General features: G+C 46.5%; 43 protein-coding genes and 1 tRNA gene (2 of these 44 running past the window's edge). 20 read left to right on the top strand and 24 right to left on the bottom strand.

Going from position 1 to position 57,671, the window contains the following annotated elements; genetic code table 11:
- On the top strand, window positions 1-27 hold the 3' end of the coding sequence (locus M2134_RS11825; protein ID WP_280751204.1) for an Ig-like domain-containing protein. The gene continues 2,271 nt to the left of window position 1, outside the view; only the last 27 of its 2,298 coding nucleotides appear in the window; its start codon lies beyond the left edge, outside the window; its stop codon occupies window positions 25-27.
- Between the two features lie 25 nt (window positions 28-52).
- Window positions 53-1,525, top strand: coding sequence for a hypothetical protein (locus tag M2134_RS11820; protein ID WP_280751205.1), 1,473 nt, complete (start codon window positions 53-55; stop codon window positions 1,523-1,525).
- Window positions 1,526-1,624: 99 nt separating this feature from the next.
- On the opposite strand, the gene M2134_RS11815 is transcribed toward M2134_RS11820, so the two are convergent.
- The 3 genes from M2134_RS11815 to panC form a co-directional block, all read right to left on the bottom strand.
- On the bottom strand, window positions 1,625-2,947 hold the full coding sequence (locus M2134_RS11815) for an MATE family efflux transporter (RefSeq protein ID WP_280751302.1): 1,323 nt from the start codon (window positions 2,945-2,947) through the stop codon (window positions 1,625-1,627).
- A gap of 105 nt (window positions 2,948-3,052) precedes the next feature.
- Window positions 3,053-3,403, bottom strand: a complete 351-nt coding sequence (panD, locus tag M2134_RS11810) for an aspartate 1-decarboxylase (RefSeq protein WP_280751206.1) — start codon at window positions 3,401-3,403, stop codon at window positions 3,053-3,055.
- Window positions 3,404-3,413: 10 nt separating this feature from the next.
- Window positions 3,414-4,256, bottom strand: coding sequence for a pantoate--beta-alanine ligase (gene panC / locus M2134_RS11805; RefSeq protein WP_280751207.1), 843 nt, complete (start codon window positions 4,254-4,256; stop codon window positions 3,414-3,416).
- Between the two features lie 101 nt (window positions 4,257-4,357).
- Between panC and M2134_RS11800 the strand changes: the two genes are divergently transcribed.
- Window positions 4,358-5,176, top strand: coding sequence for a glycogen/starch synthase (locus M2134_RS11800; protein WP_280751208.1), 819 nt, complete (start codon window positions 4,358-4,360; stop codon window positions 5,174-5,176).
- A gap of 10 nt (window positions 5,177-5,186) precedes the next feature.
- Window positions 5,187-6,536, top strand: a complete 1,350-nt coding sequence (locus tag M2134_RS11795; RefSeq protein WP_280751209.1) for a DUF4270 domain-containing protein — start codon at window positions 5,187-5,189, stop codon at window positions 6,534-6,536.
- An 85-nt stretch (window positions 6,537-6,621) separates the two neighbouring features.
- On the opposite strand, the gene M2134_RS11790 is transcribed toward M2134_RS11795, so the two are convergent.
- Together M2134_RS11790 and M2134_RS11785 are read right to left on the bottom strand one after the other, a co-directional pair.
- Window positions 6,622-8,289 (bottom strand): formate--tetrahydrofolate ligase, encoded by a 1,668-nt coding sequence (locus M2134_RS11790; RefSeq protein WP_280751210.1) that lies wholly within the window; start codon window positions 8,287-8,289, stop codon window positions 6,622-6,624.
- Between the two features lie 84 nt (window positions 8,290-8,373).
- The gene (locus M2134_RS11785; RefSeq protein WP_280751211.1) at window positions 8,374-10,035 is read right to left on the bottom strand and encodes an AMP-binding protein; all 1,662 of its coding nucleotides are present in this window, start codon (window positions 10,033-10,035) and stop codon (window positions 8,374-8,376) included.
- Window positions 10,036-10,286: 251 nt separating this feature from the next.
- On the opposite strand from M2134_RS11785, the gene M2134_RS11780 reads away from it, so the two are divergent.
- The 10 genes from M2134_RS11780 to M2134_RS11735 all read left to right on the top strand — a co-directional run bounded on the left by M2134_RS11780 (window position 10,287) and on the right by M2134_RS11735 (window position 19,136).
- Window positions 10,287-10,535: a type II toxin-antitoxin system ParD family antitoxin gene (locus M2134_RS11780; RefSeq protein WP_280751212.1), complete on the top strand. Its 249-nt coding sequence runs from the start codon at window positions 10,287-10,289 to the stop codon at window positions 10,533-10,535.
- Window positions 10,528-10,824: a type II toxin-antitoxin system RelE/ParE family toxin gene (locus tag M2134_RS11775; RefSeq protein WP_280751213.1), complete on the top strand. Its 297-nt coding sequence runs from the start codon at window positions 10,528-10,530 to the stop codon at window positions 10,822-10,824. The genes M2134_RS11780 and M2134_RS11775 overlap by 8 nt, the downstream gene beginning before the upstream one ends.
- Before the next feature lie 227 nt (window positions 10,825-11,051).
- On the top strand, window positions 11,052-13,436 hold the full coding sequence (gene hypD, locus M2134_RS11770; RefSeq protein WP_280751214.1) for a trans-4-hydroxy-L-proline dehydratase: 2,385 nt from the start codon (window positions 11,052-11,054) through the stop codon (window positions 13,434-13,436).
- The gene (locus tag M2134_RS11765; RefSeq protein WP_280751215.1) at window positions 13,436-14,347 is read left to right on the top strand and encodes a glycyl-radical enzyme activating protein; all 912 of its coding nucleotides are present in this window, start codon (window positions 13,436-13,438) and stop codon (window positions 14,345-14,347) included. The genes hypD and M2134_RS11765 overlap by 1 nt, the downstream gene beginning before the upstream one ends.
- A gap of 935 nt (window positions 14,348-15,282) precedes the next feature.
- Entirely contained in the window at window positions 15,283-16,110 is an 828-nt protein-coding gene (locus M2134_RS11760; protein ID WP_280751216.1) for an ABC transporter ATP-binding protein, read from the top strand.
- 12 nt (window positions 16,111-16,122) lie between these two features.
- Complete coding sequence (locus M2134_RS11755; RefSeq protein ID WP_280751217.1) at window positions 16,123-16,812, top strand: hypothetical protein; 690 nt, start codon at window positions 16,123-16,125, stop codon at window positions 16,810-16,812.
- Window positions 16,809-17,507 carry a hypothetical protein gene (locus M2134_RS11750; RefSeq protein WP_280751218.1) on the top strand — a complete coding sequence of 233 codons (699 nt, stop codon included), beginning with the start codon at window positions 16,809-16,811 and terminating at the stop codon, window positions 17,505-17,507. The genes M2134_RS11755 and M2134_RS11750 overlap by 4 nt, the downstream gene beginning before the upstream one ends.
- A complete protein-coding gene (locus M2134_RS11745) occupies window positions 17,504-17,875 on the top strand; it encodes a GntR family transcriptional regulator (protein WP_280751219.1) in 372 nt (123 codons plus the stop codon). Before M2134_RS11750 ends, M2134_RS11745 begins: the two co-directional genes overlap by 4 nt.
- Window positions 17,876-18,070: 195 nt before the next feature.
- On the top strand, window positions 18,071-18,496 hold the full coding sequence (locus tag M2134_RS11740; RefSeq protein ID WP_280751220.1) for a hypothetical protein: 426 nt from the start codon (window positions 18,071-18,073) through the stop codon (window positions 18,494-18,496).
- A 133-nt stretch (window positions 18,497-18,629) separates the two neighbouring features.
- Complete coding sequence (locus tag M2134_RS11735; RefSeq protein WP_280751221.1) at window positions 18,630-19,136, top strand: hypothetical protein; 507 nt, start codon at window positions 18,630-18,632, stop codon at window positions 19,134-19,136.
- Here M2134_RS11735 and M2134_RS11730 read toward each other — a convergent pair.
- Window positions 19,133-20,509, bottom strand: coding sequence for an MFS transporter (locus M2134_RS11730; RefSeq protein ID WP_280751222.1), 1,377 nt, complete (start codon window positions 20,507-20,509; stop codon window positions 19,133-19,135). The two genes, M2134_RS11735 and M2134_RS11730, sit on opposite strands and share 4 nt — an antisense overlap.
- A 161-nt stretch (window positions 20,510-20,670) precedes the next feature.
- Entirely contained in the window at window positions 20,671-23,208 is a 2,538-nt protein-coding gene (locus M2134_RS11725; protein ID WP_280751223.1) for a cellulase N-terminal Ig-like domain-containing protein, read from the bottom strand.
- 433 nt (window positions 23,209-23,641) lie between these two features.
- On the opposite strand from M2134_RS11725, the gene M2134_RS11720 reads away from it, so the two are divergent.
- On the top strand, window positions 23,642-25,735 hold the full coding sequence (locus M2134_RS11720) for an ATP-binding protein (RefSeq protein ID WP_280751224.1): 2,094 nt from the start codon (window positions 23,642-23,644) through the stop codon (window positions 25,733-25,735).
- Here M2134_RS11720 and M2134_RS11715 read toward each other — a convergent pair.
- From M2134_RS11715 to M2134_RS11695, 5 genes are all read right to left on the bottom strand, one after another.
- On the bottom strand, window positions 25,728-26,468 hold the full coding sequence (locus M2134_RS11715) for a helix-turn-helix transcriptional regulator (RefSeq protein WP_280751225.1): 741 nt from the start codon (window positions 26,466-26,468) through the stop codon (window positions 25,728-25,730). The two genes, M2134_RS11720 and M2134_RS11715, sit on opposite strands and share 8 nt — an antisense overlap.
- Before the next feature lie 504 nt (window positions 26,469-26,972).
- Window positions 26,973-29,825 (bottom strand): aminomethyl-transferring glycine dehydrogenase, encoded by a 2,853-nt coding sequence (gene gcvP, locus M2134_RS11710; protein WP_280751226.1) that lies wholly within the window; start codon window positions 29,823-29,825, stop codon window positions 26,973-26,975.
- Window positions 29,826-29,858: 33 nt separating this feature from the next.
- The gene (locus M2134_RS11705) at window positions 29,859-30,494 is read right to left on the bottom strand and encodes an MBL fold metallo-hydrolase (protein ID WP_280751227.1); all 636 of its coding nucleotides are present in this window, start codon (window positions 30,492-30,494) and stop codon (window positions 29,859-29,861) included.
- Window positions 30,491-31,180, bottom strand: coding sequence for a 16S rRNA (guanine(527)-N(7))-methyltransferase RsmG (gene rsmG, locus M2134_RS11700; RefSeq protein ID WP_280751228.1), 690 nt, complete (start codon window positions 31,178-31,180; stop codon window positions 30,491-30,493). The genes M2134_RS11705 and rsmG overlap by 4 nt, the downstream gene beginning before the upstream one ends.
- 18 nt (window positions 31,181-31,198) lie before the next feature.
- Window positions 31,199-32,053, bottom strand: a complete 855-nt coding sequence (locus tag M2134_RS11695) for a DUF3298 domain-containing protein (RefSeq protein ID WP_280751229.1) — start codon at window positions 32,051-32,053, stop codon at window positions 31,199-31,201.
- Window positions 32,054-32,260: 207 nt separating this feature from the next.
- Between M2134_RS11695 and M2134_RS11690 the strand changes: the two genes are divergently transcribed.
- Window positions 32,261-36,556, top strand: a complete 4,296-nt coding sequence (locus M2134_RS11690) for a two-component regulator propeller domain-containing protein (protein ID WP_280751230.1) — start codon at window positions 32,261-32,263, stop codon at window positions 36,554-36,556.
- 7 nt (window positions 36,557-36,563) lie between these two features.
- On the opposite strand, the gene M2134_RS11685 is transcribed toward M2134_RS11690, so the two are convergent.
- Window positions 36,564-38,267, bottom strand: a complete 1,704-nt coding sequence (locus M2134_RS11685; RefSeq protein ID WP_280758194.1) for a PHB depolymerase family esterase — start codon at window positions 38,265-38,267, stop codon at window positions 36,564-36,566.
- Window positions 38,268-38,269: 2 nt separating this feature from the next.
- On the bottom strand, window positions 38,270-38,899 hold the full coding sequence (locus M2134_RS11680) for an NAD(P)H-dependent oxidoreductase (RefSeq protein ID WP_280751232.1): 630 nt from the start codon (window positions 38,897-38,899) through the stop codon (window positions 38,270-38,272).
- Window positions 38,900-39,458: 559 nt separating this feature from the next.
- Here M2134_RS11680 and M2134_RS11675 point away from each other — a divergent pair.
- Both M2134_RS11675 and M2134_RS11670 read left to right on the top strand, forming a co-directional pair.
- A complete protein-coding gene (locus tag M2134_RS11675) occupies window positions 39,459-40,385 on the top strand; it encodes a DMT family transporter (protein WP_280751233.1) in 927 nt (308 codons plus the stop codon).
- A gap of 135 nt (window positions 40,386-40,520) precedes the next feature.
- Complete coding sequence (locus M2134_RS11670; protein WP_280751234.1) at window positions 40,521-41,816, top strand: PQQ-binding-like beta-propeller repeat protein; 1,296 nt, start codon at window positions 40,521-40,523, stop codon at window positions 41,814-41,816.
- A 130-nt stretch (window positions 41,817-41,946) separates the two neighbouring features.
- On the opposite strand, the gene M2134_RS11665 is transcribed toward M2134_RS11670, so the two are convergent.
- The 3 genes from M2134_RS11665 to M2134_RS11655 all read right to left on the bottom strand — a co-directional run bounded on the left by M2134_RS11665 (window position 41,947) and on the right by M2134_RS11655 (window position 44,680).
- Window positions 41,947-42,774: a DNA-formamidopyrimidine glycosylase family protein gene (locus M2134_RS11665; RefSeq protein ID WP_280751235.1), complete on the bottom strand. Its 828-nt coding sequence runs from the start codon at window positions 42,772-42,774 to the stop codon at window positions 41,947-41,949.
- Window positions 42,775-42,795: 21 nt separating this feature from the next.
- Window positions 42,796-43,929 carry a GyrI-like domain-containing protein gene (locus M2134_RS11660; protein ID WP_280751236.1) on the bottom strand — a complete coding sequence of 378 codons (1,134 nt, stop codon included), beginning with the start codon at window positions 43,927-43,929 and terminating at the stop codon, window positions 42,796-42,798.
- A 136-nt stretch (window positions 43,930-44,065) separates the two neighbouring features.
- On the bottom strand, window positions 44,066-44,680 hold the full coding sequence (locus tag M2134_RS11655) for a flavodoxin family protein (protein ID WP_280751237.1): 615 nt from the start codon (window positions 44,678-44,680) through the stop codon (window positions 44,066-44,068).
- Window positions 44,681-44,790: 110 nt separating this feature from the next.
- On the opposite strand from M2134_RS11655, the gene M2134_RS11650 reads away from it, so the two are divergent.
- Window positions 44,791-45,522, top strand: coding sequence for a methyltransferase (locus tag M2134_RS11650; RefSeq protein ID WP_280751238.1), 732 nt, complete (start codon window positions 44,791-44,793; stop codon window positions 45,520-45,522).
- A 105-nt stretch (window positions 45,523-45,627) separates the two neighbouring features.
- Here M2134_RS11650 and M2134_RS11645 read toward each other — a convergent pair.
- A tRNA-Asp gene (locus M2134_RS11645) sits at window positions 45,628-45,704 on the bottom strand.
- Window positions 45,705-45,993: 289 nt separating this feature from the next.
- On the opposite strand from M2134_RS11645, the gene M2134_RS11640 reads away from it, so the two are divergent.
- Window positions 45,994-46,749 carry a sulfite exporter TauE/SafE family protein gene (locus tag M2134_RS11640; protein WP_280751240.1) on the top strand — a complete coding sequence of 252 codons (756 nt, stop codon included), beginning with the start codon at window positions 45,994-45,996 and terminating at the stop codon, window positions 46,747-46,749.
- Between the two features lie 111 nt (window positions 46,750-46,860).
- Here M2134_RS11640 and M2134_RS11635 read toward each other — a convergent pair whose 3' ends face one another.
- From M2134_RS11635 to M2134_RS11610, 6 genes are all read right to left on the bottom strand, one after another.
- On the bottom strand, window positions 46,861-47,694 hold the full coding sequence (locus M2134_RS11635; protein WP_280751241.1) for an MBL fold metallo-hydrolase: 834 nt from the start codon (window positions 47,692-47,694) through the stop codon (window positions 46,861-46,863).
- 33 nt (window positions 47,695-47,727) lie between these two features.
- Entirely contained in the window at window positions 47,728-48,753 is a 1,026-nt protein-coding gene (locus M2134_RS11630) for a nucleoside hydrolase (protein ID WP_280751242.1), read from the bottom strand.
- 1 nt (window position 48,754) lies between these two features.
- A complete protein-coding gene (locus M2134_RS11625; RefSeq protein ID WP_280751243.1) occupies window positions 48,755-51,562 on the bottom strand; it encodes an alpha-L-rhamnosidase N-terminal domain-containing protein in 2,808 nt (935 codons plus the stop codon).
- A 17-nt stretch (window positions 51,563-51,579) separates the two neighbouring features.
- Window positions 51,580-54,945, bottom strand: a complete 3,366-nt coding sequence (locus tag M2134_RS11620; RefSeq protein ID WP_280758193.1) for a glycoside hydrolase family 78 protein — start codon at window positions 54,943-54,945, stop codon at window positions 51,580-51,582.
- A gap of 222 nt (window positions 54,946-55,167) precedes the next feature.
- Entirely contained in the window at window positions 55,168-56,961 is a 1,794-nt protein-coding gene (locus tag M2134_RS11615) for a RagB/SusD family nutrient uptake outer membrane protein (protein WP_280751245.1), read from the bottom strand.
- A gap of 22 nt (window positions 56,962-56,983) precedes the next feature.
- Window positions 56,984-57,671, bottom strand: partial view of a TonB-dependent receptor gene (locus M2134_RS11610; protein ID WP_280751246.1) — the final stretch only. It continues 2,333 nt past the right edge of the window; the window shows 688 of its 3,021 coding nt (coding positions 2,334-3,021); the start codon falls outside the window, past its right edge; its stop codon occupies window positions 56,984-56,986.

The following is a 57,671-nucleotide window of genomic DNA, read 5'->3' as shown; positions in this document are numbered from 1 at the left end:
TATACTATCCGCTGCGTAAAGAAATAATTAATGAATAAATAAAACAAACATCATGAAAAAGAGAAGAAACATCATCTTGATAGCCACGGCAGCCCTGCTGCTGACAGGCTTCACCGCACAGGCGCAGGGCCTGGGCAAGTTGGGCAACGCCTTAAAGAAGGCAGCCGAAACGAAGACACAACAGGCAGAATCACCTAATAACCCATTAAAACAAAGTAACATGACAAACGCGACAACCATGTATGTAAGCGTATCCACCGGTGCGGGCAGCCGCACCGCCGACGGAACGCAGGAGAAACCCTACAAAGACCTGCAGGCAGCCATTGACGCCGCCGAAGAGGGCGCGTTGATCCGGATTGCCGAAGGCAACTACCTCGGTAAAATGGACCAGGGATTTATCGAACTCAAAAAGTACCTCGCGCTCGAAGGGGGATGGAACACGGACTTTAGCGAGCGTGACCCCGTGAAACACCCGACCACGATACGCCCGGACGCGGCAATTGCCAAGGCAGGCACGGCAGGGGCACACGCCTTGATGGATGTTGTCGTAAAGGGCAACCGTGGCGGCACAGTGATGATCGATGGCATGGTGTTCGATATGGGAGAGTATAACCTCTATTGCCAGCCGGTGTACGAGAACCCGGTGGCCTCGGCTCCGGCCGGCTGTGAGACGGGAAGGATTATCTGTGTAGGCGAATCGCCCTCGGGTGTTCCTACCATGGGGGGCATACCCGGCTCCAGACAGGCTGTCTATGGCGCTGTGGAAGGCAAACTGATTGTGCGCAACTGCGTATTTGCCAATGCGGTGCACTACGGGATACAGATGGAGAATATCGCCGGAAACTGGGAATTCTATAACAATATCTTTATCGCCTGCCGCATGGCAGCCTGTGAGGTGCGTGGCAATGGCGTGGCTCCTGAACATGAGACGACACTCGACTTCCACCACAACACCGTGCTCTTCACCTGGACACGCGACAAACTGCTCGAAGATATGGGCTATGGCTTGCGTTATATGACACGCATGAGCTACGATGTACACGATAATATCTTCGGAGGAAATGTCTACGCTGCCCTCGACCGTACCCGCTTCGACAGCGACCTCAAACGTGATAAGATACGCAAGACCAATGCGTTCGACAACATCTTCTTCGCCAACCGCATGGGCGATATCTGTCTTCCTTCGGGTGGTGGCATGTGGAACTTCCAGTTTGCCAATAACTTCGAAGAGGTGGAGCAATTGGAAAAGTATGAGAACAACCGCGAAGTGAACGATGCCGAGATGGGAACGCTCTGCAAAGTGATCAACGAACCCTACCTGAAAGGCTACTTAGGCCTGGAAATGAGCCGTAGCTCACAGTACAACGAGAACTCGGCGATGAACACCTTCCGCGCGGCGATGGGCATGAACAAGCAGGGCTCGGAAATCAACCGCGTCTCGATGTATGGCAACCGCTATCCGCTTGCTGAGGTCGGACAACTCTGGGGCGTCATCCCCGGAAAAGGAGCACAAACACCCCAATAACCCTTATTTATATATCTTGTTTTTAGACTTTGTAAAAGAGCTTTTCGACACGTCGAAAAGCTCTTTTTTACAATAAAATTCAAAACAGCTTCTAAAACTCTAAATCTTCTTATTCCGCCAATTGGCTTTATTGAGGTAGATCATACAAAAGGTCATCAGGAAGGCGTAGTAGATGATTTCCGTTGTAAAACAGAGGTGTACAGGCATTTTCAGGACGGAGCCCATTATGAAAAGATAGGCGCAATAAGCGACTAAGGTAGCCACCTCCATGGCTAAGGCGGAGCGGGTGTTGCCGGTGCCCGATACGCCATTGAAATACACATTACTAATGGAGCTTAATAGCATTGCCAGCGATATAACATAAACGGAAGGCACGCAGGCGGCAACCAATGTAGGGTCATTGGTGTATATCGAAATAATGGCATGAGGGAAGGCGCAAATAAAAGCGACGCATACCGCCATAATCAAAAATGACATACGGGCTATTTTGCGAATAATAGGAATGGTCTGTTCGATATGTCCGGCGCCGATGGCGTTGCTGACAAATGAATTGGTGGTGGTCGATAATGAATTCACGGGAATAAACATAACAATATAAATGCTTCGCACAATATTAGCGATAGCCAATTCGCGTTGCCCCAGACGTTCCACCACCACGAAGAACATAAAGAAGGTGCCCATAGATAGGAAATGCTGTATCATGGTGTAGATAGAAATGCCCAACACACGACGCAACAGGGAGAAGTCAAAGGAACGAAGCTTCCGAAGGCCATATTTGTCGCGGTCGACTGTCAACCGGGTGTAGACAAAAAAGAAGAGGGTAGAGGCGGCTTCCGCTATGACGGAGGCGATAGCGGCTCCTTTAATGCCCATAGCCGGGAATCCGGCATGTCCGAATATCATAAGGTAATCGAGAAGTACGTTGGTGAGGGCCATCACAATGGCATTCAATGTCAATACCTTCGTTCGCGTGATGCCGATGAATAGCGCGCGAAACATCACATTGACAAAAGAGAAAAAGAAGCCGAACACGCGCCAGTCTAAGAACTCCATCGTAGCATCCAGGATGGCATCGGAGGAGATCATTACACGCATCACGCCGCGCCCTCCTGCCTGGGCAAGGAAAAACATAACGGCAGCGGTGGCTAACAGGAAAAGGACTCCCTGTATCATGACCGGGCCGACGGCGGCATATTCCCGTTCGCCATTGCGGCGGGCAATCACAATCTGCGAACCGATGCTGAATCCGAAAGCGATCGTAAAGCAACATATATAGAACAGGCCACCCATGGCGGAAGCGCCCAGCTCGACCTCGCCTACATGACCCAGGAAGGCGGTGTCCGTTACGTTGACTATGTTTTGCGCCAATAGGCTGAGCAGGATGGGATAGCTCACCTGCCAGATCTGTTTGTTTGAATAGATTTGTTGACCCTTATTTACTTGCATGATTTATTCTTTGACAAAAAAAGCCTGCCGGAATGATTGGCAGGCTTTATGATATGAGTTGTTTGTACTAACTATATCGACTTAGACCAATCTGTTTGTTGCCGTGTCCGGAAATATCACTGAAGGCTTAAAGGTTTTAGCCTCTTCAAAATCCATCAACGCGTACGACATGATAATGATAACGTCACCCGGCTGAACACGTCGGGCGGCCGCTCCGTTGAGACAGATGACCCCGGATCCGCGTTCGCCTTTGATCACATAGGTGTCAAAGCGCTCTCCGTTGTTATTGTCTACGATAGATACCTTTTCGTTAGCAATCAGATTGGCGGCATCCATCAGATCTTCGTCTATGGTGATGCTTCCAATGTAATTCAAATTGGCTTCGGTTACCGTAACCCGGTGAATTTTTGATTTAACGATTTCTATAAACATCCTCTTGTTATTATTTATACCGTATGTTATCGATTAGGCGAACTTCGCCACAAAAAACAGTAATACATCCTACGATAGAATCGGTGTCAGACCAATGCTGAATGGATTCCAAGGTGTTCCCGTCAACTATTTCAAAGTATTCGACGCGCATTTCCGGTGTTCGGTTGAGTGTATCTACAACATAATCAATCACCTCTTGCACCCCTTTTTCGGGTACAAAGTTAAGTGTTTCTTTTAATGTGCGTGCAATCAACGGCGCTTTTTGACGTTGTTCAGGTGTTAAACGCGTATTTCGGCTGCTCATAGCCAGTCCGTCCGCTTCCCGCATGATCGGGCAGGCGACGATGCGAATGGGCAGGTTTAATTGCGTTGTCATGACGCGGATAATAGCCAACTGCTGGAAATCTTTCTCTCCAAAATAGGCGGTGTCGGGCGCTACGGCATAGAACAATTTGCTTACGATCTGCGCCACACCATTGAAGTGACCCGGGCGATGTGCCCCTTCCATCACTTCGGCTATCCGTCCGAATTCGAACACACGGGTATCAGCCTCCGGATACATTTCTTCCACCGAGGGGGCGAAGACGTAATCGCAGCCGGCTTGTTCCAACAGGGCACAATCGGCATCGAGGGTACGGGGATAGGTTTCCAGGTCGCGTTTGTCATTAAACTGAGTCGGATTGACAAATACACTGACCACACACACATCGTTCTCTTTACGGCAGGCATCGACCAAACTAATGTGACCGGGATGAAGAGCGCCCATCGTGGGGACCAGCCCGATCGTCTTGTTTTGAAGCCTTTCTTTTTCTAAATAATCATTAAGATTGGCTTTAGAATATAGGATTTTCATCTGAAAGAAGCTTAAATGAGGGTGCAAAGCAAGTAAATAATTACCGTAAATGAAAGAAAAATGTTATCTTTGTGCGATTTTACAAAAAATGAACGTATAGAATGGATGCAAAAAAGATCTTGTATATCAATCAAGAAATCTCTCCCTACCTTCCTGAATCAGAGATAGCGACAATCTCAAGAAATCTACCTCAAGGCATACAAGAACGTGGCCGCGAAATTAGAACATTCATGCCAAAGTATGGTAACATCAATGAAAGACGCAACCAATTACATGAAGTGATCCGCCTTTCCGGTATGAATCTGATCATTGATGATACCGATCATCCGCTGATTATCAAGGTAGCTTCCATTCAATCGGCTCGTATGCAGGTGTATTTTATTGACAACGAAGACTTCTTCCAGCGCAAGAACACGCTGGTGGATGACGAAGGCAATGAATATGTCGACAACGATGACCGCTCGATTTTCTATGTGCGTGGCGTACTGGAAACGGTTAAGAAGCTCCGCTGGATTCCCGATATTATCCATTGTCACGGATGGATATCGGCTCCGACAGGCCTCTATATCCGTCGCATGTACGCGGATGATCCCTGTTTGAAAGACGCGAAAATCGTCTATTCAATCTACAATGATGAGTTTTCTGTTCCGCTGAGGAAAGAATGTCCCGATAAGTTGATTATGGATGGGGCAACAGAAGATGACGTAAAAGGATTAAGAGAAGATACCAGTTTTTTGGGGATAAGCAAGATGGCTATTGATTTTGCGGATGGTGTGATTCAGGGAAGTGAGCATGTGCATGCGGATCTGCTTTCTTATGCCTCGGCAAATGGCAAACCATTTTTAGGCTATCATTCCCCCGATACTTACATTGACGCTTTTAATGACTTTTACGATGTGGTGTTAGAATCAAACAAGTAACAATCAACAAATGAACAAAAAGCATTTTATACTTGGATTATGCCTGACGTTATTTATGCTGGGCAGCTGTGATGATGAGTTAAGCAAGGTGGGAACGAGTATTCAGGGAGAAGGCGATAAGATCTCCGTATCCGTTGATTCGTTTAAGATAGAAGCATCGACTGTCAAGATGGAGTCGGTGTATGCCAAGTCTGATACGGGGCTTTTAGGTGAGTTCTATGATCCTCTCTACGGCACCTTGGTGTCGGATTATATCTGTCAGTTCTATTGTCCGGAAGGATACACATTCGAGCATACGCCCATGGAAGGCAAGATTGACTCCGTGGATTTCCGTATTTACTACAGCTCCTGGATTGGTGACTCTTTAGCGCCTATGCGTGTTCAGCTTTTCCCTGTCGTAACTCCTTTGGAAAAGAATTATTATACCGATATCAATCCGGACGATTATGTGGATCGGAAACAGGTGTTAGGCTCACAAACCTATACGGTTTATGATGTTTCTGTGCCCGACTCCGTACGCAATAGCGACGAAGGTTTTTATCCGAATATACGCATTCGTATGTCGGAAGCTATTGGGCAGAAAATCTATGACGAGACTGTCAACAACCCCTCTTCGTTTGTCGATCAGGATGCCTTTAACCGGTTCTTCCCGGGATTGTATGTAACGACCACTTTTGGTTCGGGGGCTATCTTCGGTGTCGACCTCTCTTTGATGACTATTTATTACAAGTATGTAGGCAAAGGGGCGCAGAATCAGGATACGATTATTCAGGCTACCGAGATATTTAATATCACCAAAGAGGTGATCCAGCTCAATCGCTTTAAGAATACCGACATGAGCGAGCTGCTTGAGCCGAGCGAAAAATATATGTATATGAAAACACCGGCTGGGGTAGGGTGTCGCTTGGTGATTCCGGCGAAAGAGATTGCTCCGCTTATCGACGGCCGTATCCTGAACAATATGCCATTAACATTGCGCGCCTATCCGTCGGAAGACTATGAGTATGCGTTGAATATGCCCTCACAATTATTGTTGTTGCCGGAAGATTCGGTGAAGACCTTCTTTGAAAAGAACAAGGTGAACGATGGGGTAACCTCTTTTCTTGCGACGTTGGATACGGATGATCGAACCTATGCTTTTGGCAATATCTCAAATGTATTGAAGAAACATGTTGAGAGTGCCCCGAATGAAGACCTGACATTGATGGTGTTCCCGGTAAATACGAAAGTGGAAAGTAATTATTACGGCTCGTATGTGACGGCTGTTTCTCATTATCTTTATCCCTCCGGCTTGAAGCTGCGCAAGGACGACGAAGCCATGAGAACCGGAACTACCTCCAGTAAATACGGTAATCGGTAAGAGCACTATCGAATATATAAAACTTAAAAAAAAGAGTCACTTCCATAATAGAGGTGACTCTTTTTTTATGACTAAACGTCTCGTATTAGCTTAGTCCTTCTACGAGTCCGTCGACAATGTCGATATGTTTGGCTTGCGGTTCCTTGGGAAGTCCCGGCATACGCATAATCTCACCCATGATAACGACGAGCATTTCTGCACCGTTGTTGATGATAATGTCACGCACTTTCAACTCGAAATCACGAGCTACACCGTAGGCTTTCGGATCCGAGGAAAAGGAGTATTGCGTCTTGGCGATACATATCGGGTAATGGGAAATGCCCAGGCTCTCGATCTGTTTCAGCTTTTTATCGGCCAGTGTGGTGTAGGTCACCAAGGAGGCTCCGTAGATGTTTTGGGCCACTTGCTGTACCTTCGTGCGCACGTCGTCACCATCTTTGTAGCTGTATTGCAATTCGGTAGGGGGGGTATTCGCTATCGTGTCTACTACCAGCCGCGCCAGTTCCTCTCCGCCTTTACCGCCTTCGGCAAATACATCATTCACGGCAAAGCCCACTCCCTGCTCGCGGCAATGGTCGGCCACCAACTGGATCTCGTCGTCGGTGTCGGTCGTAAACCGGTTAAAGGTGACGACCACCGATTGTCCAAAGCTTTTGATGTTTTCAATATGCTTATCCAGATTAGCCAGGCCGCTAACCAGTCCTTCCCGGTTTGGCTCCTTGATTTTATTTTCTGCCACACCGCCATGCATTTTCAAGCTCTGCGAAGTCACAACAATCACCGTCAGCTTAGGCGAGAGGCCTGCTTTACGGCATTTGATATTAAAGAATTTCTCCGCACCCAGGTCGGCGCCGAATCCGGCTTCTGTCACTACATAGTCGCCATAGGTTAAGGCCATTTTGGTCGCCAATACCGAGTTGCACCCATGCGCGATGTTCGCAAAAGGCCCTCCGTGCACAAACGCCGCCGTGTTTTCGGTGGTCTGCACCAGGTTCGGGCGCAAGGCATCTTTCAATAATACGGTAATGGCACCGGCTATGCCCAGGTCATTCACCGTAAAAGGCTGATCATCGTTGGTGTACCCTAAAAGGATATTTCCCACCCGTCGCTTCAGGTCATCCAGGTCGGAAGCCAGGCAAAGAATCGCCATGATTTCCGAGGCCGGTGTGATGTCGAATCCGGTCTCCGTCGGGACACCATTCGCTTTTCCGCCCAGGCCGGAGACGATGTTGCGCAAGCTGCGGTCGTTCACGTCTAATACACGCTTCCATTTGATCTCTTTCAATCCGTCGCAGCTGTTTTGCGTCTGATAGATATAGTTGTCCAATAGGGCGGTAATCGTGTTATGTGCCGAAGTGATCGCATGGAAGTCGCCGGTGAAATGCAGGTTGATATTTTCCATCGGAAGCACCTGTGAGTAGCCCCCTCCGGCCGCTCCTCCCTTCATGCCGAAGACGGGACCTAAGGAGGGCTCCCGCAACGCCACGATGGCTTTCTTCCCGATTCGGTTCAATCCCAAAGCCAGACCGATGGAAACCGTCGTCTTACCGATCCCGGCTTTCGTGGGTGTGATGGCTGTTACCAGGATGAGGTTGTGCTGTTTGATCTTTTCTTCATCGATCAGGTGAAGGGGGATCTTGGCCATATAACGACCGTAGTTCTGCACCTCTTCCCGCGGTATGCCTAATTCTTTAGCTATCTCTTTGATTTTCTTAAGAGGAGACTCTCTCGCAATGACAATGTCTGTTTTCATAGCTTTTTTTGCTTTATATACGCAACGCCCTTAGCTGTTAAGTAAGGGCGTTGCGCGTGATAACTTATTTAACTTCTCTAACTATTATTCCTCTTTCGGTTGATACAGATAGCGCTTAATACTTCTTTTCGGTGTTTTCTCAAATTCTTCGTCAAACAACCGGTATTCGCTTACCTTGCTATATGCCGGAATCAGCGTATTTAGTTTCACTATGTTTGCCTGCATCTGCTTTTCAACCTCTTCATCCGTTATGCCTAAGCTTTCGATCCGATCCAGGTCCGGATAGATCAAGGCAACGATCTTTCCTTTCTCGGAGATAACAATCGATTCGCTCACATAAAGCATATTGTTTAGTTTGTCTTCGATCTCTTCCGGGTAGATGTTCTGTCCGTTTGAGCTTAGGATAAGCGATTTGCTGCGTCCTTTGATATAGAGGAATCCATCTTTGTCCAAGGTGCCCAGGTCGCCTGTGCGCATCCAGCCGTCGGCCATCATCACCTCTTCGGTGGCTGTCGGGTTCTTGTAATAACCCAGCATCACATTCATGCCTCGCACCAGGATTTCACCTACTTCGTTCTCCGGATCGGATGAGTCGATCATCACCTCCATGCGATCGACAATCTCGCCCACGGAGGCCATCTTAAAGGAATCCCACTGCGTGTAGGCAATCAGCGGTCCACACTCGGTCATGCCATACCCCACCGAATAGGGGAATTTCACCTTGCGCAGGAACTCTTCGACCTCCCGGTTTAATGCGGCTCCCCCGATCACCACCTCCCATAGGTTGGCGCCAAAGGCGGCTTTTAATTTATTACCTACTATATTCAATATAATGTTCCGAAGCCCGGGTACTTTTAAGAGGATACTGATTGCCGGTTTCTGAAGCATAGGGAATATCTTGTTTTTGACAATCTTCTCAATGATCAGCGGCACAGCCAGGATCAACGGTGGCTTGATGGTCGAGAAGGCATCGATAATAATCTTCGGACTCGGCGTGCGGCTTAAGAAATGGATATGGCATCCCAGGTTGATGGAGTTGAGTACCTCAAAAGCCAACCCATACATATGCGCCATGGGCAACATACAAACAATCGTATCCCCCGGATGAATGCCCGGAAGCCGGTCGTATGCCATTTGTGTGTTGCTCCACAGGCTGCGGTAGGGTAGCATAACACCTTTGGAGAAACTGGTCGTTCCGGAGGTGTAGTTAAGCACCGCCAATTCCTCGGGCTCTTCTTCGTGCATAACCAGGTCGTTCGGTCCATACCCCGTCGGGAATTTCTCTTGGAAACGAGCCTCTATGTTTTTCTGTACTTCGGGAAGTCCTTCGTTCTTGCTTGCCAAGATAGAGAAATCGTCCATTAATATGATCATCTGCAGGTGGGTGATTTCCGCGCTGTTCATTCCCTCCCAGTTGTGAGAGGCCACGATAAGCGCCTTGGCTTCCGAGTGATTCACGATATGATGAATGCTCTCCGGCTTAAAATCATGCAAGATAGGAACAATCACCGCCCCATAGGCCAGGGTGCCGAAAAAGCAAATGGCCCAATGCGAAGAGTTACGTCCGACAATGGCTACTTTATCTCCTTTTTGTATGCCGGCCTCTTCCAAGAGAATACGAAACTTCTCAATCTCTTCTGCAAAGTCCTTGTAATAGAATGTCTTTCCTTTATAATCCGTAAACGCGGGAAGATCCCAGTTTTTCCGAATACTATTCCCTATAAGTCCTAAGAAGCGTTTTTCCATCTTTTATCTTTATAAAATTAATATCTCTATCGTATATGTGCGGAGTTGGTTCGCAAGATAGCTATTAAAACGCATATACACTACATATTATAATTAGAAAAAGTGTTGATTTGTTCACGATGATAAGAAAATAGGGGATAGAATGACACAAAGTACCCTGTCCGGCAAGATGTATAGATTTGTAACAAATGTTATCATATTATTATTTGCAGTGTTACCAAATATTGGTAACTTTGTAAAAATAGAAAATTATGGGAAAAAATACATCGGTAGCGCTTGGAGACTATTTCGAAGGTTTTGTTGAAAGCCAGATCACGCAAGGCCGCTATAAAAATGCCAGCGAAGTAATACGCGCGGGATTGAGATTGTTGGAAGAGGAGGAGAATCGTGCAATCGCTCTAAAAATGGCTGTGCAGGAGGGATTCGACAGTGGGAGAGCTGTCCATTTTGACCCGGAAAAACATCTGCAATCGCTCAAAGCGCAAAGACGGGATGGCTAAATATCGATTCACTAATAAGGCTGTTGATGATCTATCTGATATCTGGAATTATACGATAGATGTGTGGTCAGAAAGGCAGGCAGATCTATATTACCGAATGTTGATCGAATTTTGTCAAGAGATAGCCAATAACCCCACATTAGGTAAGAGCTACGAGGATATCTCTGAAAATTTATTTGGATTCATCGCCAATAAACATATCATATTTTACCGAATCATTTCACAAGATGAAGTGGAGATTAGTAGGATTCTACATGGCAGTATGGATTTGAAGAATAGAATGGGATAATAAAAACTCTCTCAAAAAATAAAAAAACCAAAAACGCTTGCTTATTCCCTGAAAGTGTTTATGTTTGCATCGGTTAATAATACGCATATCTATGCTGATAAAAGGATATAGAAAACTTTTTAACTGCCTGATGTTCTATCACTAATCAGGTCTCCTCCCTTTTGCCCCCCTCTTTTCCGCGGGGCTTATCTTGTTTTCTATTATTCATTCATTTATTTTTAGTTACCATGCATACGTCTGAAATGGCCGGTATGAATGAACGTATCAGCCGATTACGCAAACAAACATTCGAAACACAACCTTCTCTTTCGATTGAAAGAGCTCTTATAGAAACACGTTTTTACAAAGAAAACGAGGGCAAATACCCCATCCCTGTCTTACGCGCGCTAAACTTTCTGGAAATCTGTAAACAAAAAACTATTTACATTGGTGATGATGAACTGATTGTCGGAGAGCGGGGACCGGCTCCTAAGGCGGTACCTACTTTCCCGGAACTTACCTGTCACAGTGTGGAAGATCTGCAAATCCTCAACAGCCGGGAACTGCAACGATACACCATCAGTCAGGAAGATATCGACACTTATGCCCGTGAAGTGATTCCTTACTGGAAAGGACGTACCCAACGGGAACGCATCTTCAACCATGTACCGGAAGAATGGCGTAAGGCTTACGAGAACGGTATGTTCACGGAGTTTATGGAACAACGGGCACCGGGACACACTTCGCTGGATAAGAAGGTGTACCAATATGGCCTGTTAGACCTGAAAGAACGCATTGCCGGCGAATTGAAGAAGCTTGATTTCCAAAATGACCCGGAAGCTACCGACCGTCAGGAGGAGTTGACAGCTATGTCGATCTCCTGTGATGCGGCTATTATCTTTGCCGAGCGGCATGCTGACCTGGCTGAACAGATGGCTGCCGAAGAGAAGAATCCGAAGCGGGCTGCCGAATTGCGGAAAATAGCGGAAGTATGTCGCTGGGTTCCGGCTCACGCGCCCCGCACCTATTGGGAAGCCATTCAGATGTATTGGTTCGTACACCTGGGTACCATTACGGAGCTGAACGGATGGGATGCCATGAATCCGGGGCATTTCGATCAGCACCTGGCACCTTTCTACGAAAAAGAGGTGGCCGAAGGTTCCCTGACCCGCGACGAGGCCAAAGAATTGATGTCGTGCTTCTTTGTCAAGGTGAATAACCATACGGCTCCGCCGAAGGTAGGTATCACCGCCAAAGAAAGTGGAACATACAACGACTTCACCAACCTCAACATCGGAGGCATCCGTGCCGACGGCCGCGATGGGGTTAGCGAAGTCTCCTATATTATGCTCGAAGTGGTGGAAGAACTGCATATCCTGCAGCCGGGCAGCTCTATTCATATCAGCGCGCGTACGCCCGACCGGTTCCTGAAGGCCGGTTGCAATGTGATACGCAAAGGACATGGCTATCCTTCGGTGTTTAATCCCGATGTCTACGTGCAGGAGCTCGTGCGACAGGGGAAAACCCTGGAAGATGCCCGCGAGGGAGGATGTAGCGGATGTATCGAAGTAGGCGCTTTCGGAAAAGAGGCCTATGTATTGACCGGTTACCTGAATGTGCCTAAAATATTAGAGGTAACACTCCACAACGGTGTGGATCCCGTTTCCGGCGAAAAGGTAGGGATTGAGACCGGCGATCCGACCAGTTTCCGTACGTATGACGAATTGTACGCGGCATTCCTTCTGCAACTCAACTATTTTGTGGATATGAAAGTCCGTGTCAGCAATTATATCGACCGGATGTTTGCCAAATATGCCCCAGCTCCTTTCCTTTCGCTTTTCATCGACGATTGCATCGCCAAAGGGAAAGACTATTATAATGCCGGAGCACGCTACAATACAACCTATATCCAATGCACCGGATTGGGCACGATTACTGACAGCCTGAGCAGCATCAAGAAGCATATTTTCGAAGACAAGCGCTTCACTATGCAGGAGATGTTGTATGCAATCGACAGCAATTTTGAAGATATGGAGCCGATGCGTCAGACGATCCTAAACCGCACGCCGTTCTTTGGCAACAACGATCCGTATGCCGATGAGATTGCGGTGCAGGTCTACAACGACCTCTATGACGCGATCGAAGGACGCCCCAACACCAAAGGGGAGTGTTTCCACCTGAATATGCTTTCGACCACCTGCCATGTCTATTTCGGCAAGGTAATGAATGCTACGCCAAACGGACGCATGGCCCACAGAGCCATCTCTGACGGCACATCGCCTTCACACGGAGCAGACCGCAATGGTCCTTCGGCGGTGATTCAGTCACTGGGCAAGCTCGACCAGGCAAAGAGTGGTGGGACGCTACTCAATCAACGCTTCCTGCCCAGCCTGTTGAAGAAAGAGGAAGATATAAACAAATTATGTTCGCTTATCCGAAGCTATTTCGCCCTGGGCGGACATCATATCCAATTCAATATTGTCGATACCCAAACACTGCTTGACGCGCAGAAACGTCCGGAAGAATACCGTGATCTATTGGTGCGCGTGGCGGGCTACAGCGATTACTTCAACGACATGAATGAAGACCTGCAAGCCGATGTGATCATGCGTACCGAACAGGAAGAGTTTTGATGACAGCGACTATTTTCGACATTAAGCGATACGCTATAAACGACGGGCCGGGCATCCGTGTTACACTCTTTTTCAAAGGATGCCCCTTGGCCTGTGTTTGGTGTCATAATCCGGAAGGTATCTCCCCCCGTAAAGAGAAGCTGTACACCCGAAAGAAGTGCCTGGGCTGCCAACTCTGTGTAGAGAAATGCCCGGAGAACGCCTTGTCCTTGACCTCCGAAGGTATACTGACCGATCCGGCTAAATGCACGGTTTGCGGCATCTGCGCCGACCACTGTCCCTCGCTGGCCATGCAACTGTCCGGAGAAGAGTACACCATCGATCGGTTGATGCAGGAGATTGAGAAAGAGACCCTGGTGATGGATCAGTCGGGTGGGGGAGTTACTTTTAGCGGTGGTGAACCCTTTATGCAACCGGATGCCCTGTTGGAACTACTGAGAAGATGTGGCAAACAAGGTATTCACCGAGCAATCGATACGACGCTCTTTGTGAAGGCGGATCTCTTGAAAGCGGCCATTCCGGAGACCGATCTGTTTATGGTTGATCTGAAACAGATGGATTCCTCCAAGCATCAGTATTTCTGTGGAACACCCAACGAGCGCATTCTGGCGAATATCCGCCTATTAGCCTCTTCCCAGGCGGAGTATATGATCCGTATCCCCTTGATAGAAGGGGTGAATGCGGACGAGGAAAACATAAAAGAAACAGCTATGTTTCTGGCTTCGCTCGACCGGAAACCACAGTGCGTAGACCTCCTGCCTTACCACGACATCGGTCGCAGCAAGCACGATAAACGCGGAACCACCTACAACCCGGTGCATATCCCTATGCAAGCCCCTTCGGAAGAGAAGCTGGCACGTTGTCGCGAGCTGTTCGAAAAACACGGGATCGCGATCCATATCGGAGGATAACCCAATAATCTTTTCTGCAATTCAATGACTTCTCGGTTTATCCGGTGAATGCGTGTTTTTTTGCTATGTATGGTTAAGTTGGAGAAGGGAGAAGGGAGAAGTTGGCATTGATGACACCGGGGTTTTTCTTCAAATAGGAGAAGATGGGAAGGATTGTGGGTATACCGAAATACCTATCCATTTTCCAAAATTTGACTTTATTTATAAGACTGAAGGTCACGAGCCCGAAGGGCTGAGTCCCAGCTGGACGAAGATTTAGCCCATGGGTAAGCAGGCCGGAGGTCTGCGCCACCCTGGGTATCATGACAATACAATAAGTCGAGTTCTGAAGGAACGATAGATAGTATGATAGGATACATGGTGATAGCGCCTGTGAATAGTGCTTTTCTTCTTTCGTTCTTACAGAACTCATTTTTATATATCCATGGAATCCCAGGGTTGCGCAGACCTCTGGCCTGCTTACCCGTGGGCTAAGTCTTCGTCCCACTGGGACTCGGCCCTTCAGGCCCGCTGTGGCCTTCAGCCATGAATATATATATTCCTACCTTCCCATCTTACCGAATTTGAAGACACTCCCTTTCTCCTTTCTCCTATTTCCTTTCTCCTTCCAATTTTCCCAAATTCGAAGATTTCCAATTTGACCAAATTGCTTTACGCTGCGCTAAGCGAAACTTACATTTTGTCAAAAACGCCCGACTATTTTTCCAAAAACGTAGGGGTATTTAAAATTAGTCCCGCGAGTAACACTTTTTAACGTATCATATTGTAAAGTAAAAATGCCTTTTTGATTACATATTGTCAAATGGGTGTTGGGCGAATTATTTGTATTTTTTTGCTTCTGAGGGTGGAAAAAAATGAAGAAATGTTTGGTTGTTTCAAAAATAGATGTACATTTGCGGTGTACTAATTAACTAATACACTAAAATGTTTATTATATGATCCAATTAAGAGAGGTAAGCTTTGCTTATAAAAGAAACACTCCGGTACTTGATAAACTAAGTCTGCAGATGACTCCCGGGCATATTTACGGGCTATTGGGCAAGAACGGAGAGGGGAAGACAACACTATTGCATGTATTGTGTGGGTTGTTGTTTCCGCAACAGGGCGATTGCCATGTGATGAATTATGTGCCAAAAGAAAGGGCGGTAGGATTTCTGCAACAAATCTATTTGTTGCCGGAAGAGGTGAGCCTGCCGGATGTCACGGTCGTGGAATATGGTCGTATGTATGCGCCTTTCTTTCCCAATTTCCGGAAAGATATATGGGACACCTGTATCGAATCGTTTGAAATAGAGACCAACAAGCGGATGTCGAAGATGTCGCTGGGACAACGCAAAAAGGCAGCGATCACGCTGGCGCTGGCTGCCCATACCCCTTTGTTATTGATGGACGAACCGACTAACGGGTTGGATATACCGTCGAAAGCCGTTTTCCGCCGCCTGGTGGCGTCGAGCATGAACGAGGAACAGACGGTGATCATCTCCACACATCAGGTGCGCGACCTGGAGAGTCTGATCGATTCGGTCTTGATTATGGAGCGGCGGCGTATTCTTCTGAATAGTCCTTTAGACGAAGTTTCGAAGCGTCTGTTTTTCCGTCCGGTCACTGCCGACGACAACGTGTTCTACACGGAACAGACACCGATGGGCACGATAGGCGTAGGCGAAAATGTCTTGAATGAAGAGACGCCTGTTTCCCTCGAACTCCTGTTTCAGGCTGTTACCCAACAGCCAAAAGAAATCAATCGAATATTCACCCGTTAAACGGAAGCGACGATGAATGCTGAATTCAATATAAAACGTGTCGGTTGGATCTTACGCGCTGATTGGAAAGAATATACAAAACTGATTTCTTTAGCAGTTTGTATGATAGTTCCTTCTTTACTTGTGATGCGGTCGGGAACAGAGCCTTCCCAGTTTACAGGTTTGTGGTTTGGATTGTTTTTGACCTTGTTTGTATATCAGAATTATGTCGATAAAAAAATACATCATTCCAAAGGCCTTTGGTTGACACTGCCGGCGACAACGCTGGAAAAATATGTTGCTCTGTTAATAGCCGGCATCGCATATGTTAGTGCATTTTTATTCCTTTTTCACCTCGCTCGTTTCGTGCTCTATTTGTTGCAAGATATACCTATTTATTCCATAAAGCAACTCGCAGAGCCTTTGAAAGGATTTGGTTTTATAACCTTCCATTTTGCTTACTATTTAATGATAACGACGATTTTTAGAAAAAAGGCACTGGGAATTGCTTTCTTGATAGAAGCTTTATTCTTAGGTGGTGTGGCCTTTGTTGCTGATTATCTGATGAATGCTCGTTGGGAAATCTACACAATGGGGTCTGTATTCCGAGTATTTGATGCCCTATATTATTTCTTAGGGCAACAGGCGAATATCATCTTTTATCTATTTGCTCTCCTTTTCTTGTATATCGGCTACGTACAACTTAAAAAACAACAACGATGAACAATATATTTGATTTTAAGCGTCTTGGTCTGGTTTTGAAAATCGACTGGATAGAACATAAGAAACTGTTTCTGATTAGTGCCGGCCTGTTATTGGCAGCTTACCTCTTATTGATGTGGAATGATTTTACAGGTGATCGGGTAAATCTCTTCTGGTTTGGAATCACTATTTTCTTATTAAGCTATTTGTCTTATGTCGGTAAGAAAATTCACTACGGAAAAGGATTATGGCTCACCTTGCCTGCTACTACATTAGAGAAGTTTGTTGCATTATTGATCTATGGTTTTTTCTATGTTGGTGCCTTTATCCTGGTCTATTGGATTTCTGTCGGGGTCGCCTATTGGTTTAACAACGTGCCTATGGTGTCGCTTGAAGAATTAACCTATCCGATGAGAGGTTTTGGCGTCATCACCTTCCATACCGCCTATTTCTTCCTGGGGTATGTGCTTTTCCGGAAATATGCGTTGGGTATTGCCATAGCCGTGGAAGCGCTTGTGATCGGACTGTTTGCCCGTCTTCTGTTCTATACAATAAAGGGGCCTTTAGCTGATATCAACAGCGGAACACGAACTTATGAAACGATAGAAAATATCCTATACTTCCTGGGCGATCATTATAATACGATCCTATATGTCTTCTCTATTCTTTTATTCTACGCGGCGTATGTCCGGCTAAAAAAGACGCAGATCCGATGAATTATACAAACAACCAATCGATATTCCTCCAGATTGCCGACCGGATATGTGATCGTATCCTCGCTGGAGAGTACAAAGCCGACGAGCGTATCCCTTCGGTACGCGAACTGGCTGTTGAGATGGAAGTGAATCCGAACACCGTGATGCGCTCTTTTGAGCGTCTGCAGGCCAATGAGATTATCTATAATAAGCGGGGACTTGGTTATTACGTATCGCCCTCGGCGGGGGAAGAGATCCGAAAGATGCGCTACGCGCAATTTATGGAAGAGAGCCTGCCTACCCTATTCAAGGAGATGCAACTACTGGGCGTAAGCGTAGACGATCTATCGAAAGCGTACGAGGCTTACATAAGTCAAAAGCTACTTTAACATATTTTTAACCATCACTCTATCGGTTTGATCTATAAGCGGATACAATGCTAAATAAAGAAATATTTCCGCAATTCTGTTTCTCTCATGCATCGAAAATAAAAAACTTGCATCTTGTCTATAGAAAGGCAAAAAGATTGTTAGGTATTTTATTTATTAAAAACCTTATGGTGTATAGGCGAACCGTATGAGATTATGAAAAAGTTGATGTTGGCGTTGTGTGCAGTAGCTGTACTGTTTACTGCTTGTGAAGATGATGACAATAACAAAACCGAAAACAGCGTAAAATTAGCGAAGACCGAAGAGACAGTGAAAGCGGAAGCTTCTGAAGTAAAGGTTGACGCGACCAGCGAAGCCGATTGGTGGATCGATGGTGTATCCGTAAAGATTGGTGAAGACGAAGCGGAGTATGTAGAAAACACCGCGAAAGCCGATACGATCGAAGGCGATTGGTTCCGGGCTATCCGCCAGGAAGATGGGAAAGCACTTGTATTGCAAACCATCCCTAACAACGGTGACGAAAGAAAATTAGCCGTAGCGGTTACCTCCTCTGAAGATGCCGCGCCGGTAGAATTCGTCCTGACGCAAGAAGCTAAAGTGGAAGAGATCCAAGAGAAATAATAGGAATTAAGGTATTAGTCTATGTGTAAAAAGAGAGGTCATTTGGCCTCTCTTTTTCTGTGTACATACTATTCTTTGCGCGGAAAGCCGTAACTTGCAAGCCGAATTAATTAAAAAGAAAACAGCTCTACTTATGAGATCCCTAAAAATAATATCGCTATGGTTGCTTCTTCTTGCCGTTTTCTCTTCCTGTCAGAAAGAGCGGATAGGCTCATACGACTGGTTTGAAACGGTGAATCAAGATGTCGATAATCCCGTGAACAGCGTTCCCTGGCTGAATGAAGCGAAGAACAACTTGAAAGCCTATCTCGATAAGAACCTGGATTTCTATAACCGGGTCGACTATACGAGTGGGATCTCCTACCCTCGTAGCTTTATCGATTCCTACGCCTACCAAGGGGAAACCTATTATTACCTCTATATCCAAGATGTATCCGGTGCCAACGACCCGGCCTCTTCCTATTGGTTTGTGCCGATAGTGTACACAAGCGACGGGCAGGTCTATCTTGGCAATATCGATATCTTTGCTCCGGAACAACATAGCGAAGACGGTCAGCTCTTCTTTTCAAAAGCTGACCGTCTGCAACGTTTATGGAGTTATGAGCTTATCCGTTCCGAAGATGGATGCGGCTGTTTTTAAGCAACCTGTTTTCGATTATCCAATTTCTTTACCACGATTCCGTAAATAATCAGGGAAATGGCGGACACAAGAGCGATCGCTCCGAAGTAATACCAGATATAATGAGCATTTGCACTGGCTGCCTGCCACTCGGCATGGCTGTTGAACAGCATGGGTTCGGGGCAATATTTATTCAACAAAAAGCCCGACAGCCCGAATCCGAAGAGTGAAGATAGGAAAGAATGCAAATGGCTGAAGCCGAGATACAGTCCCTCTTCTCCTTTGGGTGCCTGCAGGGAGAAATATTCTAAGAAGCGGGGCGATATAAATGTTTCTGCCAATCCCTGAAACACAATACCCACCACCATCATAAAGGCCACCGGATGCATACCCAGAATCGTCTGCGAGGGATCCAACACATTGCCATACGCCATGCAAAGTGCCGACACCGGCATGATAAACATACCGAACGTCATCGAGGTAAGCGCCGTCTTTTTGCGCATAAGCTGCGTGACCAGGTTGACTGTCAAGACCACCACCAACGGGTTTACGTTGGCATACCAGGAGGGAGAGGCCCCTTCGCCTGCCAGACGCAAGACATATTTAGGCATGGTGGCATACAACTGCTGCTGCACCATCCAGAATCCAGTGATGATAAAGATCAGAATAATCAGACGTCCGTTGCTACATACCTTCACCAAGGAACGGAAAATATCGCGGAACGATTTGCCCTCTCCGGCATGTTGGGTGCTTTTATAGAAAAACCAGATGGCGATAAGCGCCAGGAAGGTCATGAAGGCTGAGAAGTAATTGAGTGTGATAAGCCCTTCGTTCCCCATGGCATCGCGCAAAGGTTTTACAATGGCTTTCCCCGAAAAAGCACCGATATTCACCATCGAATAGAAGATCGAGAATCCTTTGGCACGATTATCGGGTGTGGTCTCTTTCGCTACCGTGCCGGAAATCACACTTTTAATAAACGATCCGCCCAATACGATCAACGCCATAATGGGCAATATGCCATAGCGCGCGTTGCTTTCCAACAAACCGGTAAATTTGGTCGTCATCGAGTATTCTACCAATCCTGCCGACTCAAGCATTGTCGGAAACAGGCCGAGTCCCAGATACCCCAATGTCAATAACGAAAAGGCCAATAACATCGAGCTACGAAAGCCAATTTTATCCGCCAGGGCACCGGCAAAGGTAGGAAGTAAATAGAGGCAGGCAGAAAAGACGCCGGCGATGGAGGCTGCCTGAATATCATTGAATCCAAGAATTCTACTTAAATAAAGGGTGATGACAATAAATACGCCATAATAGGCGGCTCGCTCAAACAATTCAACAAGACATGCTACTTTAAAGGCTACACTCCACTGACTTTTAGTTTTTCCCATATTACTTTTGTATAAGATTATAATTATAAATGTGTTTTTCGTTTCCTGGAAAATGAGCTCAAAAATAGTACAGAATTCGCTTACATGCAAAAAAGAGAGGCCCAAATCAGGGCCTCTCTTGCTGAATATATGTGTCGTGAATGGATTTTCATCCTCTCTGATTACTCAGAAATGATGATGTTTTTGAAAGCACTTCCGAAAATCAGATAGGCGGTATTACCACCGATCGTTCCTTCGTTCTGTCCCCAAAGGAATGGCCAGTCGTCATAATTCTCAAAATGATCGGGGTGGCGGAACAGCAGTCCCGGTGCTACGTTGCCCGGAATGAAGGAGAAGTCGGCACGGTTGTTACCGTAGAAGACTGCCTTGGGGCGGGTAGCACCAACCGTTGCTACGAACGAATAATTATGGTAAGGATGGCAGCCAAACAACCAGTTGGTTGCTTTGAATGCATGCGCGACATCGATAATGTCCGGGAAATGCATGTTGGCAAAGCAGATAGTCGTACCAAAGCTAACGATGCCTCCGCTGCCTGCCCAGTTGCCTAGGCCAATAGGCAATCCGTACGGATTTTCTTTTTCAAGTCCTTCGATATACTCTTTGTATTTCACCATATAGGGACGAAGTTTCTCTTTGAAAGAGGCATCCATATGCGGTATAGCATGCAGAGCGGTCAGAATGGTGAAGCTTACGTTGCGATCGAGCGCAGGCCATAAGAGCTCCTGGAATTTATCGATATATTGTTGTTCACCGGTGGTGATATACAGTTGCAGATAGGTGGTCATATCAGCGCCTCCGCTACCCATCCGACCACCGCGCTCCGGCTGTTTTGCCAGCAGTTCGGTCGCCTCTTTCAATAGTCTTTTCGACTGTACCAAGGCTCTGGCGGAGAGGTCGTCGTTGAATCCTTCGAGGGCCCGGCTTGCCGCAGCAAACATCGTGGCGGCCCGCAGGTCGAGTCCCGGATTGCGGCTGGTAAAGGCCCACATATCATCCTTTACACCACTTCGCTTGCCGTCGCGAGACACTTCGTAGGGACCCAGGTTCGGATCGTAGATGCGGCCGTCGGTGATAGACGCGGCGTCGCCCAGGTGGTGGTAGTTGTCGAGCACCGAGTTGGAGAGGGTCTGCGCCATGTGTCCAAGGATCTCTGCCTGGGCAACCAGTTGCAAGGTACCGTGTTCGATAAACTGTAGGATGTCGGGCGCTCCGTCCGGACGGTGCAGGTCAACATAGCGTTGCTCCTGGCTGACAAACGTCTGGTCGCGCTGCGGTTTGAAGTATTCCCATGTTTGTACAAAATTCTGCACCACGCTGATGTTGGCTCCTGTCTCGATATCGAAGTCACCGGCATCGAAGAAACCGCCGATGTTCAATCCTGGTATATGTTCCAAGCCTTTGTATTTGGTGTCGGTGGTTGGACCCTGGCCATGCAGGTCGAAGTGGTCGGTATTGGGCGGAGCCTGCAGATACCCCTCTTTGAAGGGTTCGCCATGCCATACCCGGTAGGCCTCGTTCACAAACATATGATTCATGTGAATGGGGATCCAGATGTCGCTGGTAGCATCGGTGATCTTATTATACACGTTGTCTGCGATCAGGAAGTGGTTGGTCTGCTGGTTACCATATTTGATGTAATAAACACCGGGTGTATTAACCGCGGAAAAATCGAATGTCACATAGTGGTACTTATAGTAGTCACCCCATGATTCTACCTTGCCACTGAATACTTCGCTTGCTTTTCCTCCTTCGTCTACCTTATAGATAGAGGCTTTTGCCTGTGGTTTGTCTTTTTTGTCGAGCTCGATCACAGAGACCTTCTTTTGTGAAGGAATATAGCCCACTTGTGAGAAGCCGATATTGGGCTCTCTCGTCCAGTTGTCGATGGTATTCCCTTCGAGGTTCCAGGTCAATACCTTCCCGGTTTTGCCTGCCGGAAGCATACTGCGCACGACAAACCAGCCGTTTTGTGCCAGGATGCGGCCATCGTAAAGCGACAGATCGGTCTCCTCGGAAGTGATCTTTACCATACGTTCGGGCGAATCGGATGCCAATACGATCGTACGACCGGTTTCCAAAGGCAGCGGATCGATAAACCGACCGGTACCTCTGTCGTCGGAAGTGACATAGCCTTTGTATTGCTTAGGCTTTTCGCTGTTAGGACGCGTAACGGTATTGCCTACGGCATAACGCGGGATCAGGCTGGCACGCCCGTCCATCAGGTAGGTCTTGCCCCAATACTGCGACGGCAGGAACTCCAGGTTGAAGCCGGCAGCCTTTTCAAGAGCGGCGGGAACGGGTTTGTCGAGGTGAACAGCAATCTCCACCCCTTTGCCCTTGGCGGTGACAACTACGCGCGAATCAAAATTGTAATCCGGATAACTGAGTGTCACTTCGATGCTTTTTGCCTCTTTGTTCACCACCCGGTTTGTCATTTGAGGAACAAGGTCCCACTGTTCGGGGGTGTTAGAGAGTCTGACGGCACCTCCGGTCGATGTCCGCACACCATGGTGGATAAGCTCCAGACCGGCTGTCTTTTCATCGTTAAACCCGCCGGTAAACGGATTGTTATACACCAACACATTAAATCCTTGTGTTTCGAAATACTCAAGATCGTTGAGTATCAATTCCTTTTGCGCAGGCTCATGGCTGCACGCCGATAGGAATACAATGGCTAAAAAAAATAGTACTTTTTTCATAAACATTCATCTTGCTCCTGTTTGAGAGAGGAGCCTATGGTTTTTACTCTGAAATTAATTACAAATCACCCTTTTCCCGTAGGAAATACATCACAAACCAAAGAAAGCATGCCCAAACGAGACCTGCAAATTATTTTTGCATTTTTAACGAAATCAGGCCTGTAAGCAACGGTACGGTGGTGTTGACCGGCTAACAGATTCCTGTAACTATATGGTATTTTTAAGTACGTCAAACTGTTCTGTTCTCTCTACTTTTGTTTTTTAAATATTTCTGAATGTAAACCATTTGTTTGCAAGCTATAGTAACTGTAGAATATTATGTGAAATTGAATAGATCAATTTTGTTTAACTGTTTTTATAATTGCGCTGATAGTTAGAGGGGACTGGCTTTTTTGAGCCAGACATAAAAAGTCGAATTTCATTAATAATACTTATGAGCACTGATGCAAAATACCGTTTTAATAATGGTTATTTTTTAGAAAAAAAGAAAAGAAGTCTTCGGGAGTGCCTTTCGCAAGTTGCAGACCTGTTATTCTATTCAAAAGAGGATGCTGCCGTTACAGAAGCGTTAGCAGAGGTGCTTGCGTTTTTTGATGTAGAACGTGCTTATCTTGGTATTATTCATACCGAAGCTTCGCATATTTCTTTTGCTTACGAAGCCGTTTTGGAGGGTGTCGGAGGGGTAAAAAGCTTCTTTGATAAGTATTTTTCTTCTCATCTCAATTTGACGGCGGAGCAATTGCCCTGGTGGTTTTCACGCCTGAAGTCAGAGCAGGATATTGTTGTCAATAATCTTGATGATATTTCAATGGAAGCTTTAGGCTGTCTGGATTTGTTGGCGGCAAATAAAGTCCGTTCACTGTTATGCGTGCCTACTCGTCTTATGGGAACGAGTAATGGTTTTCTTTGTATAGAGACCACCTCTACAAGCAAACAATGGACAAATGAGGATATCGACAATCTCCATATATTGGCGAATTGTTTCTCCTATTTTGTTGAACGGGAAAGGCTCCGGGAGAAAATAAATCTCTCGGCGATGAAGGCGATGCAAAATGAGATCCTGCTTCAGATGGTCATCGAAAACATACCAGTCGGAATCGAGCTTTACGATAAAGACGGATACCTGGTCGACATCAATCCTACCGGACTTAATATCCTGGAGACTACCTCTGAAAAGGTTTTAGGTGTTAATCTGTTTGAGAATCCCACGATTTCCGACGAGAGTAAAATGCTTATACGGAAAGGGGAAAGGGCTTATTTTGAGAATCAATATGATTTTCAATTGGTGAAATCGACCTATTTCCAATCCGAAGCCCAAGTCGATTTTAAAAGCTTAGTCGGAGAAAACGTACCCTTAAAGGATGTTGAAGGGTCTATTTTTGGCTATCTGCAATTAGTATACGACAACACAGAGGACTTTAAGCGGAACGAAGAGATGAAAAGCATGTTGACCAAGCTGAAACTGGCTGTCGACACCGGCAAGTCTTTTATTTGGGAATACAATGTGAAAGAGGATACAGTCGCTATCGATTACTCGTTGTCTGATAGACAAAAAGTATGGGGGCGTAATGTGGACTCCATGAAAAGCCCCGGTGCTTCCTTTAAAAATCACCTTGAATTGATTCATCCGGATGATGTCGAACGTGTCTATGATCAAGGTTTTCGAATGTTGATTAAAGGGAAAATCAGTGAATTCAGAGCGACCTACCGTCAATGGATCAACAATGATTACTATTGGCTTACGACCAATTTTCATGTCTATAAATATAATTCGGATGGACAACCAAGCCATATTATCTGTTATTCTATTAATGTGACTGATCAGCAAGAGCTGGAGCTTGATTTGTTGCGGGCAAAAGAGGTGGATAAAATCAAATCTTCTTTTATAGAAAATATGAGCCATGAGATCCGGACACCTCTCAATGCCATCGTTGGTCTCTCCTGTTTTTTGGCTGAGACCTATGAATCCGAAGAAACCAGGGAACTGACAAACTGTATACAACTTAATAGCGAGCAATTGCTTCGTACGGTAGACGAAATGCTTTACTATACCCAGCTGGAAAGGGGAAATGTAGAATACCAATTAGAGGAGGTGGATGTCAAGCCTATCTGCCAAAGAGTAATAGAAAAATATCTACCCAAAACCTCTGCTGAGGTAACCTTGTCGTTCGACGAATCGCATCCCTCTGTTTTTTTGTATACGGATGCTGAAAAGCTGGAACAGCTGCTCTCTCAGTTGGTAGACAACGCGGTTAAGTATACACGTGAAGGGAGCATTGTGCTCACTTATGAAACAATCAGCAACCATACATTGCGGTTTGTTTTGGCCGATACGGGCATAGGCATGAGCGAAAAAGAGCAGGAGAGACTTTTTTATCCGTTCTATAAAGCAGAAAATTTCCATCAGGGAGTCGGATTGGGACTCTCTATCAGCAAATGGATAACAGAAGCTTTAGGCGGGAAGATTCGTGTCAAATCATTCCCGGGCAGAGGAAGTGTGTTCCACGTTGATTTGCCGCTCAAGTAAGCTCTGTTACCTTTCGGATTTCCCCCGGCGATTTTCCAAAATTGGTTTTATAAAAATCGTTGAACACCTGAACACTGGAGAAGTTATATTCGTAAGCGATTTCTTTAAAACTTTTGGTGCCTAACTCCAACTCCTGTTGGATAAGTATGATCTTTTGTTGTTTCATCCATTGGTAAGCAGGAATACCAAATACCTCCTTAAATCGATTACGAAAAGTAGAGGTTGAGTTATTCATGGCTTTCGCCAACGATTCAACGGTCTTATGTTGCATATGACGTTGATAAACATTCTCAATGAAAAGGAAATCACGTGTGACAACCCCTTTGAAAAGCGTTTTTATGTCATATGCGGAATAATATGCCTTGAATAAGAAAAACAATTCATTCACTTTCCCATTGAGGTATTTTTGACAAATTAATCCGTCGTTCATGCATATAAATAAATCTTCGATGAATCGCTTAATGGGTGTTTTTGTTTCAAGTGCTTGGGGTTCATCATCGCAGATAACCTCTGTGATCAATAAAGAGGATAATTGTCGGTAAAGTTGACTGTCCGACAAATAAAACAATCTGACAATAACCAATGTCGCAGCGGAAAGCGAGTTGCAAACTACCCGTTGTCCGACCGGAATGAAACAAAACATGCCCGAGGAGATTTTTAAATTCCGATAATGTGAATAGGAGTAGTCAATATCGCCCTCTACAACAAATATCAATTTGCTGTCTTGTGACATCCATTCCCATGTTTTCCCTTTATACAGTCTTTTAATTTCTACTACAGGCTTCTTGATATTACAATCACATGACCACCCCCATCTTTTACATAATACTCCCATTCGATACGTTGTCGTGTTAATGATACATGCTGTCTTCTATACTATGGCAAAAGAGACAAACATGTGTCTTTTTGTTACTTTTCTGTAAGTTTCTATCAAAGAAACGGTCAAAACTAAAAAAGCGCTGTGTATCATCCGGTTACACAGGTCGAATTACAGAAAAAGTCATAACGTATTACGAATAGTAAGGAATTGTCAGATCGTTGCAAAGCTTTTTGCGAGGTATTGATAAAAGCTTTCTCTATTTATATGAACAGGTTCTATGTGACATAACAGAGTCATCGTGCGGTCATAGAATACAAAAGGCACAGATCCCACAAATTTCACAGTCTTTTTTGTTTGTTATCCACAAATAAAACTGTGCAATCAGCGAAATCTGTGCCTTTCCTTATGCTTTATTTCTTATCCTTTACAAGCGCAAATGGTCGGCACCAGATTGCGGTCGCCGTAGGCATTGTCGACACGGGCTACATTGACCCAGAACTTGCCTTCATGCAACCATTCCAGCGGGAAAGCCGCTTTGCTGCGTGGGTAAGGATGGCTCCATTCGTCGGCTGTTACCTCGTATTCCGGATGTGGAGCATTCTTCAATACATTATCTTCTTTGTCGGCTTCGCCTTTCTCTACCTCTTCAATCTCTTTCCAGATGCAGTCGAGCACCTCAACAAAACGATCCAGTTCGGCTTTGCTTTCGCTTTCGGTCGGTTCGATCATCAGTGTGCCATGAACCGGGAAGGAGAGGGTAGGAGCGTGATAACCGAAATCGATCAAACGCTTAGCGATATCTGTTTCGTCGATGCCTGAGCGCTCTTTTACATTCCGGCATTCGAGGATCAACTCATGCCCTACGCGTCCGGTAGCACCGCTATAGACAATGCCATAGGTGTCTTTGAACTTCGCCGCCAGGTAGTTGGCATTGAGGATAGCCATTTGGGTTGACATCCTTAATCCCTCTTCACCGAGTAGGCGGATATAGGCGTAGGTGATGGCGATGATACCCGCACTGCCGTAAGGAGCTGCGGAAACGGTATTCAATTCACTGCCCCATACAACCGGGTGGGAGGGAAGAAACGGCACCAGATGTCCGGCTACACAGATCGGACCAACGCCCGGGCCGCCACCGCCGTGAGGCGAAGCAAATGTCTTATGCAGGTTCAAGTGGCATACGTCCGCACCGATGGTTCCCGGATTGGTCAGACCTACCTGGGCGTTCATGTTGGCACCATCCATGTACACCTGCCCACCGCAGTTATGCACGATCTCGCACATCTCTTTGATACATACTTCGAATATCCCGTGTGTAGAGGGATAGGTAATCATGGTCGCTGCCAGGTTGTCTTTGTTCGCTTCTGCTTTTTCGCGGAAATCATCCAGGTCAACATTACCGTTTTCGTCGGTTTTCACCGTCACGGTACTATATCCTGCCTGAATAGCACTTGCCGGGTTGGTTCCATGTGCGGAAGCCGGCAACAGAACAATGTTGCGATGTCCCTGACCAATGCTTTCCAGGTAAGCACGAATCACGCGCAATCCGGCATATTCGCCGGCTGCTCCTGAGTTGGGTTGCAGGCTGACACCCTTGAATCCGGTGATCTCTGCCAGATAGGCACACAGGTTTTCGATCATCTCTTTGTAGCCTTCTGTTTGATCTTCCGGTGCGTATGGGTGGATATTCTGGAACTCGGGACGGCTCAATGCCAGCATTTCAGAGGCGGCATTCAGCTTCATGGTACATGATCCCAAGGAGATCATCGATTGAGCCAATGAAATATCTTTGCGTCCCAGGCGGGTGATGTAGCGCATTAGTTCGGTTTCTGTCCGGTATTTTTTAAACACATCCTGTTCCATGAAGGAAGAGGTACGCGCGAATGCCTCGTCGAAATAATGTTTCGTTGGGATAGCCTCTTCGAGCATATAGTCTTTTCCGGCAGCTCCGGCAAAAATGTAAAGCAATACGCCGATATCGGTCGTCATCGTGGTCTCGTCCAGACTGATACCCACCACGCTTCCTTCGAAATAACGGAGGTTTACCTTGCACTCCAGGGCGATTTCGCGCAATACATTCACGGATACATGAGGCGGCAGTTCGATCTTTAGTGTATCGAAATAGTTTTTGTTCAACTGCTTGTAGCCAAGCTTTTCCAATTCGCCTGCGAGGAATCCGGCGGCGGCATGGATGCGTTCGGCTATGTTACGCAAGCCTTCGGCACCGTGATACACGGCATAAAAGCCTGACATCGTAGCCAACAGGGCCTGAGCCGTACAGATGTTCGAGGTTGCTTTCTCGCGTTTGATGTGCTGTTCACGCGTTTGAAGTGCCAGGCGGTAAGCCTCATGCCCGTAAGCATCTTTGGAAATACCGATGATACGTCCCGGCATAGCGCGCTTATACTCTTCTTTGCAGGCAAAATAAGCGGCAGACGGTCCGCCGTAGAACATCGGAATACCGAAGCGTTGGCTTGATCCGAACACCACATCTGCACCCCATTCTCCCGGAGGAGTGAGCAATACAAGACTCATCAGGTCGGCAGCTACAGCTACTTTTGTGCCGTTTTCGTTCGCCTTCGCGATGAAAGCTTTGTAGTCTTCGATGGATCCGTCGGCATTCGGGAATTGTACGATCGCGGCAAAAACATCCGGTGTCAGTTCGAATTGTTGATAATTACCGGTAACTACCTTGATCCCTTGCGGCAGCATACGCGTGTGTATAACGGCTAATGTGGAAACATATACTTTTTCATCGACAAAGACTGTGTTGGCCTCTGCTTTTACCTGCGCTCTCGAGCGTGAACCATACAACATGGTGATGGCTTCGGCAGCAGCCGTTGCTTCGTCCAATAATGAGCTGTTGGTCAGCGGCAGCGCAGTCAGCTCGCTAACCATGGTCTGGAAATTGAGCAATGCTTCCAGACGACCCTGGGAAATCTCTGCCTGATAAGGCGTGTAAGAGGTGTACCAAACAGGGTTTTCAAACACATTGCGTAGGATAGGTGCCGGGCAAACGGTGTCGTACCAGCCCATGCCTATATACGAAGTGAATATCTCATTCTTAGAAGCCAACTCACCTAAGTGTTCGGCCAGTTCACGTTCTGTCATAGGCTCCGGCAAGTTCATCGGTTCGCTCAGACGAATATTCGATGGTATGGTCTGATCGATCAACTGATCCAGTGATTCCGCGCCTACTGTTTCCAACATAGAAGGAATATCTTCCTCCGTAATGCCAATGTGGCGATTCGCAAATTTATTTGTGTCCATAAACTAAATAAGTTTTTTATAGTTATTATGCGTTTATAAAAAAGGATTATTCATTTTCTCGTTATAAATGGTGGTCTCAGGTCCATGGCCGGAATAGACAATGGTTTCGTCCGGCAAGGTGAGCAGTTTGTCTTTGATGGCTGTGACCAATACCTCCATATCTCCTCCCCACAGGTCGGTTCGACCGATACTTCCGTTGAACAGGGCATCGCCCGAAAACAGGTATCCGTTCTTTTTATTGTAGAAAGCCAGGCTGCCGGGCGAATGTCCCGGAACCAACAGGGCGGTCAGTTCCGAATGTCCGAAAGGGATACTCTCACCACCATGGATATATTGTTCTATCTGTATATTGTCTAATTGAACCGGTAAGCCGAGCATACGTGCCTGTTCGGACATCGACGGCAGTTCGGTTTCCGCTTTGTGTGCCCTCGGCTTCAATCCGTAGGTCTGTTCGATAAACGAACTGCCCAACACATGATCCAGGTGCAGGTGGGTGCAAAGGTGGTGTTTGAGCGTCAGGTCGTTCGTCGTCAGGTAGTGCATCACCTCCTGCTTCTCGTTGGGGAAATAACAACCACCGTCAATAATTACCGCCTCACCCGTATCATCATGAAGGATATAGGTGTTCTCGGAAAAATAATTAAAAGCGAATGACTTAACAGTAATCATAGGGGTACGTACACTACTTTTTTGGTTTTAAAATAGGCTTCGCTAAAATAGCTATCCAGCGAAACGGTGTCTGCTTGTTTGCGGAAAGGCAATATCTCATGCTGCAACTCGCCTCCTTTGAGGCAGATCAATCCGTTCGGCAGCGCGTTCTGTTGCTTCTGATTGATGTTTTTGCGAACAATCTTCACCAGGTCGGCCAATGGCATCACCGCCCGGCTGATTGCAAAGTGAAACTCGCCTTTCTCCTCTTCTCCCCGGCAGTGTCGGAAGCTGATATTTTTTAGCCCAATCGCCTCGGCGACCGCCTGCCCCACTTTGATCTTTTTCCCGATACTATCGATCAAGTGAAAATGTACTTCGGGAAATAAGATCGCCAGGGGAATGCCGGGAAAGCCTCCACCGGTACCTAAGTCCATCACGTTGGTGCCCGCCTTGAATGAGATCATCTTGGCAATGCCCAATGAATGTAATACATGATGTTCATACAGATTGACGATGTCTTTCCGGGATATTACATTGATCTTACTGTTCCAGTCGGCATATAAGGCATAGAGAGCCGCCAACTGCTCTTTCTGCGTTTCATTCAATTCCGGGAAATAGCGGTAGATCGCCGCCAACTGCGTTTCCACAATCTCTTTTATCTCCTGATCGGTATATTCTATAATTTGTTTTTCTGTGTTCTCCATGATAACTGATTCCTTCCCTTAAGGGGCGATAATAGATAAGAGCGGACTCTCTTTTTGCAATAGGTGTTTGATCTTCGCATAGGGCAGCTTCACCTGGGTGGCACCTACCACATAGGCCGCAATCTCATATTCATTGAAGGTATAGGTGATACCCTCTTCGTCGGCGTAGAAATTATCATTCGGATAGATCTCTTCTACACTGAAAAAGCCGATATCTTCCAACTCTTTCGAATCGGTCAGTTTGTTGTTGGCTGTGATCTCTTCCACTAAGAGTTGTGCCAACGCGTTTTCGAAATTCTCTACGAACACATCCTCCTCTTTCAGGAATTCCATACGCTCCAGATCAATGAGATGATTCCTTACCGTATGTGCTCCATGCGCCCCACCGGTATAGTTTTCATAGCTGACAACAAAAGAAAGAAAGCCTCCTTTATTGTATACCACCTCGTTGTTGGATGTCTCGAAATAGCCATACCAGGAACCTACCGCCTCTTCGTCGGCGCTTTTCAATTCCTCTTTGAAGTATTCCTCCAATTCTTTATACATTTCCAGGTAGTCCTTGGTGTATTTCTCCGCGGCCTCTTCTGGCGAAAGCGTTTCATACGCTTCTCCGAAGTGGGAGAAAACAAAGAGCGACTGGAGCTTTTCCAAGGTGGCCTTATCGCCATATTCCGTCGGATAGGTGAAGTTGAGGTGGAAGTCGCAATTCGGATTGTCCGGATTGTTTAAAAGATGATAGGTCTTTTCTATATCAATCGTCTTGAACTTGATATCATTCTCTGCATTTTTCCTGGTTCCGGTTTGGCAGCCGGTTGTTAGCATTCCTAGTAGACAAAGAATCCCAACAAAGCCTTTACATAATTGTGTTCTCATTTAAAACCTGCATTACGTTTTCTTATTGCAAATGTAAGTCATAAAATGATATAAACAAACCTGTCTTACCAAGATTCCACCATAAAACAAATATTTCTTTTCCCTCTATTTTGCTGTTTTATTTCCTGTTTTGTTTCATATAGGGTTTATCAATTCGCTTTTTTATTATCTTTGTTTTGCTATAGATCTATACAGTTATAACACCTTATGAAAAACCGCCTTATTTTTTGCGCTCTACTTTTGAGCGTCTTGTTATATCCTCTTGCGCCATCGGATATACAGGCCTCAGTTGATGTCCGTTCTACTTTTATCACATCAAACGATGGATTGGGGAACAATTTTGTCCGTCATGTTTTTCAAGACAGCAAAGGCTTTTTGTGGATGAGTACGCTGAACGGACTCACGCGTTATGACGGTCACTCTTTTGTGACTTTTGTACCCGAAAAAGGAGACAAACCCTCCTTGACCGATCGCCATATCCGCGAGGTGACGGAAGATAAAAATCATTTTCTATGGATTCGCCTCTCGCCCGAATACTTCAACTGTTATGATTTGGAGAATGAGTGTTTTGTGGAGTTTACCCAACCCGGCGAGCCGAGAAAATCCTATTCGACCCGTATGGAGGCATCGAATGGCGATAGTTGGTTATGGCATTCCCGACAGGGATGCCGGCGTGTCTTTTATAAAGAGGGAAAATTGGAATCTACCGAATACAATGTGGAGAACGGCAAACTGCTTTCCAATCATGTCCGGCAGGTCAAAGAGGATTTACAAGGGAATATATGGATTTGTACAGACAGTGGCCTGGTGAAAGTGATGGACGATGTGAATCTGTTTATCGACAGGCATATCGCTTTCTATGATATGATACCCTATGGTGATGAGGTCTTTTTACTTTCGGTGGATGGTGCTATCTACAAGGTCTCGGAGGGTGATCGGGTCGAGTTCGTCGAGCAGCTGACTTCGAAAGAGGTGCAGGAGGATATTACCGATAGCTTCCCGTATCATGATAGCTGGGTTATCTTAACCTCATTACAAGGGCATGTTTTTCATTTATCGGAAGAGAAGACTGTACCCAATGACCTGTTTCAGATAGCCCAAGGGCGAAAGACCAGCGACAAACAGGGCAATATATGCGTATACGACACGCAGGGGCTGGTTCGGTATATCAATATCGAAACGGGGCAGAAGAAGGATTTTCATATTCCGATTGGCGACAGGGTGACGGATCAATGGTGTAAAATCATGCTGGACTCCCGGGGATGGCTTTGGATAGCCACCTTTGGTTGCGGACTTTATGTGTATAATCCCGAAGCGGATGAGATTAGGCATTTTACCTATCAGATCGACGGACTGAATCATATATGTTCTAACTCATTGGCCTTTATTATGGAGGATCGTTCGGGTGGGATATGGGTTACCTCCGAGTCGGCGGGGGTGTCGCGACTGACCGTGTTGAATGACAGGGCTACCTATTTCTATCCGGAAGATAAAAGCGTTATGGACAATAATAACGCGATTCGCTTGATCGAACAGAAGCGTAATGGGGAGATATGGATCGGAAACCGTGACTGCAATTTATACAGATATGACAGTGGCTTGACCAATATCCTGGAAACAAAACGTTTCCCATCCAGTGTTTACGCGCTTATGGAAGAGCCTGATGGGCAGGAGTGGTATGGCACCCGCGGACATGGGGCATTAATTCATGGGAAGTGGTATGCAAAGGGGAAAGCTCCTTACAAACTGCCTGCCGCAAAGGTGTTCCAGTTCTTCCGCGATTATAAAGAACGGATCTGGATGGGGGTGTTGAACGGCGGATTGGTTTGGCTCAAATCGGAAGAGGAAAGGTATTCTTTTCAACGTTTTATGACAAAAAGCATAAAACAGAGTAATATCCGTCATATTGTGAGCGATAAGAACAACTGGATGTGGGTGGGTACCGACGATGGGCTTTATGTTTTTCATCCCGATTCATTGATTGCTTCTCCGGAAAAGTATCATCATTATGATTTCAATAAGGGTGATTTGCCCGCGAATGCGATTCGTTATATGTTGTATGACAGCCGTGAACGGATGTGGATCGGCACGATCGGTGGTGGACTGGCTTTGTGTGATGCCGATAAGGGGTATGATCAGCTAACTTTTAGCCATTATACAACGAGCGACGGATTGGTGAACAATGTGGTGCAGTCTATTGCGGAAGATCAGGAGGGTGAGCTCTGGATAGCCACGGAATATGGTATGTCGCGCTTTTCACCCGACAGCCGGACATTTGAGAATTTTTTCTTTTCCAACATCGTACAGGAGAATGTGTTTACGGAAAGCAGTGTGTTGCGGTTGCCGGATGGTCGCTTGCTCTTTGGAACGAGTCATGGTGTGCTTATGATCGATCCGGGGAAGATAAAGTCGCCCGATGCTTTTATGGACATAAAGCTGACCGACCTGAAGATAAACGGTATCTCTATGCGTCCGAACGAGAAGGGCTCTCCTTTGACGCGATCCATTGCCTATACGGACAAGATTCAAATGAAATATGACCAGAATTCCTTTGTAGTCGATTTCTCTTCTTTTGATTACTCAATGATAAATAGTGCGAAATATACCTATAAACTGGAGCCTTTCGATTCGGATTGGAGTACTCCTTCAACGCTGAATTTTGCCGCTTACAAAATGTTAAATCCCGGAACCTACCACCTACGGGTGAGAGCCTGTAACTCTGCCGGGATTTGGAGTGAAGAGGAGGCACGTCTGGAGATCGTGATTAAGCCGCCCTACTGGAAATCACCACTGGCGTATACGCTCTATGTTATTCTTCTTATGATCCTTCTTTATGTGGCTTTCCGTTTGGCAAGGCATTACCAACGGCTGCAGAACCGTGTCCAGGTGGAAAAACAACTGACGGAATATAAACTGATGTTCTTCACCAATATATCGCATGAATTCCGTACGCCTCTCTCGCTGATCAAAGGGGCGCTGGAAAAGATAGAAGAGATGGGCGTCGCTTCCAAGGAGATGGATTATCCTATCCGGCTGATGAGCAAAAGTACCGATAGGCTGTTGAGGCTGATCAATCAACTGTTGGAATTCCGGAAGATGCAAAACAATAAGTTGAAACTGCAATTGGAACAGAAAGATATTATTCCTTTTATTCGGGAGATATTCCTGCATTTTGAAGAGGCTGCTCACAATAAGAATCTGGATTACCGCTTTGAATCATCTGTACCGCATTATATGATGTACTTCGATGGAGAGAAGTTGGATAAAATCATTTACAACCTTCTTTCCAATGCCTGCAAATATACGCCCAACGAGGGAAGTGTTGTTTTTTCTCTCCATATCGAAGAGGAAAACAATCAGCTGGTGATGGCCGTGCGCGATACGGGCATCGGTATTCCCAAAGAGAAGCAATCCGAGCTGTTCTCCCGTTTTATGCAGAGCAGTTTTGCGCAAGATAGTGTAGGCGTGGGGCTTCACCTGACGCAGGAGTTGGTCTATGTCCATAAGGGAAATATCATGTACCAGGAGAACGAAGGGGGTGGCTCTGTGTTTACTGTCTTTTTGCCTTTGGATAACTCTTTATATGAAGAGAGCGACTTTGTTACCGCTTATCCGCAGGGTAGGATAGGGGAAGTGCTCTTGGAGGATGAGGCGATAGAAGACAAGATAGAACGAGATATTGCTTCTGATCCTGATTTTTCTGCCTTCGACGGAGCCAATAAGAAAAAGATCCTATTGATCGAAGATGATCCGGATGTAAACAAATACCTGGAAACAGAGTTGAGCCATTATTTTGAGGTAATAACGGCTACCGATGGTACGTCCGGGCTGGCATGTGCGAAGCATTTTGATGGCGATTTGATTCTTTGTGATGTCTTGATGCCGGGCATGAATGGTTTTGAAGTCACGCGGCAGTTGAAAGGCGATTTTGCAACCAGTCACATTCCAATCATTCTATTGACCGCGATGAATACCCCCGAAAACCAATTGGAAGGAACGAAAAGCGGAGCGGATGCCTACGTGACCAAACCTTTCAGCCTAAAGCTCTTATTGGCTCGTATCTATCAGTTGATAGAACAGCGGGAGCTGTTGCGTGAAAAGTTTTTAAAGGATCCTGTCGTGATGAATCCGGCGCTTTCCTCTACCCAGTTAGATCAGAAGTTTGCCGGCAAATTAAATCAGATTATGGAGGAAGAATTAAGCAATCCGGACTTTACAATTGACGATTTTGCCGCCAGGTTACATCTGGGGCGTTCGGCCTTTTTCCGTAAGGTAAAAGGGGTTACGGGATATACCCCCAACAGGTATATGCAAATCTTCCGCATGAAGCGAGCGATGGAGTTTCTGGTTGATGGAGAATATAATATCAGTGAGATCACCTATAAGGTGGGTATGAAAGACCCTCATTACTTCAGCCGTTGTTTCAAAGAGCAGTTTGGCATGGCCCCTTCCATGTACCTGCGCGGTTCGAAAGAGAAAGGGGCCAACGAAAGCCAAACTTAGAACATCGTTATTGGGGGTGATAAATCAGCTTTTTCGTCTCCGGATCACGGGAGTATTGTTTGAAAAAGTCCCACATCATTTGAGCTGCCGGGCGGTAATTCCAATGCCCGTAATCGATGATCGCTGTGAATTGTATAAGCGGCATATCTCCTTTATAGAGTTTGCCGATCTCTAATGTCAGATGTTTATTGGTGAGGATCGTTTCGCGTTTGTGCATCTTCATGCCCAAAACCGGTTCGGCTGCGAAGTCGATCGCTGTTTCGGGAATTTGATTCAGGTGCTGATAGACCCGTATGGCATTGTGATAGGGGTTGTTCTGATGATTTTCGACCGTAGGGAATCGTACCACATCATCGGCCGTTCCCGAAATAAGGAAATAAGGCATCTGCACATAACCCGCCTTTTGAGTCGCCTCGTCACGAAGGGATTGATAGGAGGAACCGAATGTCCATCTGTCGAAGATAGCCCCGGAATGTCCGCCTACCGCTGCAAACAGGTGGCTCTTCTTGATGCCCAGCGCGGCAGAAGCCATGCCTCCGGCCGAAAGGCCTTGTACATAAATGCGGGAAGGATCAATTTGCGGGTAGGTCTGCATCACATCGTAAACGACATATTCAATACCATCCAACCCAAGGAATAATTCCGAACGATTGGGACCGGCGCCCTGCCATTCGATCTCTGCCACGATAAAGCCCTCTTCGGCGGCAATCTCAATGAAACCGCCCGTTTCGCTTTGTGTGCGGTTGTCGTTGGCGTTTCCATGCAACAATACCACCAGAGGAACGCTTCCTTTCGGAGCATTCGCAGCCTTTTCCGGAAGGTATTCATACCAGAAAAAGAGACCGCTGCCCGGTAGGTTTTGCCCGCCACTCGGTGACTTCTTAACCGTCTTGCGACTGACTCCCAACTCGTCCAGTATCAGATAGGGCTCCAGTTCATAATTACCATATTGGCCAAACTGCGCGCCCATATAACTGGTATGTTTGTAATTGCTGAACCGGTAGTTTTTCGATAACAATGTCTTCCAGGCATCGGCAAATGCCTCTTTCAGACTGGCTTTCTTGTTCAGGCTCAGCACCACCTGTTGAAGGGGTTCCCGATCGTTGATATAATAGATATGCGCTTCGTCTCTCTTTACCTCGACCGCGTCGTTGGCTTTGGCGTAATAGGATGCAAGGGAGCGGTTGCCCTGACTGATATAGGCAGGAACCGGTATATGGCTCGCCGTCTTACCCTTCATCGTGCCACCGTAGGTGAATATACCGGCTACCTCCGCCGCATTCCGCGATATGACATTATTAACAAAGGTGGCTCCCCGGCCGATACCGATGATCTTCAGGTTGGAGATATTGCGCATCCGGTTAATAAAAGCCTTATAGGCTTCCAGGTCGGCTTTATTGTCATAAGTTTTACCCACCGGATTGATCACGCCTACACTGCCTGCATACTTCACGACTAATTCACCTATTTCGAGCTCGTTTATCAAAGCATTCGCCTCCGTTTCACTGAGTGGCGTGTCGGGATAGATCATAAACATCGGCGCCGTCATACCGGCATAGCCGTCTATGCTTCGGGTGGTATCACGGTAGAGATAAACGGTATGGTCTAATTTATCTACCTTGGCCACCTGAATGGTGACCTGTCCTATCGCTTGCAGAGCCATTATCATCATACAGAGAGACAGCCCTATTTTATTTATTTTATTTTTCATAATCAGAGTGCATGAATGATTTCTTTATACGATGCGGCGCCGGCCTTGATACGCTTGTCGGCATCAGGCAAAGAGGCTCCATAGACCACAAAGGGAGTTTGCCAGATCATGCCGGAATGGTTAGCCAATAACTGGTAAGGGCGAAGCAATTCGTCCAGGGTGTACTGGTTTCTGCCGCCCGAACGATAGGCATCCTGTTCGGAACCGGTGGTGGTGGCGACCAATAATTTCTTTCCTTTCACCTCGTTTGTTAATCCCATCAATATCTCATCACACCATTTTTTCAGCATCGAAGGAGCGCTTGCCCAGTAGAAAGGGAATTGAAAGACAATTGTTTTAGCGGCTGAAATAATCGGCTTATAGTGCTCAAGGGTAAAGGGCGCTGTGTATAACTCAACGACCCGCACATCCGCATTGTCTTTAACGGCATTGATCAATGCTTTGTTCGCTTTCGATTTGGCAAAATCAGGATGTGCAAGCAGGATCACCGTGTCCCCTTTTTTCTGCACGGATTGCACATGCATTCCCTCGCCGGCCAAAGAGACCAAATTGTTTGCCACCAAAGGACCTACGCCTAATACCGTTGCACCGGTACCGACCATCCCTAAGAAATTTCGTCTGTTGATTTTCATGATAATCGTTTTAATTTGTAATTGAATACATCAAACGTACCGACATCCGTTTAGTAAGGAAAGGGGTAGTAGCCGGCTCGAATAGGGAATAGTAAGTATTGCTACAGACAGCAGCCTGTAAATCAGTTGTGTATAAAAGAAAGGTGGTAAGTCGAGGGTTAAGTTTTGAGAAAGCTCTTTTTTCAAAATGGCAAAACTTTAGATCAGGTCATATGTTAATAATATATAAAACGAAATTCTTAACAAATTTGTATTTAACTATCAAAAAGTAACTTATTTCCCGAAATAAGACTCTTTTTGATAGTGATAAGCCGAGAAATAGGATTTTATTTAGGGTAATTAACTAACGCTATGGTAAATTTAGGGGCTTCCTAGGGGCTTCCTAGGGGGTGCCTACATGGTGTCTACATGGTGTCTACATGGTGCCTACGTACTAACCATATAAAAAATATGTAAAAAATATGTAAAAAGTATATAGACACCCCCTGGGCACTCCCTAGGCAGTATACCCCCGGTTAGTAGCTAATAATTGCCTATCTTTGCCTTCCAATTTTCAGCTATGAACACAAAGGCAAAAGGATATTTATTAGCCGCTATTGCAGCTGCTACATACGGGATGAATCCCCTGTTCGCTCTTCCGCTTTACCAAGCCGGGATGAACCCTGATTCGGTTTTGTTTTTTCGTTATCTCACAGCTATTCCTATTCTGGGGGTAATGATTAAAGCGCGAGGACATCATTTTGCGATCAGACGGAAAGAGATACTGCCGCTGGTAGTTATGGGGTTATTGGTTGCTGTTTCATCGCTCTGCCTGTTTCAGAGTTACAACTATATGGATGCCGGAATTGCATCGACCTTATTGTTTGTCTATCCGGTCATGGTTGCATTGATTATGGCGCTCTTATTCCGGGAGAAAGTTACCCCACTAACGGGGCTTTGCATATTGATGACACTCGGAGGAATAGGCCTGCTTTATAAAGGAGGAGATGGCTCCACACTTAGCCTGACAGGTACATTGCTTGTAATGGTTTCCGCCCTTTCGTATGCTGTTTATATTGTGGGAGTGAACCGTCCGATGTTGAAAAATGTGCCTACGCTCAAGGTGACATTCTATGTCTTATTGTTTGGTCTGTCGTTGTTTCTCGTACGAGTTGATTTCGGAGCAAGCCTTATAATACCGGATCCCGATAAATGGTATCTATGGCTTAACCTTGTAGCACTCGCTGTTTTTCCGACGGCCATATCGTTTGCCTGTACCACCAGTGCTGTGCAGTATATTGGCTCCACGCCAACGGCTATTCTCGGAGCACTCGAACCTGTCACGGCTGTATTCTTTGGTGTTACCATCTTCGGTGAAACCCTAACGGCGCGCCTTGTTGCGGGTATCCTACTGATCATACTTGCCGTGTCGCTGGTCGTGGGTGGAAGTAATATACAGGCTTATCTGGTGCGTTTTCGTAAGATGTTCCCTAAAAAAATAAGATAGTAGGATCTGCTATTCGCTTTCATCGTGTGTTTTTTCGCTTTAAAGAAATAAGTCACACGATGACGTAGAGAAAAATCTATTTTTACATCACGGAGTGTGTTTTTTACTTTCCAAACGTGTAATATATAGAGTCGTATGAGAGCAACCTATTTTCAAGTAACCATGATCGTTACTTTTTTTGTTTTGTTTTGTCTGCCAATCGAAGCGCAGGACTGGCCGCAGTTTCTGGGGCCGAACAGGAATCACACCTCTCCTCAAAAGGGGCTGTTAAAGAGCTGGCCGGAGAGCGGCCCGGAAATACTATGGTCGGTCGATGTGGGAGCGGGGTATGGCGGTCCTGTGGTGAAAGACGGCAAGGTCTATCTTTTGGATCGAGATGATGAAGTGGGCGATATCATGCGTTGCTTTCATCTGCAGACGGGCGAAGAGATCTGGAAATTTGTCTACAACTCACCCGGCGAAGTTCCGTTTCCCGGTTCACGAAGTGTTCCGATTGTTGATGCCAATTATGTCTATTCCTGTGGATTGAACGGCGATTTGTATTGCTTTGATACCACTACCCACCAACCGGTTTGGAATAAACATGTATGGAAAGACTTTGGGGGAGAGGCGATACCCATGTGGGCTATATCCCAATGCCCGGTTATCTATAATGATCTCTTAATCATAGCCTCGCAAGCGCCGGATGCCGGCGTGGTAGCGTATAATAAACACACCGGTGATGTGGTATGGAAAACTCCCAAGATTGGCAATACCAGCTATGTGAGTCCGAAAGTCCTGAAGATTCATGGCGAAGATCAGGTGGTGTGGGTTGCTTCATCTACAAACCCATATACAGACCGGGATGCTCCTCTTACAAAGGGCCATGTGGTTGGAATCGATCCGAAAGACGGGAAGATATTATGGGATTATGCCAATTGGGAATGTGTCATTTCTGTACCGTGTCCGGTGGATGCCGGCGACAACAAATTGTTGATTGTTGGCGGGTACGACCGGGGAGCGACGATGATACAGGTCAATAAGAAAGCAGACGGCAGGTTTGACACCACGGAACTATTCACCACCTTGGAGTTTGGCGACCAAACGAAGCCGGCGCTTCTTCTGGATGGCTATTTCTATGCGATGTATCGTACGAATCAGAAGCGTGATGGTTTGATGTGCATGGATATGGAGGGAAATATCATGTGGAAGACTTCGCGCAACCCCAATTTCGACCGGGGCAGTATGATCCTGGCCGACGGATTGCTGCTGGCAACCGACGGTCTCAATAGCCTCTACCTGATAGAGCCAGACCCAAAAGGCTTTAAGCAGCTTGCCAAAGCAGAGATGTTTAAAGCAGGCACACAGAACTGGGCGCCTATAGCACTTGCCGACGGCAAACTCTTAATCCGTGACCAATCCAAAATGCTTTGCGTAAAGGTGGCTGAGTAATAGGTGTATATAGGTCGGAATAAAATATATGCCCATTTGGAAAGAGTCAAAAGTATCTACGGGAGATGACACTGCCGGCAGGAGTGGCTAAAATGAAGCTGAGTGTGACGTGGAGCCTTATCGATAACTCTTACAATGGTTGACACGCCGGGCAATAATAAACCGATCCTCCCAGATAAGCTTCTTTTACAATGGCGCTACCACACGAAGGGCAACCGTTTTTCCATGTCTTAGCCGACAGGATGGTTTGGTAATTGCCATTATTGCCGTAAAGGTCGGTTTGTGTATCTCGTCCTCCCTCGAAAGTCATTTCCTGTAAGGTTTCTTTTAGGGAATTGAACAAGGTTTCTTTCTTGAGGTCAGATAAAGCTAAGACCTTTTGTTTTGGGTTGATGCGGGCATTGAACAGTATGTCTTGCGTTACACCGTTGCCAACACCGGGGATGCGTTGTTCGGTGGCAAGGAGGGCTTTGGCCGAAAGTGTTTTCTTTGCCTCCGAGAATAGCCTCTCGAACTGCGTCGGGGTATATCGATCGCTTAACGGGGAGATGCTTTCTTTGCTTAGCGTATAGTATTTATTGTCGATAGTGCCATCGGGATAGGCATTGATAAAGCCATACATGGCAACGCTGAAGACAAGGAAAGATTCATCATCAAACGTCAGTAACAGTTGATAGTTGGCAGGTATTTTACTGCCCGGCTCATAGTAACGAACATTTACTCCGTCACCGATATTCATCATTACCTGGTCCGACAAGAGGAAGTCGACAAACATACCGTAGCCTTGCGAGGATAGGATGGTTTTGCCTGTCAATAGTTTACCGTATTCCAACGGATCGCTGTTATAGAAGGTAAACTTATGCGGCTTGGTGGCGTTGAATACCTGCGTGATTGTTTTTCCTTTCAGGGTATCGTTCACTTGTCTGCTGAGGGTGATTACTTCGGGGAGTTCTAACATAATGGCATGATTATTTTATTATTAACCTTTATCTATGGGTATATAAACCTCTGTAATGAGTTCCTCTTCTGCCACCTCATCGGGCGTATTGAGGTAAACCTCGAAAGAGAGTGGATGTTTCTGGATATACCGGCTATGAGGGAGCCATTGCTCATGGATTGTTTTGTATAAGTTTGGCAATTGGGAATAACTGCCCTGATGTGTAAAGACGGCATATATACCGCCAGAGATCTCTTGCGGAGTGAATTTACCTTCCAGTGAGGTATATTCATCTGTTATAAAACCAATGTACAGGCGGCGCAGATCAGGTGATGTAACCTGTGGGTTATCCTGACTGATGCTTATAAAGTGATTGTTTGCGGTCTTTGACTGATACTTTTCTTTGTAGCGTTTCAATTGTTCCCAAATGGCCTGATAGGTATGGGCGTTTCTGAAAGCACCATTCACATCCAGGCAGATGGTATTTAGCGTATTGATTCGGCGGATCTCAGGGATAGGCAGATCGCCCGGCATTCCCAGTGTATTTACCGATTGGTACTTCGTTCGATAATTTGACATAGAAATACCAAAGTGCTTCTTGAATGCCTTTGCCAGGCTGAACTTCGTCTCATAATTCGTTTGCTGTTGTATGTCGCCAATAGACTGATCCGTCGCAATCAACAGATGGGCAACGTACTCCAACCGCAGGCGTTGAATGTATGTACCGACGTTCTCCCCGGTCGTATTCCTGAATACCTTCCGGAAGTGAAAGAAAGAAAGAGTAGCCATAGCGGCCAGCTGTTCGGGATCAAGAGTAGCGAAAAGGTTCTTATCAATATATGCCTTAACCTGACTAACCGCCTTCTGATGCAGGCTTTCGGTTTCTTCCTTTTGCCGCCAACGTTTTAGGGTGGGAAGCCGTTTACTCAGTAGAGTTCTTAATTCCTGCGGGGTATAGTTCGTATGGGAGTACCAGTTGTATTTATCGGTGTACTTCACCCAGATATCCACCATTTCGCTCATAGGGATATCTACTGTATAGTCCCCGCCCTTCAGGCAATAATAGCAATACTCATCGCTACGGGAATGATCGGAATTCGTACCCAGGTATTCCTCCACATCGAAACGGAGAGGCATCCCACAACTCTGACAGTATTGTTTGTCTGCTTGATTCATACGCCAAAGATACAATGCCTATTTCGGATATGGTTATCCAAAATAGGCATCTTTTCTCAGCCCCTAAAAAGCATGTAAAAAAATTCTCACCCGCATGAGAAAAAATTCTCATGCGGGTGAGAAAAAATATATTGTATTATCTGATGTAATTCGTTGCCACTTGCTCTTCCAGCTGCGGTATGGGTATTTCGCCGTTCTTCAGGTTACGCATCATCCATATCATATTACGCCCTAATGTGCGCATCGTTTGTAGTCCTTCGGCATCCTGTGAAGCCTCTCCGGGTGTCAAGCCATGCACACTGTTCCAGTATTGCGATGGTACGATCGGCATATTATTGATGGTAAAATACTTGTTCAGACGGTCGAAACCGGCACTGGCACCACCACGACGGCATACTACGACAGATGCGCCGGGTTTGTATTGCATGTGTTGCCCGCAGGAATAGAATAGTCTGTCGAGCAAAGCGCAAAGCGAGCCGTTTGGCGCGCCATAGAATATGGGCGATCCGATAACAAGGGCATCAGCCTCTATGACAGCCTGGCGTATTTGATTATACAGTTCGTCCTGGAACACACACCGCCCCAATTCTTTACATTTATAGCAGGCGATGCATCCTTGCACAGCTTTGGAGCCAATGGAAAGAATGGAGGTTTCGATTCCTTCGGCATTCAAAACCTTAGCCACTTCCGACAAGGCAACAAATGTATTGCCCTCGCGTTTGGGGCTTCCGTTGATAAGTAATACCTTCATGTTGTATCTCTGTTTAATGTGATGTTCTTTCTATGCGCTATATTTTGTCACAAAGATACGGAATAAAAACTATTGACTATTTTTGTCTTTATTATTATACATCTCGACTCATGAACAACAATCTATTGACAACAGAAAAAGACCCTATGGGTGCTGCTATAGCTGATTATTACAACCACAAAAAGGCTGATCGTTTGCGTGTTTTCTCATCCCAATTCGATGAAGATGAAATCCCAGTGAAACAGCTGTTCCGTCCATTCAAGTTAATGCCGGTATTGGAAAAGACTGCCTTACAACTTGCCACCGGAAAAATCCTGGATGTCGGTGCTGGAAGCGGTTGCCATGCTTTGGCGCTTCAGGAGGCCGAAAAAGAGGTTTGCGCCATTGATGTCTCTCCCTTGTCGGTCGATGTGATGAAAAAGCGTGGGGTAAAAGACGTACGTCTGGTAAATCTGTTCGACGAGCAATTCCAGGAAAAATTCGATACGATACTTATGCTGATGAATGGCTCGGGTATCATTGGACGCATAGAAAATATGCCACAATTCTTTCAACGAATGAAGCAACTGCTTACCCCCGACGGATGTATCTTGATGGATTCCAGCGATCTGAAATATCTTTATGAAGAAGAGGATGGCAGTTTTTTGATTGATATGGCAGGGGATTATTATGGGCAGATAGACTTTCAAATGCAATATAAAGATATAAAAGGCGAAACATTCGACTGGCTGTATATTGACTTCCAAACTCTACAACTTTATGCCTCCGCAAATGGCTTCAAAACAGAATTGATAAAGGAAGGAGAACATTACGACTACCTGGCTAAGCTAACCAAAGTCTAAGCGGATCTTTAGAAAGCGTATAAATTTTTTGCTAGAGTATACAAAAAGAAAGAGTCCTGATATTCAACAGAATATCAGGACTCTTCTTTGATTTTCTAAATCTATTGGCGGTATGGACGGGACTCGAACCCGCGACCCCCTGCGTGACAGGCAGGTATTCTAACCAACTGAACTACCACACCAAATTTGTTTTTAGATTGCTATCGCTCTCGATTGCGGATGCAAAGGTAGGTATTATTTTGGATTATGCAAGAAAAATTGGTGAAATATTTTCGAGATAAACCTATCGAGAAAATGAACGGAAGTAAGTAGCTGATAGACATTGATCAACAAAAAGCAGGAAGGAGAAAAAAATATTTTGTAGCGTTTGGCTTTGGAAAATAAGCTTTCTTTGTACCGCTTTTTTGTTAGAAGCTGTTTTGAGTTTTATTGGAGCTTATTCCGTCTTTATATTAACTATTAGAAATAGAAATGCCGGATTTATCTTTATGGATGAATACGCCATACGATTGGATCTTACTTTTCGTATGTGCTCTATTGATCGGTATGTCGAAAACGGGCATACAGGGTATCACTCTATTAGCTATCCCTTTGATGGCGATCAATTTTGGTGCTAAACCTTCTACAGGACTGATCCTGCCTATGCTTTGTTTTTCGGATCTGATCGCTGTTGCCTATTATCGGCGAACGGCGGAATGGAAATACATCTGGAAGCTGCTTCCTGCTGCCATAGCCGGATTTTTCATCGCCTTGGCTGTCGATAAGATCATTCCGCCCGAGGAATTCCGTCGGTTGATGGCTTTCTGTATTTTTCTCGGTATCGGGGTGATGTTCTGGACCGAGCGTACCGGGAAAGAGAGTAGTCTCTTTTCCAAATGGTGGTATGCACCGTTGTTTGGTTTGATGGGTGGTTTTACAACCATGATTGGTAACGCGGCTGGCCCTGTTATGGCTGTTTATCTGCTCTCTATGCGTTTGCCGAAATATAGTTTCGTGGGCACAAGCGCCTGGTTTTTTCTGGTGGTCAACTACCTGAAGATACCGTTACAGGTTTTTGCCTGGGAAAACATCTCTATGGCATCTCTTTTTCTCAATGCCTTATCCATCCCGTTTATGGTGGTGGGCGCGCTTATTGGCATCTGGTTCGTAAAAAGAGTGCCGGAGCAAAGCTATCGTAAATTTATTATTGTGGTTACTGTGTTATCCACCCTTATGTTACTGTTTTAGTGAAAGACACTAAAAGACCAACAGGCCTGTAAGAGCGAGTTCCAAGGGACTCTATCTTACAGGCCTGTTTATTAACCGTAATGGCTTTCTCGTATGCTTTGGGAGAGGGGCTTATTTTAGTTGGCTCTCGCCGTAGTTGATGCGAACGCCGTGCATATTCAGTACATGATTAAGTCCCATCATGCCGCGATCGTTCTTTTCTCCCTTTAGCTTTCCGGCTAACATATCTTTCGACATTTGCAGCATATCGCTCACGCGTTTGGGCGTTTCCAGGTTTGAACCCATATAATGGCCCGGATATAAATGCCGGATATTGTTCTTCTGCATATATTCGCCGGTGCGCTGGCAGGTGATCAACAGGGTAGAGAAATTGGTGCCCAACAGTAGATTGCCCGATCCGAACGCGTCGCCACTAAAGCCATAGCCCGCCGCCTTATCGAAAAAGGTAGTAGACCCCGGTGTATGTCCCGGTGTGAAGATCACCTCTATCTGGCGACCTCCCAGGTCGATCACCTCGCCATCGCGCAGGTATTTGATCTCTCCTTTGTAGTCGCCCATCATCTGTGCCACATTCACCATATCGCCTGCGTTGATATAGATCTCCGGAAAATAGTTGACGGGCTCGCCCGTATGGTCGGGATGTACATGGGTGGCCATCAGCGTAACCGGTTTGTAGGTGATCTTGGCCACGATCTTATCCAGGTCGGCAATCTTCGTGCCCGCGTCTATCAGGATAGCACGCTCGTCGCCTTCGATCAGATACAAGGACTCGTTGGCCATCAGATGCCCGGAGCCTACCCAGGTGTGCGCATCGATCTGGCGGAAGATCACATCTTCGTTTTTGAAAACCTCTTTTTCGTTATACTGCGGTGTGAAAGGCGCTTGCCCCACTACGGTTGCCATCTGCACAAATAGGGCCATGGCAGCTAAACATAACTTCTTCATACTGTATTCATTTTAATAAGTTAATATTTCTGTTTATTGACTTTGTAACAGTTGCATCTTGGCAAACATATCTTCGAACATCAGCCGGTTGTCAATCTGGTTAAACACCTTAATGATTCGTCCCTCCCGATTGATCTCATACATGCCTTCGTCATTGATAAACGGAGCCTGACGAAGTTGGTACGGGCTTGATGTGGCATCTGCCTCAAAGATAGATAAAAGAGCGGTAACTAACACTAACGGATTGTCGCCAAGTATGTATGCTTCGCGAGCCATCCTGTTCAGGATGTGTTCGATCATGTCGGTTATCTTTGCCCCAACTGCTGAATAGGGCTTTACACGCAGGTTCAGTTCCGCCTTTGTCACCAAAGCCTGACGATAAACATTGCGTGGTATTTGCCACAGTTTGATGTCAGACTTGTTGAATATTACTTTGACCGCATTGATATCAATCGCCGTATTATATTCCGTACGCGCATATCCCGGAGGAGGCAATGCGACATCGGTATATTCCATCCCACCGATCCAAACTAATGTCAGCCGGTCGGCGATCCGCGGTTCCATCAGGTAAGCGCTTGCTATCTCGGTGAGTCCGCCACCGCAAACCACATACAGAGGCAAGTCCATATCGTCACGCATCGCTTCTTTCACGATCGCCTTGGCAGCCTCCGAATGGAGAGGGGTTTCCGGATCGGATAACCCTATGTTTGAACCAGCCAACACCGGATATTTCCCCGTCATACCCATCATCTCAAGAATCGCTTCGATGTGTTTTTTGGCGTTATCTGCCGTTTGGTTCGTTGAATCGAATACATCGCCTACTCTCAGGTGTGAGCCGATGATATACCTGATATCGACCGAAGGAGACAACAGATGGTGCACCAGTTGGAACATACCGTCCGGATCGCCTGCGTAATCATTGTCGATAATCAGACGCATCTGATGGCTTGGGCGGACTTTTGCCGGGCGATTGGGCTGTTGCATTCCCTGCGCATGGCAACCCATTCCGCCGAACCATACCGCGGCGAGAAGGATTGCCATGATGCCTGTTTTCTTCATCTTATTGAATGATAAATGAATAATTACCCTGTTGTACGCGAACCACTTTATATCCCTCTTCATCGCCCAGTTCCTCGATAAAAGGAGAGGAGAGGGGCTGGCCGCTCTCTGTGATGGCGGAAGCACCTATCTGGGGAATATATACCGTAGCGTAGCTTCCTACCGGCACAGTAACATTTAGATTTAATCCCTGATCGGTTTTCTTGATTTCAGACACAACCTTGCCGTAGGGTGTTTGGTTGGCATAATATACATCGTCGAGCGCCTCGGTCACCGTCGGCTTGATGATGATATGTTTGAAGCCCGGTTCCTTTTCGTCGGCACTTACTCCCGCCAATGTACGGTAGAAATAGGTCAACGAACCGCCGAACATCGGGTGGTTTCTGGAATCGTTTCCATCCCATTTTTCCCATGTCACCGTAGCCCCTTGTCCGATCCAAGATCCGAAACTGGGGAAGTCGCGTTTGTTCATCGCTTCGTAAGCCACATCGTTCATACCGTGTGCGGCCAATGTTTCGAAGAAGAACTGCGTTCCGAATATACCTGTATTCAGATGGCCATCGTAGGTCTCGACGATCTCTTTGCGCAGTGTCGCCTTCACCTCTTCATAGCGATCGGCGGGAACACCCATCACCAAGGCGAAGATATTGCTGCCGTAGTCACCATACGTCTTGTTCTTTTTATCGTAGAACTTCGCATGGAAGGCCGTGTTTACATCATTCGCCACTTGGGCGTAATAGCTTTGATCTTCGCTTTTACCCAATGCTTTGGCCGCTTTGGCCGTGAAATCAGCGCAACGCCAGAGATAGAATGTATGGACTAACTCTTCCGAAGGATTCTGGAAGGGACCTACCCAATCGCCCAGGTTAAGCCAATAGTTCACCTGCGTGGAGTTGATATTGGTGCGTTGAGAATACATCGTGCCCTCTTTGGTGAGCCAGGTAAGCATATATTTCACCTGTTCTTTCATGGCGACGAAGTTGTCTTCCAGCATTTTTTTATCACCATAATGCACGTAATATTCCCACGGCATAATGTTCATGGCAGCTCCCCAGGCCACCCCGCCGCCGCAACCCGGTTGCCAGGGCGCTCCGTTGGGCACATAACCTGTTTCTACATTCTGCGCATCGTTCATGTCGCGGATCCACTTCTGGTACATGGAGGCGGCATCGAAATTATACATCACGGTCACCATAGCCACCTGGCCGTCGCCGGTATAAGGCGAACGCTCCCGGTGCGGACAGTCGCTCACAATACCTCCGTGCATATTGTCCAATTGGCTGCGTTGCCAGATGCTGTTGATCGTGTTGAACAGTTCGTTTGATGTATGAAACTCAGCCGTTACCAGCACATCGGTATTGACAGCTTCGGCCACAAGCATATCGGCAGTCAGGTTTTCCACCCCGCTGATAATAGCTTTGCTAAATACATACCAGGTAAACCGTGGCACGTGTGATTCTTTTCCTTCACCACTGAAAATGTATTTATGAACACCAAGAGGCATTTCGCAAATGTATTTCACATCCACCGTGTCACCCTTGTTTCCCGTAATCTCTTTCAGGCGGATCCAGCCGGATATCTCTACGCCGAAGTCTACTTCGTAGCTTCCGTCGTCCTGTTTGGTCAGCGATACAGGCTTCAGGGTTTCAACCACCTTGTCGGTTGGAGCCATATGGGCTGTCATCTCACCTGTTGGTGCCAGACGAAGCGCTGCGTTTTGCCAAGCGGCATCATCGCAAGCGATCGTTGCCCAACCGGTTGTCTCTTTCGTTGCATCGTAGATCTCACCGTCATATACGCCATTCATAACAATCGCCGATTCTTTGGCTTTCCAGCTCTCATCCGTGCAGATCAGTTCTTTCGTGCCATCCTGATAGGTTATTTCCAATTGGCAGATAAAGCGGGAGGAACCGAAAGAGGCCACCCAACGGGAGGTAGAGTCGTAGAAACCATCGCCCACGATAGCGCCGGCTACGTTTTCTTTTTCTTTCAACCGGTCTGTAACATCATAGGCCAGATACATGACCCGGTGGTTACGGAAGTTGTTGTCGATAGCGATATACGCATTTTCGATCATATCACGATTGCTGTAATTGGTGAAATTGGGCACCAAACAATCGTCTCCCACCTTTTCTCCGTTCAGGTAGAACTCGAAATAGCCCAGTCCGCTAACAAACGCCTTGGCTTGTGCCACCTTGCCCTGAAGCGTAAAGGCTTTACGGAAAAGAGGCGCCGGATCGAACTTGTAGGTAGGTGCCTGGAACCGCATCGGATGGGCACCGGGTGTAAAGGGGCGCATTGGTTCGATGGTCCGTTTAGGGTTTTCATCCTGCCACGGCGCACCGATCCATTTCGCCTGCCATTCGTCGGCCGACAACAGACCCATGCCCCAGGAAGCTACATCGCTCCAACCGGAGGCTGCGTCAAGGCTGTCCCATACCCTTACGCGCCAATAATAATCCTTGCCGGAGACTAACGCGGCACCCTCGTAGGGGATAAGATACGAGTCTGAAGAGGATACCTTGCCGCTATCCCATATATCGGCGTAGCCTTTCAATAGCTTTTCCTTGTTCGATGCCACATGAATCTGATAGGCTGTTTGCTGTTCACCCCTGATCCCATCGGATGTAAGGCTGTTTACCCACGACAGGCGAGGGGAGGAGAGGTCTACCACCGAAGGATCTTTCATATGCTCAACACGCAGGTCGGAAGGGCTTATACGCCCTCCCCCTGAACAAGATGCCAAAACAAGCAGTAGGATGCATGATAAGGCAACGCTGATTTGATTTAATAATCTTGTCTTTATCATTCAAATAGCTGTGTTTGTTACTTAGACACTACAAATTCATAACTGCCCGAGGTAAGTTCGTACTGGCTTTTGCCATTGTTGTATTTGTTCGAGCGTATACCCTCTTTGCCTTTGGCAACATTTACCTTTCCTGCGTTCTTGGCTGGTAGGTATAACGTGGCGGTCGTATTGGGCGGAACGGTCACTTTATAGGTGCATTTGCCGTTCTTTACTTCCCAGCTACTCTCTACCATGCCATACATGGTTTCAAAGCCAGCTTTCACATAATCCAGTCTTTCGTCGGTCTGCGGTTGAAGAATAATGTGTTTGTAGCCCGGATTCTTCAGATCTCTTTCAATACCGGCACTGTGAGACATCATCCATTCTTCGATCGCTCCATAGGCGTAGTGGTTGAATGAGTTCATACTCACCGGGCCGAACCCGTTTTCTACGGTATAGGAGTTCCATCTTTCCCACATCGTTGTGGCTCCTTGCATCACAGGGAATAACCAGGAGGCAAACTTGGTTTGCAGGAATAGGTTATAGGCCTCTTTGTGATAGCCGTTTTCTGAAAGAACAGTCGTGATATAGGGCGTACCTACAAATCCGGTGGTAAGCGTGTAGTCACTGTCTTTGATTGTTTCCAACAGATGCTGGATGGCTTTCTCTTTGTTTTGGTCGTCGAACAGGCCAAAATAGAGCGGCAATATGTAAGAGGTCTGCGTATGCACACGTACCGGGTCATCGCCGATTACTTCAGGCTCCTGGCCGCTGCTTCCCGGCGTCGGCATGCCTCTGAATCGGGCTGCTTCGGCAGGTACGATGGTATAGCCTTCCGCATCGACAAATGTTTTGTTGAATGCCTTCTTGATATTGTCGTAGAAGGTAGCGAATCGTTTGGCATCGCTCTCTTTATTCAATGCTTCGGCAATGTTTTTCATGATCCATGCCGCGTATCCGGCATAGGCCGTGTTGGTAAGCATGGTGTTTGTACTAACAAGCCCTAACCAGTCGCCCGTTCCGCCGATTGGCTGGATATAGTCTGTCGCGATTCTTTCTAAGTAGTCAATAAACTTCACCATGGAGGGATAGTGTTCCTCGATCATACCCACATCGCCATATTGCTGATAGAGCTGCCAGGGAACAATGACGCCTACTTCCTGCCAACCGCCGACAACCATGCCGCCTGTGGCCGGTGCACCTGCGGGAGGAGGCCCCAGGTTCGGGAAATACCCGGCATATCCGCCATCTGTTCCCTGATTGTCTCTGACGGTGTGGAACCAACGTGTAAAGAAGGGATCGACATTCATATTATAGGTGGCTGCACGGGCAAACACCTGCGCATCTCCGGTCCAGCCCATTCGTTCGTCGCGTTGCGGGCAATCGGTCGGCACAGCCAGGAAATTGCCCCTTTGTCCCCATACAATGTTCTCAAACAGACGATTAACGTTTTCGTTGGATGTTGCATAGTAGCTTGTCTGTTCGCCAATCGATTCCAGAGCAATGCCTAACACATTCTCCAGGGGCAGGGGCTCGTCCAATCCGTCGATCGACAGATAGCGGAAACCATGATAGGTAAAGCGTGGTTCGTAGGTTTCACCCTTCGGATCACCTTTGAAGGTATAATGGTCTGTCGATAGAGCGCTCCGGTAGTTCTCCAGATACATCTGTCCTTTCTTCTCTTTATACATCTCTACCGTATAAGGCGCAACCGGATTCGTGGGGATCACTTCCGGATAAAGCATCTCGGCAAAATGAATGGTGATCTGCTGACCTGCTTTTCCTTTCATATTCACCAGACGGGGAACGCCTGCCATGTTCTGTCCCAGGTCATACACATAGGTGTTGCCTACTTTCTTGACCGATTTAGCCTTCAGGGTAACGGTGTTTTGTGCTGTTAATCCGACATATCCTTGCAGGATAACCGTTTGAGAAGGTGCTTCCACCACGGTGGCCTCCTGCCATTTGGAATCGTCAAAGTGGCCTAATGTCCATCCGGGCACCTCTTTCATGGCATTATAATCTTCTCCGTTCAACAGGCTGTTGGCTTCGATCGGGCCATTGTCATAACATTTCCAGCTGCCGTCGGTCACAATCGTCTCTTTGGTGCCGTCGGTATACTCCAGTGTGATCATAGCCATGAGCGACTGTTTCACGCCATATTGATCCTGCCAGGAAGAGTTGAATCCCATATGATCGCTGAACCATCCCGTTCCGATCATGGCGCCCACGCCATTTGCTCCCTCTTTCAATATATCTGTAATATCGAAGGTATTGTACATGATACGATAACGATAATCTGTCCATCCCGGGTTCAGGTAGTCCTTGCCTACTTTCTTATCGTTGATATAGAATTCATAGACCCCTCTTGCCGTGGCATAGAGGCGAGCTTGTTTGAGCTTCTTGGATACTTGGATCGTTTTGCGAAGCATAGGAGCAGAGATATCGCCACCCGGTTGCCATGAAAGCACCTTGCCGTCGCCGGTGATGGCATATTCCTTTTGGTCTGCGTATTGGATGGAGTTCCAGTAATTCTCGCTTATCTGTATGTCGCTGAATGTCGCCTTTTCGCCTTTGGGCTGGTTGAAGCCTATCTGATACAAGCGGCTGTTGGCATTGGGCTCTTCGGGGGAATCATTGTTGGTTCTGAAACGATAGGGATCGTTCCCGCCATACATGCCTTGAGGACCACCGGGGCCACCGGCTGCTGCCGCCTTACTGGTCGCTTTTATTTTATTTCCGTTTAATTCGATATACATACTGTAACCTCTCGGACCGGCCACATCTACCTTTATATGATGCTTCGCCAGTTTGTTCGATGCGGTAATGATAGAGGATACATCTTCGCTGTATTCGATGGTTTCTACCCCGTTTAATGTGCGGCTAAGGATTAGTTTCGCCTTCTCTTTGGTGTCGATTTTAATGGATATATAGCTCTTCGGGTTCTTTACTCCAAACAGAAATACCGCTTGGTGGCTGCCTTGCGCGATCTGGAAATCATAATCGATGACAAACTGACTACGGTATTTTGATAAGTTATACACAGAAGAACCGATCCATTGCGCGTTGCGCCAGCTGGTGCCGAGTAGTCCGGTTTCAAACCATTCGGTTGCCGATTCACTCATCTGGTTCTTTTCATCCCATACCTGTACTTTCCAGAAGTATCTGGTGGTTGCCTTTAGGGCATCTCCATTATAAGCGATGCCGATAGAGGCATCAGAGTCTATTTTGTTTGTGTCGTACACATAGTTGCCTTTCGCCAGATCGTCCTGGGAGAGGGCTACTACGATTCGGTACGCGGTTTGTGCTGCTCCATACCTGTCGGATTGCATTTTCCAACTGAAGCGTGGACGCGAAACATCCATACCGATCGGATGATCCATAAATTCGGTTTGTAGTTTCACGATGGAAGGATTTGCCTGTAAATAGATACTTATGAGTAACAGAAGGAGTATCGGCATTACTCTCTTAGTGAATTTGTGATTCATATGCGTTGTTTTGAATGTAAGTAAATGGTCAATAGAAAACCTGCCGAAGCAGGTTTCTCATCGTTTTTTAGCGCTGAGAATTTATTCTCACCCGCGTGAGAAAAAATTCTCATGCGGGTGAGAAAAAAAATAGAACTATTACCAACCTGGGTTTTGTGCCAGTTCAAGATCTGAATTTAAGTTGATAACGGTCAAAGGTATCGGGAAGAGTCCCCAGGCCGGTTTAATACCCGGTTGACCACAATCGGAAGCATACATGGTATGTTTCTCTAATTGATAAGCCACCTCTGCACATGGGCCATTCGCTGTATTCATGCGAAGCAATGTCGGCCAGCGATGTTCTTCCCATGCCAATTCACGAGCACGTTCATCCAGGATATCCTTCAACGAAACGGAAGTATATTCAAAACCGGCTTTCGCACGTTTGCGCACTTCGTTGATGGCAGTGGTGGCACCCGATTGATTGCCATTACGCAGATGAGCCTCCGCCAATAACAGGTAGGTCTCCGAAGAGCGAGCTACATACCAGTCGCGTCCCCACATAACGGCATACGGCCCATTGGCATGTGTGTGACGGGCTGTCCATCCCCAACCGTCTTGCATCGTTACTTTACAAGATATACGCATATGGGTTGAAGGAAATTCCAACCATTCTTTCTGAACCACCTGTCCATGTCTGGAGTGTTTGGTATCTAAGACGATCGGATTACAGAGGTTTACCTCCGCATTGCGGATATCATTTGCAAAGTCTCCTTCCCAGACCACATCATCGATGTAATCGGCAGAACCTACCATACCCCAGGTGGTACCACCCAAATAGGGTGAGTTAGGTCCACCCGGATACTGGCTATAATCCACATTGCCTTTCCATGGACCACCCGATGTGCCATCTTCCTGATAAGGCGCTGCCCAGTTCAGGTCACGGAACGGCGTATAACAAGTGATACCAAACATATAGAAACGTCCGCCGTTTTCATCGTATTTTTCTACTTCCGGTACCTGAACAGCCATCAGACTTTCTGTATTGCCTATGCTATAATCATAGTTGCCCAACTGGAAGAGGTCATAGAATACATTGCCATCTTCTTTGTAGTTGGCTACACCGTTCGACTTGCCCTGATCTGCCGGGTTGGCACGTACACCAAAGCGCTCTTTCATCAACGGATGAAGGGCAATGGTAGCCTCGGCTGCCTGTACAGCCAGACCGAATTGTGATTTGTCGCCCGTTTCTGTGCCTAACGCGATATAGGCTTCAGCCAGATAGTGGTTAGCAATGCCTTTGGCAATGCGTCCGTCTTGTTCCGGGTAGTTAGGAAGACCGGCTACGGCCACTTTTAGATCCTCGATAGCAAATTTATATGTCTCCTCACGCGTGGAACGACCATAATCGAACTTCAATTCGTCGGAGTATTCAGACACGATGGGCACACCACCAAAACATTCTGCCAGTCGCAAATAGGCCCAGCCACGGAAGAATTTGGCTTGTGCTACCGCATAGGCCTTATCGCTCTCTGATTCCCAGTTTACCAGTTCCGCACCATACAAAGCCAGATTCGCATGTGCAGCCAACTGATAGAGTGAATTCCAAAGCCCATTGAACGCTGCATTGTCGGAGTTCAGGTTCATGAAATTAGAGAACAAACCGGATGCCATATAGGGATAGCCATTGCCCCCGAAATAATCCGCACCATTACCATGTAATAAGTTGGCAGCTCCTCTTGAGCTCTCCATAAAGCTATTCGCTACTCCATACAAGTCTGTGAAGGCAACGTAAGCACGAACAATCGTCGCATCTACCTGGCTGCTCTTTGCAAAGGCATTATCTACCGTATAGATCGTTTTGGGTTTTTCTTCCAGGAAGCCATTATCGTCGCATCCTGTGAATAATGCTGTTGCAAACAACCCGATCAATAAATATATATTCTTTTTCATAATTGCAATTGTTTAAAAAGTATTAGAATCTTAAGTTCATACCAAATGTATACGAACGAGGAAGCTGTTGCGAACGACTGCTGCGTACCTCCGGATCACTGAAGTCCCATCCCGGAGCGATGAAAAACAGGTTACTGCCTGACGCATAGAGTTGCAACTGAGCTACACCCATCTTCTTCAGCCATGGGCTTCTGAAATTGTATGAGATGTTCAGGTCTTGCAAGCGAACAAAACCATACGACTGCAAACCAACAAACTTAGATGTATCGCCATTCGGGCTAAGGTATTTGTTTGTTTTGTTTTCCGGTGTCCACCAGGGGTGGTCTTCCGTATTGTTCCATGCCATGTTTTCGAAAGAAACAAAAGCGTTGTTGTTAGCCGCTACACCGTAGCCTCCACCGCTAAATGCTCCGTTGAATAAGAAATAGAGCGACCAGTTTTTCCAGCTGATGGTATTAGCCAGGCTTAAACGGAAGTTTTCTTTGTCGTAACCCAGTACCTTGCGGTCTTCCGGCGTGATCTTACCATCTTCGCTATTGTCGATATTGGCATACATCGGGTCTCCGTAGTTACCACCGTTGGCAGCTATATAGGCATCGCCTTTTGCATCCTGCTGGATAATGCCAATCCACTCATACCCGTAGATAGCTCCTAACGACTTATTCAAGAAGAGGTTGTTAGTGATATCGTCTTTCCCGTCTCCATAAAGC

The sequence above is a fragment of the Parabacteroides sp. PM6-13 genome, assembly GCF_029892605.1.
In the GTDB taxonomy this organism is placed as follows: Bacteria; Bacteroidota; Bacteroidia; order Bacteroidales; family Tannerellaceae; genus QVMG01.
Note: the sequence above shows the minus strand (reverse complement) of the source record. Positions and strands in the feature narration are given on the sequence as shown.

Bases quoted from the DNA above. Each gene is read 5' to 3' on its own strand.
- M2134_RS11820 (WP_280751205.1), top strand. From the start codon at position 53: ATGAAAAAGAGAAGAAACATCATCTTGATAGCCACGGCAGCCCTGCTG.
- panD (WP_280751206.1), bottom strand. From the start codon at position 3,403: ATGTTTATAGAAATCGTTAAATCAAAAATTCACCGGGTTACGGTAACC.
- panC (WP_280751207.1), bottom strand. From the start codon at position 4,256: ATGAAAATCCTATATTCTAAAGCCAATCTTAATGATTATTTAGAAAAA.
- M2134_RS11800 (WP_280751208.1), top strand. From the start codon at position 4,358: ATGGATGCAAAAAAGATCTTGTATATCAATCAAGAAATCTCTCCCTAC.
- M2134_RS11795 (WP_280751209.1), top strand. From the start codon at position 5,187: ATGAACAAAAAGCATTTTATACTTGGATTATGCCTGACGTTATTTATG.
- M2134_RS11790 (WP_280751210.1), bottom strand. From the start codon at position 8,289: ATGAAAACAGACATTGTCATTGCGAGAGAGTCTCCTCTTAAGAAAATC.
- M2134_RS11785 (WP_280751211.1), bottom strand. From the start codon at position 10,035: ATGGAAAAACGCTTCTTAGGACTTATAGGGAATAGTATTCGGAAAAAC.
- M2134_RS11780 (WP_280751212.1), top strand. From the start codon at position 10,287: ATGGGAAAAAATACATCGGTAGCGCTTGGAGACTATTTCGAAGGTTTT.
- M2134_RS11775 (WP_280751213.1), top strand. From the start codon at position 10,528: ATGGCTAAATATCGATTCACTAATAAGGCTGTTGATGATCTATCTGAT.
- hypD (WP_280751214.1), top strand. From the start codon at position 11,052: ATGCATACGTCTGAAATGGCCGGTATGAATGAACGTATCAGCCGATTA.
- M2134_RS11765 (WP_280751215.1), top strand. From the start codon at position 13,436: ATGACAGCGACTATTTTCGACATTAAGCGATACGCTATAAACGACGGG.
- M2134_RS11760 (WP_280751216.1), top strand. From the start codon at position 15,283: ATGATCCAATTAAGAGAGGTAAGCTTTGCTTATAAAAGAAACACTCCG.
- M2134_RS11755 (WP_280751217.1), top strand. From the start codon at position 16,123: ATGAATGCTGAATTCAATATAAAACGTGTCGGTTGGATCTTACGCGCT.
- M2134_RS11750 (WP_280751218.1), top strand. From the start codon at position 16,809: ATGAACAATATATTTGATTTTAAGCGTCTTGGTCTGGTTTTGAAAATC.
- M2134_RS11745 (WP_280751219.1), top strand. From the start codon at position 17,504: ATGAATTATACAAACAACCAATCGATATTCCTCCAGATTGCCGACCGG.
- M2134_RS11740 (WP_280751220.1), top strand. From the start codon at position 18,071: ATGAAAAAGTTGATGTTGGCGTTGTGTGCAGTAGCTGTACTGTTTACT.
- M2134_RS11735 (WP_280751221.1), top strand. From the start codon at position 18,630: ATGAGATCCCTAAAAATAATATCGCTATGGTTGCTTCTTCTTGCCGTT.
- M2134_RS11730 (WP_280751222.1), bottom strand. From the start codon at position 20,509: ATGGGAAAAACTAAAAGTCAGTGGAGTGTAGCCTTTAAAGTAGCATGT.
- M2134_RS11725 (WP_280751223.1), bottom strand. From the start codon at position 23,208: ATGAAAAAAGTACTATTTTTTTTAGCCATTGTATTCCTATCGGCGTGC.
- M2134_RS11720 (WP_280751224.1), top strand. From the start codon at position 23,642: ATGAGCACTGATGCAAAATACCGTTTTAATAATGGTTATTTTTTAGAA.
- M2134_RS11715 (WP_280751225.1), bottom strand. From the start codon at position 26,468: ATGTCACAAGACAGCAAATTGATATTTGTTGTAGAGGGCGATATTGAC.
- gcvP (WP_280751226.1), bottom strand. From the start codon at position 29,825: ATGGACACAAATAAATTTGCGAATCGCCACATTGGCATTACGGAGGAA.
- M2134_RS11705 (WP_280751227.1), bottom strand. From the start codon at position 30,494: ATGATTACTGTTAAGTCATTCGCTTTTAATTATTTTTCCGAGAACACC.
- rsmG (WP_280751228.1), bottom strand. From the start codon at position 31,180: ATGGAGAACACAGAAAAACAAATTATAGAATATACCGATCAGGAGATA.
- M2134_RS11695 (WP_280751229.1), bottom strand. From the start codon at position 32,053: ATGAGAACACAATTATGTAAAGGCTTTGTTGGGATTCTTTGTCTACTA.
- M2134_RS11690 (WP_280751230.1), top strand. From the start codon at position 32,261: ATGAAAAACCGCCTTATTTTTTGCGCTCTACTTTTGAGCGTCTTGTTA.
- M2134_RS11685 (WP_280758194.1), bottom strand. From the start codon at position 38,267: ATGAAAAATAAAATAAATAAAATAGGGCTGTCTCTCTGTATGATGATA.
- M2134_RS11680 (WP_280751232.1), bottom strand. From the start codon at position 38,899: ATGAAAATCAACAGACGAAATTTCTTAGGGATGGTCGGTACCGGTGCA.
- M2134_RS11675 (WP_280751233.1), top strand. From the start codon at position 39,459: ATGAACACAAAGGCAAAAGGATATTTATTAGCCGCTATTGCAGCTGCT.
- M2134_RS11670 (WP_280751234.1), top strand. From the start codon at position 40,521: ATGAGAGCAACCTATTTTCAAGTAACCATGATCGTTACTTTTTTTGTT.
- M2134_RS11665 (WP_280751235.1), bottom strand. From the start codon at position 42,774: ATGTTAGAACTCCCCGAAGTAATCACCCTCAGCAGACAAGTGAACGAT.
- M2134_RS11660 (WP_280751236.1), bottom strand. From the start codon at position 43,929: ATGAATCAAGCAGACAAACAATACTGTCAGAGTTGTGGGATGCCTCTC.
- M2134_RS11655 (WP_280751237.1), bottom strand. From the start codon at position 44,680: ATGAAGGTATTACTTATCAACGGAAGCCCCAAACGCGAGGGCAATACA.
- M2134_RS11650 (WP_280751238.1), top strand. From the start codon at position 44,791: ATGAACAACAATCTATTGACAACAGAAAAAGACCCTATGGGTGCTGCT.
- M2134_RS11640 (WP_280751240.1), top strand. From the start codon at position 45,994: ATGCCGGATTTATCTTTATGGATGAATACGCCATACGATTGGATCTTA.
- M2134_RS11635 (WP_280751241.1), bottom strand. From the start codon at position 47,694: ATGAAGAAGTTATGTTTAGCTGCCATGGCCCTATTTGTGCAGATGGCA.
- M2134_RS11630 (WP_280751242.1), bottom strand. From the start codon at position 48,753: ATGAAGAAAACAGGCATCATGGCAATCCTTCTCGCCGCGGTATGGTTC.
- M2134_RS11625 (WP_280751243.1), bottom strand. From the start codon at position 51,562: ATGATAAAGACAAGATTATTAAATCAAATCAGCGTTGCCTTATCATGC.
- M2134_RS11615 (WP_280751245.1), bottom strand. From the start codon at position 56,961: ATGAAAAAGAATATATATTTATTGATCGGGTTGTTTGCAACAGCATTA.